Annotated in this window: 51 protein-coding genes, 1 tRNA gene and 1 riboswitch (1 of these 53 running past the window's edge); of the genes, 23 read left to right on the top strand and 29 right to left on the bottom strand. The window is 37.7% G+C overall.

From position 1 onward, the window contains the following. Positions 1-27: 27 nt before the first annotated feature. The 6 genes from BFL47_RS12335 to BFL47_RS12360 form a co-directional block, all read right to left on the bottom strand. The gene (locus BFL47_RS12335) at positions 28-522 is read right to left on the bottom strand and encodes a DUF6252 family protein (protein WP_069660107.1); all 495 of its coding nucleotides are present in this window, start codon (positions 520-522) and stop codon (positions 28-30) included. Between the two features lie 425 nt (positions 523-947). Further along, a complete protein-coding gene (locus BFL47_RS12340) occupies positions 948-2,117 on the bottom strand; it encodes a tetratricopeptide repeat protein (RefSeq protein WP_069660108.1) in 1,170 nt (389 codons plus the stop codon). Positions 2,118-2,122: 5 nt separating this feature from the next. After that, positions 2,123-3,211, bottom strand: coding sequence for a tetratricopeptide repeat protein (locus BFL47_RS12345; protein ID WP_069660109.1), 1,089 nt, complete (start codon positions 3,209-3,211; stop codon positions 2,123-2,125). 29 nt (positions 3,212-3,240) lie between these two features. Next, entirely contained in the window at positions 3,241-5,874 is a 2,634-nt protein-coding gene (gyrA, locus tag BFL47_RS12350; RefSeq protein ID WP_069660110.1) for a DNA gyrase subunit A, read from the bottom strand. A 157-nt stretch (positions 5,875-6,031) separates the two neighbouring features. After that, entirely contained in the window at positions 6,032-6,928 is an 897-nt protein-coding gene (gene hemF, locus BFL47_RS12355; protein WP_069660111.1) for an oxygen-dependent coproporphyrinogen oxidase, read from the bottom strand. Between the two features lie 328 nt (positions 6,929-7,256). Then, positions 7,257-7,778 (bottom strand): DUF2911 domain-containing protein, encoded by a 522-nt coding sequence (locus BFL47_RS12360; RefSeq protein WP_069660171.1) that lies wholly within the window; start codon positions 7,776-7,778, stop codon positions 7,257-7,259. A gap of 100 nt (positions 7,779-7,878) precedes the next feature. Between BFL47_RS12360 and BFL47_RS12365 the strand changes: the two genes are divergently transcribed. Next, entirely contained in the window at positions 7,879-8,337 is a 459-nt protein-coding gene (locus tag BFL47_RS12365) for a DUF4442 domain-containing protein (protein ID WP_069660112.1), read from the top strand. Positions 8,338-8,363: 26 nt separating this feature from the next. Next, positions 8,364-9,005, top strand: coding sequence for an AlbA family DNA-binding domain-containing protein (locus tag BFL47_RS12370; protein WP_069660113.1), 642 nt, complete (start codon positions 8,364-8,366; stop codon positions 9,003-9,005). 2 nt (positions 9,006-9,007) lie between these two features. Here the strand turns inward: BFL47_RS12370 and BFL47_RS12375 are convergent, their stop codons facing one another. Further along, positions 9,008-9,376, bottom strand: coding sequence for a response regulator (locus BFL47_RS12375; protein ID WP_245681363.1), 369 nt, complete (start codon positions 9,374-9,376; stop codon positions 9,008-9,010). Between the two features lie 198 nt (positions 9,377-9,574). After that, a complete protein-coding gene (gene surE, locus BFL47_RS12380; protein WP_069660114.1) occupies positions 9,575-10,315 on the bottom strand; it encodes a 5'/3'-nucleotidase SurE in 741 nt (246 codons plus the stop codon). Positions 10,316-10,398: 83 nt separating this feature from the next. On the opposite strand from surE, the gene BFL47_RS12385 reads away from it, so the two are divergent. Further along, positions 10,399-11,304 (top strand): diacylglycerol/lipid kinase family protein, encoded by a 906-nt coding sequence (locus tag BFL47_RS12385; RefSeq protein WP_069660115.1) that lies wholly within the window; start codon positions 10,399-10,401, stop codon positions 11,302-11,304. 37 nt (positions 11,305-11,341) lie between these two features. On the opposite strand, the gene pnp is transcribed toward BFL47_RS12385, so the two are convergent. Together pnp and rpsO are read right to left on the bottom strand one after the other, a co-directional pair. Beyond that, positions 11,342-13,501 carry a polyribonucleotide nucleotidyltransferase gene (pnp, locus tag BFL47_RS12390; RefSeq protein ID WP_069660116.1) on the bottom strand — a complete coding sequence of 720 codons (2,160 nt, stop codon included), beginning with the start codon at positions 13,499-13,501 and terminating at the stop codon, positions 11,342-11,344. A 129-nt stretch (positions 13,502-13,630) separates the two neighbouring features. Continuing rightward, positions 13,631-13,909, bottom strand: a complete 279-nt coding sequence (gene rpsO / locus BFL47_RS12395; protein ID WP_016193670.1) for a 30S ribosomal protein S15 — start codon at positions 13,907-13,909, stop codon at positions 13,631-13,633. A 158-nt stretch (positions 13,910-14,067) separates the two neighbouring features. Here rpsO and BFL47_RS12400 point away from each other — a divergent pair, with 158 nt between their 5' ends. Continuing rightward, positions 14,068-14,490, top strand: a complete 423-nt coding sequence (locus BFL47_RS12400) for an acyl-CoA thioesterase (RefSeq protein WP_083257151.1) — start codon at positions 14,068-14,070, stop codon at positions 14,488-14,490. A 295-nt stretch (positions 14,491-14,785) separates the two neighbouring features. Here BFL47_RS12400 and BFL47_RS12405 read toward each other — a convergent pair whose 3' ends face one another. Beyond that, positions 14,786-15,793, bottom strand: a complete 1,008-nt coding sequence (locus BFL47_RS12405; protein ID WP_069660117.1) for a D-alanine--D-alanine ligase — start codon at positions 15,791-15,793, stop codon at positions 14,786-14,788. A 68-nt stretch (positions 15,794-15,861) separates the two neighbouring features. Between BFL47_RS12405 and BFL47_RS12410 the strand changes: the two genes are divergently transcribed. The 5 genes from BFL47_RS12410 (at position 15,862) to BFL47_RS12430 (ending at position 19,339) form a co-directional block, all read left to right on the top strand. After that, positions 15,862-16,668, top strand: a complete 807-nt coding sequence (locus tag BFL47_RS12410; RefSeq protein WP_069660118.1) for a PASTA domain-containing protein — start codon at positions 15,862-15,864, stop codon at positions 16,666-16,668. Between the two features lie 18 nt (positions 16,669-16,686). Further along, entirely contained in the window at positions 16,687-17,742 is a 1,056-nt protein-coding gene (gene mltG / locus BFL47_RS12415) for an endolytic transglycosylase MltG (RefSeq protein ID WP_069660119.1), read from the top strand. Beyond that, positions 17,742-18,149, top strand: a complete 408-nt coding sequence (locus tag BFL47_RS12420; protein ID WP_069660120.1) for an acyl-CoA thioesterase — start codon at positions 17,742-17,744, stop codon at positions 18,147-18,149. The genes mltG and BFL47_RS12420 overlap by 1 nt, the downstream gene beginning before the upstream one ends. Before the next feature lie 6 nt (positions 18,150-18,155). Then, positions 18,156-19,157 carry a YihY/virulence factor BrkB family protein gene (locus tag BFL47_RS12425; protein WP_069660121.1) on the top strand — a complete coding sequence of 334 codons (1,002 nt, stop codon included), beginning with the start codon at positions 18,156-18,158 and terminating at the stop codon, positions 19,155-19,157. 95 nt (positions 19,158-19,252) lie between these two features. Further along, a tRNA-Ser gene (locus BFL47_RS12430) sits at positions 19,253-19,339 on the top strand. 195 nt (positions 19,340-19,534) lie between these two features. On the opposite strand, the gene BFL47_RS12435 is transcribed toward BFL47_RS12430, so the two are convergent. Both BFL47_RS12435 and BFL47_RS12440 read right to left on the bottom strand, forming a co-directional pair. Next, positions 19,535-19,705 carry a hypothetical protein gene (locus BFL47_RS12435; protein ID WP_170827316.1) on the bottom strand — a complete coding sequence of 57 codons (171 nt, stop codon included), beginning with the start codon at positions 19,703-19,705 and terminating at the stop codon, positions 19,535-19,537. Positions 19,706-19,984: 279 nt separating this feature from the next. Beyond that, the gene (locus tag BFL47_RS12440; RefSeq protein ID WP_069660123.1) at positions 19,985-22,348 is read right to left on the bottom strand and encodes an ABC transporter permease; all 2,364 of its coding nucleotides are present in this window, start codon (positions 22,346-22,348) and stop codon (positions 19,985-19,987) included. A gap of 300 nt (positions 22,349-22,648) precedes the next feature. Here BFL47_RS12440 and BFL47_RS19310 point away from each other — a divergent pair, with 300 nt between their 5' ends. Then, the gene (locus BFL47_RS19310) at positions 22,649-22,966 is read left to right on the top strand and encodes a DUF4372 domain-containing protein (protein ID WP_394332408.1); all 318 of its coding nucleotides are present in this window, start codon (positions 22,649-22,651) and stop codon (positions 22,964-22,966) included. Here the strand turns inward: BFL47_RS19310 and BFL47_RS12445 are convergent. Further along, positions 22,893-23,225: a reverse transcriptase domain-containing protein gene (locus BFL47_RS12445; RefSeq protein WP_069660124.1), complete on the bottom strand. Its 333-nt coding sequence runs from the start codon at positions 23,223-23,225 to the stop codon at positions 22,893-22,895. The two genes, BFL47_RS19310 and BFL47_RS12445, sit on opposite strands and share 74 nt — an antisense overlap. Between BFL47_RS12445 and BFL47_RS12450 the strand changes: the two genes are divergently transcribed. After that, positions 23,224-24,840, top strand: a complete 1,617-nt coding sequence (locus BFL47_RS12450; RefSeq protein WP_069660125.1) for a response regulator — start codon at positions 23,224-23,226, stop codon at positions 24,838-24,840. The two genes, BFL47_RS12445 and BFL47_RS12450, sit on opposite strands and share 2 nt — an antisense overlap. A gap of 53 nt (positions 24,841-24,893) precedes the next feature. Here BFL47_RS12450 and BFL47_RS12455 read toward each other — a convergent pair whose 3' ends face one another. Next, positions 24,894-25,604, bottom strand: a complete 711-nt coding sequence (locus BFL47_RS12455; protein ID WP_069660126.1) for a class I SAM-dependent methyltransferase — start codon at positions 25,602-25,604, stop codon at positions 24,894-24,896. A 263-nt stretch (positions 25,605-25,867) separates the two neighbouring features. Here BFL47_RS12455 and BFL47_RS12460 point away from each other — a divergent pair, with 263 nt between their 5' ends. The 10 genes from BFL47_RS12460 to BFL47_RS12505 all read left to right on the top strand — a co-directional run bounded on the left by BFL47_RS12460 (position 25,868) and on the right by BFL47_RS12505 (position 38,293). Next, positions 25,868-28,198, top strand: a complete 2,331-nt coding sequence (locus BFL47_RS12460; RefSeq protein WP_069660127.1) for a TonB-dependent receptor — start codon at positions 25,868-25,870, stop codon at positions 28,196-28,198. Positions 28,199-28,201: 3 nt separating this feature from the next. After that, complete coding sequence (locus BFL47_RS12465) at positions 28,202-29,011, top strand: DUF4249 domain-containing protein (RefSeq protein WP_069660128.1); 810 nt, start codon at positions 28,202-28,204, stop codon at positions 29,009-29,011. A 166-nt stretch (positions 29,012-29,177) separates the two neighbouring features. After that, positions 29,178-29,690 (top strand): DinB family protein, encoded by a 513-nt coding sequence (locus BFL47_RS12470; RefSeq protein WP_069660129.1) that lies wholly within the window; start codon positions 29,178-29,180, stop codon positions 29,688-29,690. Positions 29,691-29,722: 32 nt separating this feature from the next. Further along, entirely contained in the window at positions 29,723-30,883 is a 1,161-nt protein-coding gene (locus BFL47_RS12475) for an MBL fold metallo-hydrolase (protein ID WP_317042939.1), read from the top strand. 110 nt (positions 30,884-30,993) lie between these two features. Continuing rightward, positions 30,994-32,991 carry a proton-conducting transporter transmembrane domain-containing protein gene (locus BFL47_RS12480; RefSeq protein WP_069660130.1) on the top strand — a complete coding sequence of 666 codons (1,998 nt, stop codon included), beginning with the start codon at positions 30,994-30,996 and terminating at the stop codon, positions 32,989-32,991. Positions 32,992-33,007: 16 nt separating this feature from the next. Then, on the top strand, positions 33,008-33,922 hold the full coding sequence (locus BFL47_RS12485; protein WP_262482891.1) for a respiratory chain complex I subunit 1 family protein: 915 nt from the start codon (positions 33,008-33,010) through the stop codon (positions 33,920-33,922). A gap of 13 nt (positions 33,923-33,935) precedes the next feature. After that, the gene (locus tag BFL47_RS12490; protein ID WP_069660132.1) at positions 33,936-34,565 is read left to right on the top strand and encodes a hypothetical protein; all 630 of its coding nucleotides are present in this window, start codon (positions 33,936-33,938) and stop codon (positions 34,563-34,565) included. Positions 34,566-34,572: 7 nt separating this feature from the next. After that, positions 34,573-36,000, top strand: a complete 1,428-nt coding sequence (locus BFL47_RS12495; RefSeq protein ID WP_069660133.1) for a proton-conducting transporter transmembrane domain-containing protein — start codon at positions 34,573-34,575, stop codon at positions 35,998-36,000. A gap of 1 nt (position 36,001) precedes the next feature. Continuing rightward, positions 36,002-37,507 carry a hydrogenase large subunit gene (locus tag BFL47_RS12500; protein WP_069660134.1) on the top strand — a complete coding sequence of 502 codons (1,506 nt, stop codon included), beginning with the start codon at positions 36,002-36,004 and terminating at the stop codon, positions 37,505-37,507. Between the two features lie 36 nt (positions 37,508-37,543). After that, positions 37,544-38,293, top strand: coding sequence for an NADH-quinone oxidoreductase subunit B family protein (locus tag BFL47_RS12505; RefSeq protein WP_069660135.1), 750 nt, complete (start codon positions 37,544-37,546; stop codon positions 38,291-38,293). Between the two features lie 15 nt (positions 38,294-38,308). On the opposite strand, the gene tenA is transcribed toward BFL47_RS12505, so the two are convergent. From tenA to BFL47_RS12530, 5 genes are all read right to left on the bottom strand, one after another. Next, complete coding sequence (tenA, locus tag BFL47_RS12510) at positions 38,309-38,959, bottom strand: thiaminase II (RefSeq protein ID WP_069660136.1); 651 nt, start codon at positions 38,957-38,959, stop codon at positions 38,309-38,311. Continuing rightward, complete coding sequence (gene thiD / locus BFL47_RS12515; RefSeq protein WP_069660137.1) at positions 38,946-39,782, bottom strand: bifunctional hydroxymethylpyrimidine kinase/phosphomethylpyrimidine kinase; 837 nt, start codon at positions 39,780-39,782, stop codon at positions 38,946-38,948. The genes tenA and thiD overlap by 14 nt, the downstream gene beginning before the upstream one ends. Next, a complete protein-coding gene (gene thiE / locus BFL47_RS12520) occupies positions 39,779-40,414 on the bottom strand; it encodes a thiamine phosphate synthase (RefSeq protein ID WP_069660138.1) in 636 nt (211 codons plus the stop codon). The genes thiD and thiE overlap by 4 nt, the downstream gene beginning before the upstream one ends. Then, positions 40,407-41,213, bottom strand: coding sequence for a hydroxyethylthiazole kinase (gene thiM, locus BFL47_RS12525; protein ID WP_069660139.1), 807 nt, complete (start codon positions 41,211-41,213; stop codon positions 40,407-40,409). The genes thiE and thiM overlap by 8 nt, the downstream gene beginning before the upstream one ends. 58 nt (positions 41,214-41,271) lie before the next feature. After that, positions 41,272-41,365: riboswitch (TPP riboswitch) on the bottom strand. A gap of 68 nt (positions 41,366-41,433) precedes the next feature. Then, positions 41,434-45,363, bottom strand: coding sequence for a response regulator (locus BFL47_RS12530; protein ID WP_069660140.1), 3,930 nt, complete (start codon positions 45,361-45,363; stop codon positions 41,434-41,436). A gap of 115 nt (positions 45,364-45,478) precedes the next feature. Between BFL47_RS12530 and BFL47_RS12535 the strand changes: the two genes are divergently transcribed. Continuing rightward, positions 45,479-46,108 (top strand): Crp/Fnr family transcriptional regulator, encoded by a 630-nt coding sequence (locus BFL47_RS12535; protein ID WP_069660141.1) that lies wholly within the window; start codon positions 45,479-45,481, stop codon positions 46,106-46,108. Positions 46,109-46,194: 86 nt separating this feature from the next. Here BFL47_RS12535 and BFL47_RS12540 read toward each other — a convergent pair whose 3' ends face one another. Further along, positions 46,195-46,818, bottom strand: a complete 624-nt coding sequence (locus BFL47_RS12540; protein WP_069660142.1) for a 3-keto-disaccharide hydrolase — start codon at positions 46,816-46,818, stop codon at positions 46,195-46,197. Between the two features lie 114 nt (positions 46,819-46,932). Here BFL47_RS12540 and BFL47_RS12545 point away from each other — a divergent pair, with 114 nt between their 5' ends. Next, positions 46,933-48,840: an AAA domain-containing protein gene (locus tag BFL47_RS12545; protein ID WP_069660143.1), complete on the top strand. Its 1,908-nt coding sequence runs from the start codon at positions 46,933-46,935 to the stop codon at positions 48,838-48,840. A 12-nt stretch (positions 48,841-48,852) separates the two neighbouring features. Here BFL47_RS12545 and fabF read toward each other — a convergent pair whose 3' ends face one another. The 8 genes from fabF to BFL47_RS12585 all read right to left on the bottom strand — a co-directional run. Then, entirely contained in the window at positions 48,853-50,103 is a 1,251-nt protein-coding gene (gene fabF / locus BFL47_RS12550; protein WP_170827318.1) for a beta-ketoacyl-ACP synthase II, read from the bottom strand. Between the two features lie 125 nt (positions 50,104-50,228). Beyond that, entirely contained in the window at positions 50,229-52,667 is a 2,439-nt protein-coding gene (locus BFL47_RS12555) for a TonB-dependent receptor domain-containing protein (RefSeq protein ID WP_069660144.1), read from the bottom strand. Positions 52,668-52,876: 209 nt separating this feature from the next. Next, the gene (gene phoU / locus BFL47_RS12560) at positions 52,877-53,533 is read right to left on the bottom strand and encodes a phosphate signaling complex protein PhoU (protein WP_016196376.1); all 657 of its coding nucleotides are present in this window, start codon (positions 53,531-53,533) and stop codon (positions 52,877-52,879) included. 40 nt (positions 53,534-53,573) lie between these two features. Beyond that, the gene (pstB, locus tag BFL47_RS12565) at positions 53,574-54,368 is read right to left on the bottom strand and encodes a phosphate ABC transporter ATP-binding protein PstB (RefSeq protein ID WP_083257153.1); all 795 of its coding nucleotides are present in this window, start codon (positions 54,366-54,368) and stop codon (positions 53,574-53,576) included. Further along, positions 54,344-55,204: a phosphate ABC transporter permease PstA gene (gene pstA, locus BFL47_RS12570; RefSeq protein ID WP_069660145.1), complete on the bottom strand. Its 861-nt coding sequence runs from the start codon at positions 55,202-55,204 to the stop codon at positions 54,344-54,346. The genes pstB and pstA overlap by 25 nt, the downstream gene beginning before the upstream one ends. Next, a complete protein-coding gene (gene pstC / locus BFL47_RS12575; RefSeq protein WP_139125818.1) occupies positions 55,197-56,084 on the bottom strand; it encodes a phosphate ABC transporter permease subunit PstC in 888 nt (295 codons plus the stop codon). Before pstC ends, pstA begins: the two co-directional genes overlap by 8 nt. A 1-nt stretch (position 56,085) precedes the next feature. Next, positions 56,086-57,078, bottom strand: a complete 993-nt coding sequence (locus BFL47_RS12580; RefSeq protein WP_170827319.1) for a PstS family phosphate ABC transporter substrate-binding protein — start codon at positions 57,076-57,078, stop codon at positions 56,086-56,088. 227 nt (positions 57,079-57,305) lie between these two features. Next, positions 57,306-57,671, bottom strand: partial view of a fatty acid desaturase family protein gene (locus BFL47_RS12585; protein WP_069660146.1) — the end only. The gene runs 720 nt beyond the window's last position; only the last 366 of its 1,086 coding nucleotides appear in the window; the start codon falls outside the window, past its right edge; its stop codon occupies positions 57,306-57,308.

Raw genomic sequence — 57,671 nt, forward strand, 5'->3', positions numbered from 1 at the left:
TTGCTAAAAAACAAACATATTGGTATGTTAATACCTTACAAATGCAAGATCAAATTCTCCATTGGTAACATCTACCATGGATTTGGAAGTTTCATCATAAGCCTTAAAATAAAAAGTGCCACTAATGCGTGATTTTATGGTATCTATTTTTAATATTTCTAAAACACCTTCATAGCCACTTTGTGTATAAAAAGACTCGTGTGTTGCGTCTCTATAATAAGATCCGCTAAAATGAGTTTTGCTTTTTAAAGTGTATTTGCCGGGGACTATAAGTATTCCCGGAGTATAAACCCCTATTCCAACTCCTTCACGAGACCGTGAATTTGAAGCCCGTATGAAAATTTCTTGTCCGTTATTTAATAAATGAATTTCCGCTTCCTGGGATTTGAAATCGTCATTATAAGGTCTCCACGTTTTGCCGTTTAACTTGCACTTAAATCCCGAGTCAGGTTCGTTATTTGATTTCTTACAGGCAAGGTATAGTGTTAAGCAAGCAAAAAGTGCGATATATAATTTGGTCATGAATATCTGCGAATAAGAATGATTGAATGTATGTAAAGTTCCTGATACTTTTCAGGTTATGTAAATTAATTTTTTAATTCTCGGTTATTTTATTAAATGGTAAAATTAAATGATACTTTGTTTTAAAAAACAGATAACCAAACGGTGCTCGACTCGTACAAGTTGAGCACCGTTTGGTTGTATAGCAAAATTAGGCACATAAAAACCCTACAGCGAAGTCGTGGCGTTTTTTGTACTTTTCTTTAATTTACCCCAAATACAAATCAAAAGCCCAAATAGTAGAGAATATAAGATAAGGCACATAAAGAAAAGCGGGTGAACAGTTTATGACCTGTTAACCCGCTTTTCTTTTTTGAAGACTATTTTAAGTCTACTTTTTCAGTGCCCTCGATACTATCCCAGGCTTTTTTTATGCGTCTGTTTTACTATAGTGCTTTAATCTTGGCATCCATTTCGTCAACCTTAACCTTATTATTTTTAATAGAATAATAAGTCTTTAAGTTTTTTAAAGCCAATTCTGATTTAGGGTTTAATTCAACAGCTTTAGTTAAATAAGGTAAAGCACGATCAAATTCAGCTTGTGCTTTTTTCATCGTTAAAGTATACTCCGTTTGTTTACTTGTTGCGAGTTTATTAGCCTTGTTGAAAATAACAATACCATTATTCATAATTAAACCACCGATATTAATGTAAGCATCACTATAAGAAGGGTCAAGTTCTATTGCTTTTTTGTAAGCTTCTTCCGCTTTTACATTGTCTTCTAAAGAATTATAAGCAATACCTAAATAGAAAGGATACAACTTATTTGTTGGTTCTTTAGTTTGTTGAGCAGTGATCTTTTCAATCACTTCCTTTTGTTTCCCAGTCATTAAGCTGAATTCAATTTCTCTGGTTGCTAAATCAGAACTCTTAGGAAACTTTGCAGCACCCTCTCCGGCAATACGGATAGCAGATGCGGTATCCTTAACTGCTGCATATAATACAGACAAATTAGAATATACATTTTCCAAAGAAGAATAGTTAGTAGGTAATAATTCAGTAAAACGCTTAATTGCATTCGGATAATCTTTTCCATTCATAGCAGAAATACCTGCTGCATAGTTTAGTAAAGTATCTCCTGGCGCATAATCCAATCCTTTTGCGAATTCAGTATAAGCGCCTTCAAAATTGCTTTTGTCTAAAAAACGCTTTCCTGCGTTAAATTGATTGATGTAAAGCAAATTATTTACTTTAGCGATGTTATCCTTATTTTTTCCTTCTTTATCAAGTTCTTTGGCTTTTGCAAGTGCAGATACGGCCTCTCCTGCTAATGTTGCAGATTTAGCAGTGGTATCACTTGTAGCAAGGTCTGCATAAATTAATGCCTTATAAGTCCAGGCTGTAGGATCACTAGCGGTTTTTTCATGAAGTACTGCTTTATCTACAGCTTCTTTTGCAGTAATGATTTTCGGACCCGCTAATGCAGGACTTGCAGACTTTAATGCAGAATAGCTATCATAATCAGTTTTTGCAGTATTTACTGCTGATTTTTGTGCGAATGCAGATACTGTGATACCAGATACAGCAATTGCCAGTAAAAGAGATTTGGTTTTCATATATTTCAATTTGTAAGAATAAATTGTTTTAATTTCTCGTTCACTCTTTCAAGCTCTACCATATCCCCGGTATTATTGTATAGAACAGCAAGAGATCTAAGAACATTTACTGAATTAGGATTAATTTCTCCTGCCAAGTTTAGGTATTTGCTTGCCAGACTGAGAAAAGAATCTTTTTTGTTGTTTGGTCTGATGTAAGAATTTAGATAGAACAGCCCAAGTGCATAATTACCTTCATAGTTATTAGGTTCTAACAATATTACTTTTTTGTAATACTCCTCTGCTTTTTCTTTTTTACCAATGGTTTCATAAGAAAAACCAGCCAGATAATTTAAGTGCAGATTTTCTGGATCAAGTCTTAAAGCATCCCCAATAATATTTTCAACCATATTATAAGCGCCATTATCTACATAAATGTTGATTTCTTTGAAAAGTAGATCCTTATTTCCTGAAAATAAGCTTCTGCCCTCTTCAACAACCTCTAATGAACGGTTGCTGTTCTTGAAATCATAAAGATTAGATAAAGCTAGGTAATAATCAGGTAATGAACGCTTTCTGTCTCTTATAAGCTGCTCATAGTAATAGATAGCTTTATTATTATATCCGAGCTTTTCACTTAAAATAGCCAGATTATGTTTAACAAAATAGTTCTGATTATCAGCAGAATCTACAGATTGATAAGCATTATAAGCATCTGTATAGTTTTCATTTGCTGAAGCCTTATTGGCAATCACTAACCATGCTTTTATTAATTGAATCCTGACAAAGTCAAGTTCAGGTTTATGATCATCATTTAACTTAGGACTTCTTAATTGACTTAGTGAGAATAAAGTTTCATTTATAGGATCCTTTACGTATTTTAATTTACGTGTAGAATCCGCGTAGGCCAAAGAGGAATAAACCAGACTTTTGATCAGGTTATTCTTATAGTTAAATGAATCTTTTTTGGTTTTAAAAATTCCATCTACTGAAGTCTTTGCTTTTTCAAGAAAAGAAAAGTCAGTTTTTGCTGTATACTTGGCAAAATTATTCATCGCTTCCTTAGTAAGGGTTTGTGCAGGAAGCGAACTTCCTGCACAACACAATACCATCATTATTATTATTTGCCTTTTCATTATTGACATTAATCTTCTAACGAATCATCTTCTGAATTCGTATCCTCATCATCTGATGATTCCTCGTCTTTTACTTCTTCATCCGTTTCTTCATCAAGAGCATCTGCTTCCAGATCCTCTTCAGAACCAGGTTCCATTGGTTCATTCAGCACCTCAGCTTTTTCAGCCTCTTCCTCATGTTCCACTTTTGCAATTGATGCAATGGCGTCATCACCCTTTAAAGAGATCAGTCGCACACCTTGAGTGGCACGACCCATAACACGCAGAGCACTTATAGCAATTCTGATTACAATACCCGATTTATTAATAATCATCAAATCATCGGTATCAGTTACGTCTTTTATAGCAATCAGATCTCCTGTTTTTTCCGTTACATTAAGCGTTTTAACACCCTTTCCGCCACGGTTTGTCACACGGTAATCTTCCAGATTAGTACGTTTACCATATCCTTTTTCAGATACGACCAACACAGTAGCTTCCGGATTATTAATGCTCAGCATACCAATTACTTCGTCCTTATCATGAGCAAGCGTCACACCGCGGACACCAGTTGCAGTACGGCCCATCGGACGAACAGTAGATTCATTGAAGCGGATTGCTCTTCCAGAACGAAGCGCCATTACAATTTCACTCTTACCGTCTGTTAAGTTTGCTTCAAGAAGCTGATCGCCTTCATTAATATTGATGGCGTTAATACCATTAGAACGTGGACGGGAATAAGCCATTAAAGAAGTCTTTTTAATCGTTCCCTTAGCGGTACACATAATTATAAAGTTATTCTCCAGGTAATCCTGATCTTTCAGGTTTTTAACCTTGATATACGCTTTAATGTTTTCTTCCTTCGGAATATTAATAATGTTCTGAATTGCCCTACCCTTACTTGTTCGTGAACCTTCAGGTATTTCGTAAACCCGAAGCCAGAAACAACGTCCTGCTTCAGTAAAGAACAACATGTAATTATGGTTTGACGCAATAATAATCTGTTCTATGAAATCCTGATCTCTCGAATTAGAGCCTATTGAACCTTTACCACCACGACCCTGTGTGCGGTAATCGGTCAAAGGAGTACGTTTAATGTACCCTTCATGCGAAATGGTAATCACTACTTCCTCATCATCAATGAAATCTTCCATCGACATATCTTCTGCAGAATGAATGATTGAAGTTTTACGTTCATCACCATATTTTTCTTTGATCTCTTGTAATTCATCCTTGATGATCTGCATTCTCAGACCTTCATCATTCAGAATAGATTTCAAATAGTCAATGGTCTTCATCAATTCATCAAATTCATCCTTGATCTTACCTCTTTCCAGACCAGTCAAACGACGTAAGGTCATATCCAGAATAGCTCTCGCCTGGATATCAGATAAACCAAAGGTTTCCATCAAACCAACACGCGCTTCTTCAGGTGTATTCGAGGCACGTATTAAACGAATAACCTCTTCAATATGATCTAGAGCAATTAATAGACCTTCTAGAATATGAGCACGCTTTTCTGCTTCTGAAAGTTCAAAGCGAGTACGGCGGATTACCACTTCATGACGGTGATCAACGAAATGTTTGATCAGGTCTTTCAGGTTCAGCATCATCGGACGCCCGTTAACAAGCGCAATGTTGTTGATACTGAATGGAGTTTGTAAGGCTGTGAATTTGTACAGGTTATTTAAAACTACAGATGAATTAGCATCACGTTTGATTTCGTATACAATACGCATCCCGTCACGGTCAGACTCATCCCTGATTTCCGAAATACCTTCCAGTTTCTTTTCATTGACCAATTCAGCAGTACGCTCAATCATATTGGCCTTATTAATCTGATAAGGAATCTCGTTTACAACGATACGTTCCCGGTCGTGACCATAATTTTCAATTGAAGCTTTCGCTCTAATCACCACACGGCCTCTACCAGTTTCGTAAGCATCCTTCACTCCTCCATGACCATAAATGATCCCACCAGTAGGAAAATCGGGTGCTTTAACATGCTGCATCAGCTCAGATATTTCAATATCCCTGTTATCTATAAAAGCAACAGTTGCATCAATAACTTCTCTGATATTATGAGGAGCCATATTCGTAGCCATACCTACAGCAATACCAGAAGCACCGTTTATAAGCAGATTAGGTATTTTCGATGGAAGAACCGTAGGCTCTTGCAGCGAATCATCAAAGTTGTTCTGGTAATCAACGGTATCTTTATTAATATCAGCCAGCATTTCTTCAGCAATCTTCTTCAGTCTTGCTTCAGTATACCGCATTGCTGCAGGACTGTCTCCATCAATAGATCCAAAGTTACCCTGCCCATCTACAAGTGGATAACGTAGGCTCCAATCCTGTGCCATACGCACCATGGTTCCATATACCGAGGAATCACCATGTGGATGGTACTTTCCTAATACATCACCAACAATACGCGCTGATTTTTTATGGGGTTTTCCGCTGGTCACGCCAAGATCTAGCATGCCATAAAGTACACGACGATGCACTGGCTTTAAGCCATCTCTTACATCGGGAAGCGCACGGGAGACAATAACAGACATTGAGTAATCAATGTAAGCAGCTCTCATTTCTTCTTCGATGTTTATGGGAATAATGCGATCGTGTGTTGGTTCTAAGTTTTCGTTTTCTGTATCTTCAGCCATCGTTTGATAGTCGGTTTATGAAATGTAATATTGTCGTTAAACACGACTTGCGAAGATAAGAAATTATTAGAGAATAAACGTCTAATGGAGACGATTGGCTCCTTTTTAAGCTTGAATTGAAGCAAAAAGACGGAATTATATCCCCCTTATTTGAAAATTAAATAATCCAGTTAATGTCTTTTTTTAGTAAACTCAAAGTCCGCGCTTCATCTGACCCCGCTTCCGGTTGTACATTATAAATCCAGTTTGCCTGAGGTGGAAGACTCATCAGTATAGATTCAATCCTTCCGTTAGTCTCCAGACCAAATTTAGTACCTGCATCATAAACCAGATTAAATTCAGCATATCTTCCTCTTCGTATATACTGCCAGTTTTTTTGACTTTCTGTATAGAGCTGATCCCGGTGTCTATTCACTATTTCTGTATAAATAGGAACAAAAGAACGGCCTATCGCTTTGGAAAATTCAAATATAGATAGCCAATTAATACCTGCTTTATCCGGATTGAGCCGATCATAAAATATTCCCCCAATCCCCCTGGTTTCATTCCGGTGTTTAATAAAAAAATAATTATCTGCCCAAGTTTTAAATTCAGCATAAAAGGTTTTATTAAACCGGTCACAAACCGCTTTAATATTTTGATGGAAGTATTGTGCATCCTCTTCGTACACATAATGTGGAGTCAGGTCTATTCCACCTCCAAACCATCTAAGCGATTCATTCATTTCAAAATACCTGATATTCATATGAATGATAGGCACAAAAGGATGACTTGGATGAATAACAATCGATATGCCTGTGGCGAAAAAATCTACAGAACTAACCTTAAAAGCAGTTTTTATCGCTTCCGGTAATTTCCCATACACAGATGAGAAGTTCACTCCTCCCTTTTCTATAATCTTTCCCTCCTGCATAATACGGGTCCTTCCTCCTCCTCCTCCATCACGTTCCCATATTTCTTCCTGAAATTTACCTGAAGTATCAAGTAGTTCTAGTCCCTCACATATTTCATCCTGAATAATTTGATACTGCGCAGAAATTTCTTCTTTAGTCATAGTTGTTGAAAGGATTAACTATTCGTTGTAACAGTAAAAATAGGTCATTTGCTTATTAAAACAGCTAATGAATTTTGGCTTGTTAATGGTGATACCAAGTTCCGCTTTATAAATGGGTTATAGTTGATATTTGTTTCAAAATTATTGATCAGGTTCTCTGAACTGTATTTTAAATCAATCCCCTTTTGCAGCATAGCTTAAAGTTTATCGGGCTCCTACAAGATAAAGCTGACTTAATAACCTTTTTCAAATTCTAAGTAAAATATAAAAGGCTGCTTCATAATTGAAACAGCCTTTTTAAATAACTAATAATCAATTATTTATATTTCTATTTAATAGAAATAGGCACTTCAATATTTTCCCATTGTAGTACTACTCCTTTTTTATTGATTACATAAGTTAATCTTTCCTTCAAAGCGGATGCTTTTTTAGGAGATACTGTAACTCGTAGTGCATCCTGACTTTCCTCGTACTTGTATGCACCCCATTGATCAGCAGTTTTGTTGAAAATAATAGTCCAGTTTCCTTCTGTCGGAATAGCAAAAAATGAATATCTACCAGCTGGAAGTGATTTTCCTTCTACTTTGATATCCTTATCTGTTGAAAAAGTAGTGGCTTTATTAGCACCTGCACGCCAAACTTTACCATAAGCTTCAAGGCCTCCCCATATTTTCCTTCCTTTAACTGATGGGCTACCATATTTAATTTCAATCATTGCGTTTCCGACTTTACCACTTACACTATCAGCCGGACTAGCTACAGGTTTTTCCTGAGCTTGAATCAATGTACTGGAAAACAATAAAGCACAAACTACAAAAGAGAATGCTTTTAATACAAAAGGTTTTTTCATTATGATACTTTTAAGTTTGATAATAATACGCAAGATAGGAGATTTTTTTCTTTAAGCAAAGTTGCTTTATTTTTCATAAAGTTTTCAGATATTAGTTGAAATGCTTATATCAGAAAATACGCTAAAATGGGTTATGCGTTTTTATCCACCACTTTTATTTCAGCGCATATGGGTTAGGCACTTTGATACTGATTTCCTTGGTGTTGACGTTAAAATATTTAAAAGCGTATTCAATTTAAATTATAACAGATCAATATTTGGAGGAACGATTTATGCCGCTGCCGATCCTTTTTATGCCGTGTTATACTATCAGGCCATGAGACGTAAGGGGTATAATGTTGTCGTCTGGCAAAAGGCAGCAGAGATCTTTTATCTTAAACCGGGTATGTCAAACCTGTATTTTAGCATTACGATTACCAAAGAAGAAATTAATACACTTAGTAAAAAACTTGATGAAACAGGCAAGGCAGAACAATATTGTACATTGGAAATAAAGGATATCAGGGGTGAAATTTGTGCCCGTGTTATCAGTCTCGTTTATATTCGGAAACTGGATTAAAACAACAGACAACTAAAATTGCTACTATGAGCGGATTAAGACCATATGACATCAAACAAATGATCTTTGAGGGCGAAGGAATGCATGTTGATTTTAAAAAGACCATTACTTCATGTTCCAAAATTGCCCGTACCCTGGTTGCTTTTGCCAATAACAAAGGTGGAAAACTCTTAATTGGCGTAGCCGACAATGGAACCATCAAAGGTGTCAGCGCCGAAGAAGAAGAAAAATACATGTTAAACCGTGCAGCCACTTTTTATTGCCGACCACTGATTGATCTTTATTTTGAGGAAGTCTATATCGATAATAAGATTGTGCTTGTAACGGAAATAAAAGAAAGCGATGTTAAACCCCATTATGCTTTAGGAGACGATCACAAATGGTGGGTATATGTCCGTGTCAAAGACAGAAGCCAATTAGCCAGCAAAATAGTTGTAGATGTGTTAAAGGCCGGTGCTAATGATGCTGGAGTATTGATTGAATACTCAGAAAAAGAAAGTCTTTTATTGAAATACCTTGATGTTAACCAAAGAATTTCTGCAAAAGATTCAAGTAAATTACTAAACCTTCCTAGACGCAGAACTCAACGCCTATTAGTCAATCTTATATTGTCAGGTATTATCAGACTTCATACAAATGAGAAAGAAGAATATTATACTGCTTGTTGATCTTATGCGGCCAATTGATGACTTATTTTCATCAAGAGGTGATCGAGGTCAAATGGCTTCTCTACGAAGTCATCCGGAGCTCCTGGATTATTCAAAAAAGACTTTAAGTCATGTGTAGCAGATATCATAATTATTGGAATATGCTGAATGGACTTGTTTTGCTTAATTTTCATGCAGATTTCTCTTCCATCTAAAGTGTCCAACATGACATCCAGAAGTATTAGATCAGGATGTACAACCTCAATTATCTCAAATATATGATGGCCATCGGCAAGTTTTATCACATCATATCCCTCCCACGATAAAAGCTCTTCCAGAACATCCAGGATCGCTAAATTATCATCCACAGCTAAAATTTTTTTATTCATCATATCTTATAACTACCAAGATGTATACCATTACCATGATTTTTAAAATTAATCCTACTCCTTGATGACAAAAAAATAAAAAATTAGTATAATAATGTATACTAAATAGTTAACCTAAACCAATAAAATTATACAATTAACTGTCCTTTTGTTAAGTCACATCATTGTATTAGTGGTAAATACTGTACTAAAAACAGATGTTTACACTGGTAAATTATGACTTTCAATGGCTTTAGCAAGTTCTACCTCATTAGTTAAGTCTAAACGCAAGGGAGTAATGGATATATAATCGTTCTCCACAGCCCAACGGTCAGTACCTTCTTCTGCAGGCCCTAAAGGTGAAACTGTAAACCAGTAATGTTTTCTTCCTAAGGGATCGGTACCAGGAATGATTGTTCCATCATATAAACGAACGGACTGTCGGGTATACCGCATTCCACGGGGATTCTCCGGGAAATTAACATTATATAAAGCAAGTTTAGGATTCTCCAGCAAAATCTCCAACGTCTTTTCAATAAAAGGTTCTAAATTTTTGAAGTCCGGTTCCGTTTTTCCTACCGGGGTACTCAGTGCAATCCCCTTAATTCCAAACAGTACAGCTTGTTTTGCAGCAGCCAATGTTCCCGAATGCCACATCCCATTTCCTAAATTTGGACCCATGTTAATTCCTGAAAGCACCACATCAGTCTTCGACCATAGATGTCTGCCCAGTGCTACACAATCAGCAGGTGTTCCATTTACCCGATAAGCCTCAATTCCTTCGAAAGCAATAGGTGATCTTTTATAACTAAGTGGTCTGGAATGAGTAACTGCATGTCCCATAGAGGACTGTTCCACATCGGGCGCTACCACCCTTACTTCTCCAAATTTTAAGGCAATGCGAGCTAAAGCGGCAATGCCGGGACTATAAATCCCATCGTCATTCGTGATTAATATTCTCATGATGTAAAATTTATTCCTTACTAATGCCAACCAAAAAACAGGAATGATGTTTGAAAAGGAGTATTTTACACGACAAATCAGGCATGAAATTAGCTAAACTGTTACATAATCCAGGCGCAGGTGATGAAAATCATACCCGGGAAGAACTGATTCAACAGATTAAATCGAAAGGATTTAACACCATCTACCATTCTTCAAAAGAAAGATATTTTCTTCGGATAATTGAAGATGAAGTGGATTTTATTATTGTGGCAGGCGGCGACGGCACCATTCGTAAAGTCGTAAAAAAGCTTATGGAACGTAGATTATTAGATAAAAACTATCCAATAGCACTCCTGCCAATTGGTACGGCCAACAATATATCTAAAACCCTAGGCATAACGGCTTCTCATCATGAAATAATCAAATCATGGATAAATTGGGAAATTAAAAAGATCGATATAGGCAAGATCTATAATTTTGCCGCAGCAAATTTCTTTATTGAAGGACTTGGTTTCGGGGTTTTCCCACGGTTAATCAAAGAAATGATAAACGTTGAAGAGGTATTGGTAGACACACCGGAGAAAAATCTAAAATATGCCTTACGTAAGTTGCAAAAAATTACTTCCACATACGAAGCCAAATATTGCCATATTGTAATTGATGGAGACTCCCATTCCGGAAAATATTTACTTGTTGAAGTGCTAAATATGACTTCAATAGGTCCTAATTTAGTCTTAGCTCCTGATGCCGATCCTGGAGACGGTTTTTTAGAAGTAGTGTTGATTGCAGAGAGTCAGAAAAATGACTTAGATGAATATATTAAGCATAAACTTAATGGAACAGAGGGCAAATTATCCTTTCCCACGATTAAGGCCAAAAGTGTCGTTATGCGTTGGGCTGGACATATGCTCCATGTGGACGACCAGCTAATTATGCTGAAAGAAGATACGATCATTAAGATTGAACTACTCCCTGGAGTTCTTCAATTTTTGGTTCCCAATAAATAAAGGAATAAAAAAAGCCGCTTTGCAGCGGCTTCTCTTATTATTGTGGGTTTGCAGAAGCTTCAGGCTTCTTCTCATCACGTGGAGGACGAGGAAGCAAAGCCTTTCTTGAAAGCTTAAATTTACCTTGTTTATCCACTTCAAGTAGTTTAACACGAACTTCATCACCAACCTGGAAGATACCGTCCATAGACTCGTAACGTTTCCAGTCAATTTCAGAAATATGAAGCAAGCCATCTTTACCCGGCATGATTTCAACAAATGCACCAAAAGGCATAATTGATTTCACTTTACCTTCGTAGATTTCGCCAACCTCAGGTCTTGCTACTATATTACGAACACGTTTAAGTGCCAGTTCGATAGTTTCTTTATCAGGACCGAAAATGCTGATCACTCCTTGATTGTCTTTTTCTTCAATCGTAATGGTAGTACCAGTTTCACGTTGCATTTCCTGAATGATCTTTCCTCCGGGGCCAATGATCGCACCGATAAATTCCTTATCAATCTTCACTACTTCAATACGAGGAGCATGAGGTTTGATTTCGGGATTTGGTTCAGCAAGCGTTTTCTTGATCTCGTTCAGGATATGAAGACGGCCTTCTTTAGACTGCGCTAAAGCTGCACGTAACACTTCCCATTTCAAACCATTGATTTTTAAGTCCATCTGACAAGCCACGATACCATTAGCAGTACCCGTAACCTTGAAATCCATATCACCTAAATGATCTTCATCACCCAGGATATCAGAAAGGATGGCATATTTACCAGTCTTCTCATCTGTGATTAAACCCATTGCAATCCCTGAAACAGGCGATTTAAGTTTCACACCAGCATCCATTAGCGCAAGCGTAGCTGCACAAACGGTAGCCATAGATGAAGAACCGTTAGATTCCAGAATATCAGAAACCACACGGATGGTATAAGGATTCTCCTCATCAGGAGGCATCACCTTTTTCAATGAACGTTGAGCCAGGTTACCATGACCAATTTCACGACGACCAACACCACGGTTAGGTTTTACCTCACCAGTAGAAAATCCGGGGAAGTTATAATGAAGGATGAATTTCTGGTAGCCATTAAAGAAAGCACCATCAATGATCTGCTCATCCATTTTAGTACCTAAAGTAACTGAAGTCAAAGATTGAGTTTCACCACGGGTGAAAACAGCAGATCCATGCGCAGCAGGAAGGTAACCAACTTCACTCCATATAGGGCGAACAGTAGTTACATTACGACCATCCAAACGAATTCCTTCGTCTAATACTAAATTACGTACAGCATCATACTGTACATCATGGAAGTATTTCTTAGCAAGAGACTTGGTGACATCATCCACTTCAGTACCTAAACTAACGATAAAGGCATCTTGAATTTCGGAGAAGCTATCAGAACGCTCATGTTTAGAAACGCCAGATTTAGCAACAGCATAGACCTTATCGTAAGTAGCAGCAAAAACCTGTGCCCTTAATTCAAGGTTACTGTTTTCGTGGGAGTATACTCTTTTTTCAGTTTTACCAACTGCAATGCTCAATTCTTTTTGAACCAACACCTGCACTTTAATAGCCTGATGAGCAAATTCGATAGCCTCAATCATTTCTTCTTCAGAAATTTCATTAGACTCACCTTCTACCATCGTGATATCATTTTCATTACCAGCAACGATAAATTCCAAAGATGCTTTAGCAAGATCACTCAGGTAAGGGTTAATCACCAACTTACCATCAATCTTTGCAACACGCACTTCAGAAATCGGACCGTTAAAGGGGATATCAGAAACACAAAGAGCAGCCGAAGCAGCAAGACCTGCAAGGCAATCCGGCATAATATTCTTATCACCAGAGATCAATGAAATCATCACCTGTGTATCAGCATGATAATCTTCAGGAAACATCGGGCGTAATGCACGATCAACAAGACGGGAAATTAAAACTTCATAATCAGACAGACGGGCCTCACGACGTAAGAAACCACCTGGAATACGCCCGGTTGCTGCGTATTTTTCTTGATAATCAACAGATAAAGGAAGGAAATCAACTCCTTCTTTAGCCGTTTTAGAAGACACTACAGTAGCTAATAGCATGGTATTACCCATTTTAACTACTACAGAACCGTCGGCTTGTTTGGCAAGTTTGCCAGTTTCAATTTCGATTATGCGACCATCGCCTAAATCGAATGATTTTTTGATTAGATTGTAACTCATTTTGTAGCCATTACAATGTACCTTTCCTCTTTGAAGTACATCTTGATGTTTTTTACTTTATTTTAGTGCAAAAATAAAACAAAAAAAGCCATTCACGTTAGCGAATGGCTTTTTAATTTTTGGTGCAGATTATTTAATTATATCTCTTAATGCCAAGGCTTTAATGATAGCACGGTAACGGTTAATGTCTTTCTTAAATAAGTAAGCCAATAGACCACGACGCTTGCCTACAAGTTTTTGAAGCGCTAACTGAGTCGAGAAATCTTTTCTGTTCTTCTTCAAATGCCCGGTTAAATGAGCAATACGAGTAGTAAATAATGCAACCTGACCTTCTGTTGAACCAGTGTCAGTTGCTGACTTTCCATGTGTGGCAAAAATCTCTGCCTTGTTTTCTTTACTTAAATACATTACCTGAATAATATTAAAGCGTTACACTTTTTGTTAATTGAGGTGCAAAGGTAGATTTAAATCATTGAATAAGCAATAGTTAATTCGTTATTATAAAAGACGGATCCAGTTATAATTTGAAATCCAAAAATAATACTACACTTTTGCTTCAACCAGCTATGGAAACAAATCCTACATACAGTAAATTCCAAACCGAATTTAAAGTTCGTCCCGACGATATCGACATGTTTCAACATGTGCATAACAGCACTTATTTCGACTATGTACTAGCCGCTCGTTATGAACAGATGCAGGAATTTTACCACATGTCCATGGAAGAATTCCTATCCCAGGGCCTTGGGTGGGTAGTGAAAACGGCCTATGTGGATTATAAACGGCCACTTGCACTTGGCGATACCTTTATTGTAGAGACTGGAATAACCGTACTTTCAGAACGAGGATGTAAAGTTGAATTTAAGATTACCAATAAAAAAACGACTAAAATCTGTTGTGATGGATGGTTTGATTATGTGCTGATTGACACCAAAACCGGGCGAAGTGCAAAAGTAACCGCTGAAATGATCAGCCGTTACTCTATTTAATTCTGAAAGCATCTTAAAAATCCGGATCTGAAATCTTAAAAATGGCATTTAAACAACCAGGGAATATTCTGCTTTCTATCACCATAATATCTTACATATACCTAAGACGAAATTTAAGCGCAGCTTTCTTTCATCCCGTGCGGAGAAGGTGCGGAGAAGGTGCGAGTTAGGTGGGTATAAAGTGCGTGAAAAATAATAGCGAGATAGTAAAAAATCAGATAGATTTATAATTCAAATATAGCCACATACTTTCAAAAAATCTTTCTGATTTTTTAGCGTAGTAATCCCTGTATAATTATACAACCAATTTCTTTGCACCTTCCAAAGATATTTCAATCAGTTCCGTATAGAAATCCTGAATAGTACTTCCCGAAGCACGTACCTGTTGAGGAATCAAACTCGTTTCCGTTTGTCCTGGTACTGTGTTCACCTCAATAAAAAAGAACTTACCTGTACCCTCTTCCAAAATATAGTCAATGCGTACAATTCCATTGCAGTTTAATTTACTATAAGTTTCAGCCGCAATTAACCCTACCCTTTTAACCTCTTCCTCAGACATTCTTCCGGGAGTAATTTCTTCAGTCATGCCTTTGGTATATTTGGCTTCAAAATCAAAAAACTCTTTAGAGCTGATGATTTCTGTGCAAGGCAGCACCTGGATGCCCTCTTTTCCTTTATAAACGCCAACTGTAAATTCGCGTCCAGCTATAAATTCTTCTACCAATACCTGGGAATCTTCTTTAAAAGCTCTTTCCAGAGCCTCTGGTAATTCACTTGCCAGTTTAACCTTGCTCATGCCAATACTACTGCCACCACTGTTGGGCTTAATGAAAAGAGGTAGGTTTAACTGCTTTAACAGGTCTTCTGAATGAACCGGAGTATGAGAAAACAATTGAACTGAGCGGGCAACATATAGGTCCTTTACTCCATCCACGATGGCTTTGGTATACCCTTTATTCATGGTAATAGCCGATGTGAGCGCATCACAGGTATTATAAGGAATGCCCAGCATGTCAAAATAGCCCTGCAGTTTACCATCTTCACCGGGAGAGCCATGCAAGCCGATAAAAACAGCATCAAAACGGATTACTTTATCCTGAATTGTGATCGAGAAATCGTTTTTGTCCACAGTATGGATCATGGCGTTCTCGTCCACGTAATACCAGCGTTCGCGGGTAATAACTATGGTGTACACATCAAATTTTTCTCGGTCAATATTCCTTTCAATAACTTCAGCGCTTTTAAAAGAAATGGCTGATTCGCCGGTAAAACCACCGGTTACCAGGGCTATAGTATTCTTCATAGGGCAAATATATTTTAAAATCCTCTTTTTTACTTAAGTTTGGGCATCTTTGCCAAAGATTTTGATCCATGAGTAAATTTTTAGCATATCTTAAAACGAGTACATTTCGTAAAAACCTAATAATTGCGATCGTATCAGTAGCTGTATTCCTGCTGCTCATATTCTTTTGTTTACGGTTTTATACCCGTCACGGGGAAGGAGTTGCCGTACCAAAACTCAAAGGTTTACCTGTTGAGCAAGCAATAGCATTGCTGGAATCGCAAGGTTTACGCTACCAGATTGATTCGGTGTATCAGATCGATAAGGAGCCGGGAATGGTGACAGAGCAGGATCCGGATGAGGGAACAAACGTCAAGTTTAACCGTACCATTTATCTGACTATCATTACGCGGAATGCCCCAAATGTAGGCTTTCCTGATATTTTCGAAAGCAGCTATCTGGAAGCCCGGGCAGTACTAAGCAATTATGGAATAAAAATAGCAGATACCAGTTATACCTCCGATATTATGCGTGACCGTGTATTGTCGGTGACGTACCGTGGACAGAATATACTGAAGGGTGATGCCATTCCGAAGGGATCATCGATATCCTTGGTGCTTGGCGATGGTAAAGGTGCCAGCGAGGTAGATTTGCCAAATGTGGTGGGATTATCACTGCCGGAAGCTATATTTTCCCTCAAAGGATCGTCCCTGACTATGGGTACTGTCTCTTACGAGGGATCGGTAACCGATACGATTAATGCAAAAGTATTCAAACAATATCCCGCAGTTAGTGATTCCCTATATAAAGTAGCAATTGGTACACCGGTAGACCTGATCCTTTCCAACGACCTTCCTCCTGTACCATCGGTAGATGTAAAGAAAGTTGCTCCTTAAGTTAAATCATTCTATACAATGATCGAAGAAAAAAATAAGAGACTATCTCCTTTAATAAAGTTTTTAATTGCATTTACACTTTTTGTAATTATTGCACTGGGCATCACCGGGCTTAATTATTATCTGCGTTACATGGGTAAAAGTGTAACTGATAATGAAAAGTACCTGTATATTAAAACCGGTTCTACGTTTGATGATGTATATGCTACGATCCGGGAAAAGGATATGGTGAAAGATTCCATCGTGTTTCTTTGGGTGGCTCAGAATATGGATTATCCATTGGCTGTGAAGCCTGGGAAATATAGGCTAATCAATGGGATGAGTAACCGTGTTTTAATCAATATGTTAAAGTCGGGCAACCAGGAAGAAGTAAGTCTAAGTTTCCGTGGTTATCGTTTACAACAAGATTTTGCTGCTTATATTGGAACACAGTTGGAGGCAGACTCGGCATCCCTGCTCAGTTTACTCGATTCTACTGCTTTTGTGAGTAAGTATGGTTTCGATAAAAGTAACGTTTATGCCATGTTCATTCCGAATACTTACAAGATGTATTGGAATGTTTCGGCAGATAAATTTTTTAAGCGGATGTATAGTGAGTATCAGAAATTCTGGACTCTGGAGCGTTTGAACAAAGCGAAGGAAGTGGGGCTCACTCCTACCCAGGTGAGTACGCTTGCTGCCATTGTGGATGCTGAAGCGCTGCATGACCAGGAGATGCCTACTATTGCAGGGCTTTATTTGAACCGTTACCGAAGGGGAATTAAACTGCAGGCAGATCCTACGGTAATTTATGCGAATAATGATTTTACTATTCGTAGGGTGTTGAACCGTCATCTTACCAAACAGTCGCCTTATAACACGTATATGTATGCGGGACTACCGCCCGGGCCTATCATGATGCCCAGCATCCATGCGATAGATGCTGTATTGAATTACCAGAAGCACAATTTTGTTTATATGTGTGCGAAGGAGGACTTTTCGGGTTACCATAACTTTGCGGTTACGGTAGCTGAACATCAAGCTAATGCACGACGCTTTCAGCAGGCATTAGATGCACATAATATTAAGAAATAATGATCACAAGCGAAACGAAGATACGAGTTAGATATGGAGAAGTGGATCAAATGGGTTATATGTACTACGGAAACTATGCGCAATTTTATGAAGTTGCCCGTGTAGATATGTTGCGCACAGTAGGTATGACGTACCGCTATCTAGAAGAGTTGGGAATTATGATGCCGGTGTTGGATATGCAGTGTAAATTTTTTAAGCCTGCGCATTATGATGAAGAGCTTACTATTAAAACGACGCTGGCTAAGATGCCCGGAGTAAGGATTCACTTTAAATATGAATTTTATAATGAATCGGGCGAGTTTATACATGTAGGTGAAACTACGCTTGTGTTTGTGGATATGAAGCGAATGAGGCCTTGTTTGCCTCCAGAGATTTTTCAGAATAGGCTTAAACCATTTTTTGATTAGTTTAGTATGCCAGGAGTTCAGTATTATCTGCTAAAAATTAAGCCGTATAGCCGGTTTATCGAGTGGACGAAAACGGCTGTGTTTCCTGTTTTTAGTCCTCTGCCGGTGTACACCATTGGAAGTTTCTTCTTTCAGGAAATTGGGCGGGATTCGCTAGTTACGAAAGCATCAGCGTTAGCTTATAATTTCATGCTGGCTATTTTTCCGGGAATCATCTTTCTTTTTACACTGATTCCTTATATTCCTGTTCGCGGATTCCAGCAGAAGTTACTTGATTTAATCGCAATGCTGCTTCCTTCAAATGCGTTTCTGGCTGTACAGTCTACGTTGCTTGATATTATTAATAAGCAGAATGGTGGTTTACTGTCTTTTGGATTTGCTGCTGCTTTGTTTTTTTCTACTAATGGGGTGACAAATTTAATGGCTGCTTTTAACAAGTCATCTTTGCAGACTGAAACGAGAGGTTGGCTGAGACAACGTATTGTTGCGCTTAATTTAACGTTTGTGATTGTGATTGCCTTGATTATGGGCCTTTCTATTATTACGATTGGGGAATATATAATTGGAACCATTCAAGACGAGCTTGCCTTTAAAGGAGGCGACTGGTTTTATGTGTATTTAATTGCTGCTGTGCGCTGGTTTATTTTAGCGGTGGTGTATTTTTTAACGATTAGCATGATTTACCGGTATGGGCCTTCTCATCCTAAAAAGTGGAAATTGTTTAGTCCGGGCGCTTGGTTGGCTACTTTGCTAACGATTTTGATTTCCTGGGGGTTTACTTATTATATTAATCATTTTAGTAACTACAATAAGCTTTACGGTTCTATCGGAACGTTAATTGTAATTATGATCTGGCTGTTTTTAAACTCATTAATTATATTGATTGGATTTGAGTTGAATGCGAGTATTGACCTGTCAAAACGCAGTATTAAGATCATCAGACCGCAGTTTAACAACTTCCGGGAGGAGCCGACACAGCAAATCAACAAGAAAAACCTTCCTAAGTAAAAATTATCGTCTTGAGATACAGACTGGTAATTTATAATTGAATTTATTTCGCGTATAAAATTTGGAGAAGAGGGTAAGATTTGTACTTTTGTCGCGGAGAGTTGGCAGAGTGGTCGATTGCGGCAGTCTTGAAAACTGTTGACTTGTTAAAGGGTCCGCGGGTTCGAATCCCCCACTCTCCGCATAGGGAATAAAGCCTGTTAATTGAAAGATTGACAGGTTTTTCTTGTTTTATGGAACTTTGAAAATTATTTGGAAAGCAAAGGTTAAATCTTGTTTACTGTGTGAAGATGATATAAATATTCCTTTGGGACAAGTGCTACAAACTTAATTGCCTTCTTCCAAAATATTGATAGTGTGAATATTCTTTATTTTTTTTACTTGGCTCTTCTAAGTTTGTAAAGTACTTCAACAAATTCATTTGTTTCGATCTTACTGCTGATGTCTTCTTTCACTTCAATAAGGTAACCTATTATATCTAACTCTATAAAATCGATGGGCTTGTCATTGATTAATTCAGTTACTTCGTGCAACATCGATTTTCTCATTAATTGTTTCTCCGATGTATAATACATTTGTATTTTACATATAAATGCCGTGATCTTAATATAATATGCCGCTAATGAAAAGTGGTCGAGCTAAGCTCGACGCTCAAACGTATCTCGTAAGATAGCCTTAAAAGCCAAATTATTCCGATAATCTAACACCTTTCTAATATTTTAACGTTTAGCTTCAGTGAAAAAGGTATCTCAATTTCGACAGACAATAAGAATTGAATAATTTCAATTTTCATAGTGATTAAACCTTAACTAATTTTTTGTGGCTAATTAACTTCTTATACTATTCATTGGATTCATCATTGCTACCTTAAAAGTATATATACTAATAGTTATGAAAGTAATAAATATTGCAACAATAGCAGAAATTCCAAATATCCAAAGTTGGATTGAAGTATGGAAGGCAAAGCCTTGCAACCATTTATTCAAAACAATATAGGATATTGGTGATGCAATTAATAAAGCAATTATGATATATAATAAAAAATCGCCTGATAACAGTTTAAGCAAAGACGGAACACTCGCTCCTAACAGTTTTCGGATACCAATTTCTCTAAAACGCTGTTCTGCTGTAAACATCACCTGACCTAATAGTCCAAAGCAAGAAATGAAAATTGCAAGAAGTGAAAAAGCAGAGGATAGTCTCCCGACCATTTGTTCACTTTCATATAGAATATCATATTCATCTTCAGAAAAAGTATAATTAAGTGGAAAATTAGGATTTAACTTTTGGTTGACTTTTCTAAGGCTTTCAAGAGCTTGTTTCGTCATACCAGAATGTGTTCTAATTATTGCGGTTCCCATACTCTCATACTCGCAGAAACGAACAATTAATGGCTTTATAGGATCATGAAGAGATGCAAAATTAAAATCTTTGATAACTCCTATTATCTGCCCCTTCCTCCCCCACAGGTTAATTGAAAGACCGATAGGGCTTTTATAACCTATTTCCTTTAGGGCGGCTTCATTTATAAGAAAGCCAGTTGAATCTTTCGGAAACTCTTTCGAAAAATCTCTTCCCTCTATTAACTGTAATCTTAAAGTACTCACGAAATTATAACCGGCGCCTATAATTGTAAATTGCGTTTTATCATTTGGATCTTTATTCGTCCAGTTAATATCGTTTTCCGAATTCTCGACATCTGTCAGTGCTTCACTCGCATGTGTAATAGATTGTATTCCAGGAAGCGTTAACGTGTTATTTTTGAACAAATCGTATTTAGCCTTTAAGTCTCCAGTTAAAGGTTGATAAATTAGATTATTACGGTCATATCCTAAACTCTTTGATTGAATGAAGTTAATTTGCCGTGCAATTACAATTGTTCCGATTATAAGGAATAATGACAAAGCAAACTGAAAGACAACAAGACATTTACGAAACAAGGTTGCGCCACGACCCATTCTAACCCCCCCACTTAGCACTTTAACTGCACTAAAAGAAGACAAAAATAATGCAGGATATGCTCCAGATAATAAGCCAGTTACAAATGCAATGGCAATTAATAGTATCCAAAAAGAAAAATGACCAAACGGTAATTCAAGCTGTTTTTGAGTAACCTCCTTAAACACCGGTAAAAATAACACAAACAATCCTAACGAAACTGTAACACTTACCAATGTAGTTAGCATTGACTCGCCAAGAAACTGTTTAATTAAAACTGCCTTTGTTGCACCTAAGATCTTTCTCACCCCCACTTCCTTAGATCTTTTAATTGAGCGAGCGGTCATCAAATTCATGAAATTGATACACGCAATAACGAGTATGAAGACCGCTATTAAAATAAAAACTTTTACATATGCAATTCTTCCTCCCGTTATCTTTCCATTTGAGAAACCTCCATACAGATAAACCTTAGAATAAGGTTGCAAAGCCAATTCTATCTTATAAGTTTTTGACTCTTTAATATATTTATTTAGAAAGTGCGTGATTTTTTTTTCGACTAAACTATGATCCGCATTTTCTCGTAGCATCAAATAAGTTTGTGGACCTTGTATATTCCATTCCTTTAACCATGGATGTTCATTTAATTCTTGATTCCAACTGGTTAAATATTCAAATTTCTTAGATGTATTACTCGGTAAATCTTCGAATACAGCTTTTACGAAAAAGTTCTTTTTATTGTCATAACGCAGACTTTTGTTCATCGCCGCCCGGGGACTACCAAAAAACTGATTTGCCATTTTATGTGATATAGCAATGCCAGAAAGTGAACTTAAAGCATCTTTAGAGCTACCCTCCAAAAACTTGTTACTAAACATTTTAAAATACTCTTCTCCTGCGTACCCACCATTTAATGTTATTATTTTTTCACTAAATTGGAAGGTGTGCCACTTATCGTAGGCCACCGTAGTAGCATATTGAACTTCTGGTATCGTATTCCTGATTTCTGAGGCCAAAAGACCTGAAGTTCCATAATTTCCTTCAATTTTGCCCTGAGAGTACACCTTTTCATAAACTACCATCAATCGATCATTACTTTCATGCCAAGTATCTGTACTCAATTCACTTTGTACCCATAGAAAGATAAGTAAGCTACACGCAAGTCCTACTGATAGACCTACAATATTGATTAAAGTTTGAACCTTGTCTTTCAGCATGTTACGATACGCTGTCTTAAGATAATTTACTATCATAGGTTAAGGTTAGTATTTCTATGTTATATATTAAATGTAGTTGAAAATGATCGACAGTTTAGGTTACAAGTTTATATGGTCAATATAAACATATTTGCTAGCATATTAATTTATTTTTAAAAAAAATAGGTATTTGGTTTTAGTCTCAGAGAAATCGCTTTAACGGTGCTTTCTTTGTCAGCCTGAGTCGCCTTTATTTAATTTCCAGAAATAAAATAAAGGAGTTGTATTTTTATGTTTTAAATCAATAGCGTCCTAAATGCAAAAAGAGAAAGGAAAAGTTTTAACACAAAGTTACCTTTGTGGTGCAAAAAACAATCCTCCTTTCTCGATGATAAACATAACATTATTTCACGGATTATATCAAAGTTGGACCGTTCAAAGTTCAACAAGCTTTCTTTAGCCAAAGGAACAGACAAGCACAATAAAGGGTATAACAGCTGGACGCATTTGGTGTCGATGCTTTTCTGCCAATTTGTGAATAGTCAATCGGTACGAGATATTAGTAACGGACTTCGCTCAGCTACGGGCAACTTAAATCATATCATCGTTCTTGAGTATAAAACCGAACCGCTTTCACCATTAATTCATGATCAATATTATCATAGAACCCCTTGATATCCATATAAATCACCCATGCAGCTTTAAAACACCTCTGCGTGGCAGTATTGATTGCCTGATGAGCATTCTTGTCCCTTCGGTACCCGTAACTATCCGAGTGAAATAAATGGTCTATCTTAGGTCCCATAAAATGTTTGACCACTTGTTGTGCAACTCGATCGGCTACAGTAGGAATCTCTAAACTTCTAGAACCTCCTGATTTCTTGGGTATTTTCACCTCCTTTACTGGAGATGGAAAATAACTTCCCGAACTCATGCGGTTCCATAATTTATACAAATTCTTTTGCAAGTTCCAGCAGCAGGAACAAGCGGCAAGGGAAGAGGCAGAAAAGGCCAATCAAGCCAAAAGTATTTTTCTTGCTACGATGAGCCATGAGATTCGCACGCCTATGAATGGTGTGTTGGGTATGGCTTCGCTGCTTCATGAAACGTCTTTGAACACAGAACAGGCTGAATATGTTGAAACAATAAGAAACAGCGGTGAAACGCTTATGAATGTGATTAATGATGTGCTGGATTTTTCTAAGATTGAATCTGGTAAACTGGATCTTGACCCGCATGAATTTAATTTACGGCATTGCATTGAAGAAGTAATGGATCTTTTTGCAGGTAAAGCAGCGCTGAATGGGATTGACCTGGTATACCAAATTGGTAGCGATATTCCTCTAAACTTACTGGCCGATAGTATGAGATTGAAACAGGTTTTGATTAACCTGATCGGTAATGCAGTTAAGTTTACGCATAAGGGTGAAATATTTCTTGATGTAAGCTCGAACAGAAGAGGCTTGGATGAAGAATTAATTGAACTGGTATTCCAGGTAAAAGACACAGGCATTGGGATACCACAGGAGAAGTTAACTGACTTGTTTAATGCATTTACTCAAGTTGATTCGTCCACTACTCGAAAATATGGTGGTAGTGGGCTTGGCCTGGCTATAAGTTTAAGACAGGTTGAACTGATGGGGGGAGAAATATCCGTTAAGAGCAAGATCAATGAGGGTACTTCTTTTTATTTTGGTATTCAGGTTCAGATCAGTCATCAGCAGATGTTCCATCATACACGGTGTTTCATGACAGCAAAAGAGGGCAAACGCATTCTTGTAGTGGATGATAACCAAACTAACAGGAAGATTCTACAAATGCAGTTGGAGCAATGGCACCTGGTTCCGGTGATGGCCTCTTCTGCTGCTGAGGCACTCCTGTTGTTAGATCAAAAAGGCTTCGATCTGGTGTTGACTGATATGCAGATGCCGGAAATGGATGGTGTTCAGCTTGCAGAGCTGATCAGGGCAAAGAATGCTTTGTTACCTATTATTCTCCTCAGTTCTATCGGCGATGAAACACGTAATAAATATCCTCATCTTTTTAATTTTGTACTCACTAAACCAGTGAAGCAGCAGCAGTTGTGTAGTGTTATACAGATGGGACTGGAGCAGCAATTTCATGTCTTGGAAACACAAATTTATAAAGCATCTTTGATGAATGCTGAATTTGCATCCAATAATCCATTACGCATCCTGGTAGCTGAAGATAACCTAATCAATCAAAAGCTGATCGTAAGGATATTAAATAAATTAGGATATGAACCGGTTGTTGCGCAAAATGGAATGGAAGTTCTTGCTTTGTTACTCATTCACACATTTGATTTGATCTTGATGGATGTACAAATGCCAGAATTGGACGGTCTGGAAACTACAAGATCTATTCGGAGCACCGATATGATTCAGCCGGTGATTATAGCAATGACTGCTAATGCGATGCTTGAGGACAAAGAAATGTGTTTATTGGCGGGAATGGATGATTACTTATCAAAACCCCTTCATATTGAGAGTTTATTATCGGTACTGTCAGGGATTTCAGAAAAGCTATAAACAGGTATTTCGCTAATTAAAAGCATCATGGTTGGTGTTGCCTTTTTATTGCTTTAATCCTTTTGAAAGACCAGGAAGTGCTGTATGGGCATAAACTGACCATTTTGAACGATGTGGTATCCGTTTGCTTCCAATTCTTTGCGGACTTGCTTTACGCTCATCTTGTTTTCTGTTTTTATTGCTACTGACGGATCTTCCTGTTTATACTCGATTAGAAGTAGCTTGCCGTTTGGTTTTAGAGCTTGTTTGATCGATTGAAGGAATTCATGTGGATAGAGGAGCTCATGGTATACATCAACCAGGATAGCCAGATCAATAGTGCCAGCTGGAAGATTAGGAGACTTCTCCCCTCCTTTAACTACTGCGACATTAGTAAACATAAACTCTGTAGCTTTCTTTTTTAAGTATGAAAGGGCATCATTCTGAATTTCTACCGCATATACTTTTCCTTCTCTTACTTTAGGTGCGATATGAAAAGTGTAGAATCCTGAACCTGCACCTATATCAGCTACTACACTGTTTTTTGCTACAGGTAATTTTGAGATTGCCAGGTTTGTGTTTTCTTCTATTGAACGGCTATTGCGTTCCAACCATGCTAAGCCTTCAAAGCTCATGATCTGAGCTATTTCCCGTCCCATATAAACTTTACCTGTACCATTTTCGGATGGGTCTTTAAAGCTATAGGTGCCTGTTGCTTTCTGAGCGAAAGTGCTGATGCTTAGCACCATTAGGCATAAAACGGATATAATTTTTGATTGTATCATAGGCTTTTTACTATAAGACCAATGATGAAAATATGTTTTAAATTATTAGAGAGTAACTTTTTTGGCTTTTAAACGTCTTAATTGGAGATTTACTTTTTAAGTTTTGAAAATTTATGAAAGATAATTATGGGTCCTTTTTTAAAATATAAAATACATATCACCAGGAAAAACTGCTGCTTATTAAGACTCTTTTTTTAATACTTCCTTCCTTTTGCCTTAGGATATGATGAAAGGCCATTTTCTATAACACAATTTATCTATTCATGATACAAAAGACTTATATCTTTTTAATCTTCATTTTTTGCTTAATCTCCCCAATCTTTGCACAACAAAGATTTACAGTAAGCGGAACTATAAGAGATGCTGAAACGGGCGAAACACTGATTGGGGCTACGGTACGGATACAGGGAAATTCGCAGTCGCCTAGTACATCAAGTAATGCGTATGGGTTTTACTCCTTGTCAGGAAATAGTGGAGAATACATGGTTAGGGTGACTTATACGGGTTACCAGACTTTTAGCCAAAAAATCGTGTTGAATTCATCTCTTAAACTTAATATTGAACTTAAAACTAATAAAGCGGTGTTGGATGAAGTGGTCATCTCTTCGCGCAGCCGTAAGGATGAGAATGTACGCAGTCCGCAAATGGGATTAGATAAACTTGATATGAAGGCACTGGATAATGTACCTGTATTATTTGGTGAGAAGGATATACTGAAAACTATTCAGTTGCTGCCTGGAGTAAAGTCTGGTGGAGAAGGAAATACAGGCTTTTTTGTGAGGGGTGGTGCTGCCGATCAGAACTTAATCTTACTGGATGAGGCAACGGTGTATAACTCATCTCATCTGCTAAGCTTTTTTTCTACCTTTAATTCAGATGCCATCAAGGATGTAAGTCTCTATAAAGGAGGAATGCCTGCACAATATGGCGGTCGTTTATCTTCTGTATTGGATGTAAAGATGCAGGATGGCAACAACAAGGAGTTTGGTGTTCAAGGCGGAATTGGACTGATTGCATCACGTTTAAAGTTGGAAGGGCCTATCGTAAAAGATAAAGGTTCATTTATGATCAGTGCCCGTCGTACTTATATTGATGTGTTGCTTAAGGCATCCAAGGATTCTGCCTTAAACACCACTACACTCAATTTTTATGATATTAATGCCAAAGCGAATTATAAATTTAATGATAGGAACACCGTATACCTATCGGGTTATTTTGGAAAGGATAATATTGGTATTCGTGATCTGTTTGCAAATGACTGGGGAAACACAACAGCTACTGTTCGCCTGAACCATGTGTTTAACAACAGGTTGTTTTCGAATACCTCATTCATTTATAACAAATATAATTATACGATTGAACTGCTGGATGAAGATAACAATGCTCGGGTGTCTTCGTTGATCAGGGATTATAATTTTAAAGAAGACCTGCAGTATTTTAGTAATAAACACATCATCCGCTTCGGCATGCAGGCCACGCATCATCGTATTGCACCATCAGATATATCGACTTCGGGTAATTCTAGTTTTAATCCAAGTTCAGTGGAAAATCGTTATGGTCTTGAGCTTGCGGCATATGTGTCAGATGAGTGGAAGGTTAGTGATCATTTTAATTTATTATATGGTGTTCGGTTAAGCTCCTTTTCTTTATTAGGCCCCGGAACGATAAACACCTACGCTGCAAATGGGGATATTGAATCCTCTACAACTTATAAAAAAGGGGATTTTGTTAAAACCTTTATTTATCTGGAACCTCGATTCTCGGCAAGCTATAGCATAAATGAAGAAAATTCTTTCAAAGCGTCCTATAACAGGAATACTCAAAATATCCATATTCTGACTAATGCCAACACGAGCTCTCCAACAGATCAATATGTAATGAGCAGCAATAATATTAGTCCTGAATTGGCAGATCAGGTTGCTGCAGGTTACTTTAAAAATTCGAGTGATAACTCATTTGAATTTTCAGCTGAAGTGTATTATAAATGGCTTCAAAACCAGATTGATTATAAGGACGGTGCTGAATTGACAGCCAATGCTAATGTAGAGTCTGAATTGGTTTACGGCAAGGGTAGAGCATACGGTTTAGAATTATACGCCAAGAAAACGAAGGGGAAACTGACCGGATGGATCAGCTATACGCTAGCAAAAACTGAGCGTAGATTTGATGAAATTAATAAAGGCAACTATTTTCCTGCTAAACAGGATCGTACACATGACCTATCCCTGGTGGGAATGTATGATTTGAGCAGTCGTTGGTCCCTTTCGGCTAATTACATATACAGTACCGGTAATGCGGTGACTTTCCCATCGGGAAAATATAACGTTGGAGGACTGACTACTTATTATTATACGGAGCGTAATGCTAACCGGATGCCTTTTACGAGCAGACTGGATATTAGTGCTACCTTGAAGGGAAAAGAAACAAAGAAGTTTAGTTCAAGTTGGAATTTTGGGGTATACAATGCGTTAAACCGCAAAAATCCTTATGCAATACAATTTCGGGATAAGGAGAATGATCCTACCAGAACCGAGGCTGTACAAGTATCTCTGTTTGGTATCATACCTTCAGTTACCTGGAACTTTAAATTTTAATTCATGAGAAAACAGAGCATATATCAAATTTTATTTCTTGCAGCTACAATCAGTTTGTCTTCTTGTGAGAAAGTAATCGATGTTAAACTTGATTCTTCGGCCAATCAGGTGGTTATTGAAGGAAATATTACTGACCAGCAGGGACCCCAAACTATTAAGATTAGTCAATCTGTTCCCTATACAGACAGCAATGTTTATCCAGCTGTGACAGGTGCAGTGGTAACGGTTACAGATGATGCAGGTGGGTCTTGGTTGTTTAGCGAAGCACAACCAGGTAATTATTCCTTAGCGTCATTTAGAGGCGTGCCGGGACGCACCTATACGCTTCATGTAAATGCGAACAATGTTACTTACACGGCCATGTCTACTATGCCTAAATCCGTAGCCCTTGATTCGCTCAGTGTGGATGTTATTTCATTTGGCGGGAATGAAAATAAACAGGTACAAGTGCATTTTAAAGATCCGGGAAACCAGATCAATCAGTACCTGTATTTCATGAAAATTAATGGAGTACAGGCCAAGAGTATTTTCGTTGAAAATGATCGCTTTACAAACGGAAATGATATCTCAAGCGTGCTATTTTACTTTAGTGAAAATGATGATGAAGATTTAAAGTCTGGTGATCAGGTTGAAGTTGAAATGCAAAGTATTGACAAAAGTATATTTACGTACTGGTTTACCCTGAGTCAGCAGACACAAAATGGTCCTGGCGGTGGTGTAACTCCTGGAAATCCGCCTTCTAATATTAACAATAACGCATTAGGGTATTTCAGTGCTCATACAACGGAGAGAAAGACTTTAACGATTGAATAAAATATTGATACCTCCACTCCTAACGATAATAGGATTTTTAGATTGCATTGCAATGATTAATGTTTCAGGATTTGCAATACCTTTACTGATAGTTGGTGGTTATACGGGATTATCACATGAATATATTTCGTAGAACCGCATAGCTTTAGAGATAACAAATTATCACATGTCGCAATATTTGGAAGTTTGGCAAAGAGGTCCGTTGCCTGATATTAATCCCCTCTTACAGCCTATAGCACATGCGCTACTTCAGGCAAGAGAAGAAATTAACGTATATATGAATGATTTTCCTGTCGAACTGCTTTGGTCTTGTCCAGCTGGAATGGCATCTGTTGGCTTCCATTTACAGCATTTAAGTGGTGTGCTCGACCGGGTATTTACTTATGCTAAAGGGGAAGGTCTTTCAGAATCTCAATTTTCTCAGCTACATGAAGAAGGTAAAAATTCGGTTCATGGTTATGTAGTTAAAGAGTTGGTTAACAGATTTGAAAAGCAGGTATACCAAGCTTTAGAGCAACTAAAGGATACAGCCGAAAATACCTTAACTGAGTATCGTGGAATAGGTCGTGCCGGCCTACCTTCTACCGTAATAGGCTTATTAGTTCATGGTGCAGAACATTCCATGCGTCATGTTGGTCAACTCATGGTTACCGCTGCTGTGCTGAAAAATGGCAATTAAATAATAAATAGTATACTTTACTAATTTACCTGATGATCAAGACAGGATTCTTTGATCGTGGGGATTTATATATGCGAAAAAGATTAATAAAAATAATGGCGATTCTATTTACTACTGTGTTTCTGATAGCTTTTGCTGTCCTAATTTTTATGCGCCAACCTCAATTTGGTAAAAGTCCTTCAGGAAAACGTCTTGAACTTATGATGCAATCTCCAAACTACAGGGATGGGGCATTCCAAAACATTCATGATACTCCTCAACTTACTGAAGGTTATAGCATGACTAAAATATTATATCAGTTTCTATTTAAGAAAACAGAGCGATTGCGCTCACTGGATTCCTTGCCATCTGTGAAAACTAATTTGCTGAATCTTACCCACGATAAAGATGTATTGGTCTGGTTTGGTCATTCTTCGTATTTTATGCAGATTGCGAATAAACGGTTTCTGGTTGACCCGGTTTTTAGTGGAAGCATCTCACCTATACCGGGTAGTGGTAAAGCATTTAAGGGAGCAGATATTTATACGGTAGATGACCTGCCTGAAATTGACTACCTGTTTATCTCTCACGATCATTATGACCATATGGATTATGAAACTATAATCAAGTTAAGGTCTAAAGTAAAAAAAGTGATCTGTGGACTTGGTGTTGGAGCCCATTTTGAGCATTGGGGCTATTCAGCAGAAAATATAATTGAAAAGGACTGGGATCAACAGATTGATTTAGGTGATGGTTTTGTAGTCAACACAGCGTTCGGGCGTCATTTTTCAGGAAGAACATTTAAACGCAACGGTACTTTATGGATGTCTTATATTTTGAAAACACCTGACCTGAAAATATTCATAGGTGGAGATAGCGGGTATGATACACATTTTGCAGAAATCGGAAAGAAATATGGTCCCTTTGATCTGGCAATTTTAGAAAATGGGCAATATGGAGATGGTTGGAAATATATCCACATGACATCACGAGAAGTGCTTCAAGCGGGAAAAGATTTGAATGCCAAACGAGTTTTCCCTGTTCATTCCTCTAAATTTGTATTAGCTAATCATCCTTGGGACGAACCGCTAAAGGAAATAACCAAGCTTGCTCAATTGGAAGGCACTCCCCTGATTACACCGATGATAGGTGAAGTCGTATGTTTAATGGATGATAAACAGATATTTACTCAATGGTGGAAGGGGGTGAACTAGTGCTGTGTGCATGTTTTATAAAATCGTATCTTTGACTCGTAGAATATTTTAAATCTTAATCTAAGTATTTTACAATATACTTTTTCCAAAGTGCATTTTATTTACAATAAATGGATTCATTCTATTTAGTTTTTGGAACGATTATCCCGTCTTTGATAAGCCTGATTGCCATTCCATTATTACCCGAGAAAAACAAATCAACAGGAGCGTTTATCCTGGTTTTTTTAATAGCACTGATTTCTTCCATACCCGCCATACAGGTATTGTGCTTTCATCGCATTGTTGAAGCGGAACTTTTTTTTAATTATCCGATAGGGACTGTAGTCATGCGGATTGATCCTCTTTCTGCCTGGTTTATGCTGATAATCAATCTAACTTGTCTTTTCGGGTCGTTTTATGGGATCGGTTATATGAGTAGCTACAAGGGTCAAAAAAACAATCTAACGCTTCATTGGATCATGTACGTGATTTTGCACACGGCTTTACTTTGGGTTTGTATGGTTCAAAATGGCCTGGCCTTTTTAGTGGTTTGGGAAATAATGTCTATTTCCTGCCTGCTATTAGTCATTTTTGAACATCAAAAGTCGGAAACGCTTAGGGCTGGCTTGATCTATCTGGTACAAATGCATATGGGGGTTGCCCTGATGTCTGTTGGATTTATATGGGTTTATATCGCAGAAGGCTCATTTGACTTTGCTGCAATAGGTGCTTATTTTAGTCATAACAGCCCTATTTGGTTATTTCTGATTTTCTTTGTTGGCTTTGGCTTTAAAGCAGGATTTTTACCCCTGCATACCTGGCTGCCTCATGCGCATCCTGCCTCTCCTTCCCATGTTTCGGGTACCATGTCTGGAGTAATTGTGAAAATGGGTATTTACGGCATACTCAGGATAATCACTTATCTTGATTCCGAATGGTTGCGAATAGGCATAGCTATTCTGATTCTCTCCCTGCTTACCTCTTTTTATGGAATCTTAAATGCTGCAGTACATCGTGATTATAAGAAAATGCTTGCTTTTTGCACTATTGAAAATATAGGAATCATTGGGATGGGCATTGGACTGGGATTAATAGGTAAAGGCACTGGCAATGATTATTTATTTTATCTTGGCTTCAGTGCTGCATTATTGCATACCTTAAACCATTCGCTCTACAAAGCTCTTTTGTTTTTTACTGCAGGAAATATCTATCAGCAAACGCATACCCGCAATATGGAACATTTGGGTGGCTTAATAAAAGTAATGCCGGTAACTGCCATCGCATTTTTATGTGGTTCCTTAGCGATTGGAGGATTGCCTCCTTTTAATGGTTTCGTCTCCGAATTTCTTATTTATACCGGTTTACTGGATGGGTTGAAATCTCAGAACGTGGAATTGAATGTACTGATGATTTTAAGCATTGCCGTTCTAGCTATTGTGGGTGGCGTTTCTATGCTGACTTTTACAAAATCTTTTGGAACTATTTTTCTGGGATCTCCAAGGATGAAATTTGAACATCCTCCTAAGGAGGTGTCTGTTATTATGCAAATCCCACTTTGGATTATGATCGGAATTATGCTGCTGATTGGAATTTTCCCCAATTATATATTAACGGTTATCCAGCCGGTCGTACAGGTTTTTAATCCAGCATATCTTCCTTCTCCTGCCCTGGCTGTGTTAGATCCTACCTTAACGATGGTTGGCCGGATATCTTTCTTGTTGATTGCCATGGTTGCCTTGCTGTATTTTATTCGTTCACGCCGGACAAAAGCCAGTGAAGCTACGTATGGACCTACCTGGGGTTGTGCCTATATCGTACCTAACCCGCGCATGCAATACACCGGAAAGTCATTTACAAAAACACTTGCAAAAATGTTTTCTGTTTTTACAGCTGAAAAAAAGGAATATAGAGAACTGCAGGATACGGATGTTTTTCCTACTGAAACGCGCTATATATCGCATTATAATGAGTTTTTTGAGACGCGTATTATTGATCCGTTGGATAAACGTCTGCTTCGATTGATGAATTATTTCTCTTTTATCCATAATGGAAGAACCCAGATGTATATACTGTATGGACTCCTGTTTATCCTGGTATTCATTGCAGCCACGTTTTTGAATTTAATATAGTTTTACAGGTATGACCATGGGAATACTTATTTTTTTATTAATTTTAATGGTAAGCTGCTTTTTTGGCGGGATTGTCATCCGTACCAAAAGTGTTTTTGCCGGTCGTAAAGGTCCAGGCATCTTTCAACCACTTAAGGATGAATGGCGATTATTTCGTAAAGGTTCTATTTATAGTAATACCAGCAGTTTCATCTTTCAAATTGCCCCAACGATTTATTTTGTTTCCATACTTTTAGCGATAACGATGATCCCTCTAGGTAATCATGCGGGACTTATTTCTTTTAAAGGAGATTTTGTCTTTTTTGCTTATCTGCTGACGATTGGAAAATTCTTTAATATTATATCTGCTTTAGATACTGGAAATAGTTTAGAAGGTATGGGCGCCAGTAGGGAAGCTTTGTATTCCATGTTAGCTGAACCTGCATTCTTTATCCTGATGGCTTCATTTGCCTTGTTGACCGGCCATACTTCCTTTCAGGGGATTTTCGGCTCCTTGCATTTCTATACCTACATTTCTTATGCCGTGGGTTTCCTTGCAGCGTTTGTCTTTGTGATCATTGCATTAATTGAAAATAGCCGTATGCCGGTTGATGACCCTAAAACTCATCTGGAACTGACAATGGTACATGAGGTGATGATTCTGGATAACAGTGGTTTTGATTTAGGACTTCTGCTGCATGCTTCTAATTTGAAGTTTGCCATGTATGGCGCCATCATCTCAAACTTTTTTCTAACTCCAGGATCAGAGTTATACTACACCATTCCCATTTTTATATTAACTCAGGTTTTATTTGCGGTACTTGTTGGTTTTATTGAATCGTTTATGGCTAGGTTTAGAATGAACCATAATCCTCAATATATTTTTACACTTACCTCAGTTACCTTACTTATTTTTCTGGGAGTAATGCTCATGCTTGGGAGAATTGTTTAAAGAATAGAAGAAAATGACTAATATTATTTTAATCGCATTTATCATTACCTTGGTTCAACTGGGCTTGTCAAAGAGATTGAGTACCTACATCCGGGTATTAAGTATTCAGGGCATTCTTTTATTTGGTGTCGCCTTTATTGAACTGATTGAAATCAATGTTATTAACCTGTTATTTGTATTGCTTGAAACCGTTGTGTTTAAAACCCTCATGATCCCTTATTTTTTAAGTTACATCATTAAAAAAAATAAGATTACGCACGAGGCTGAGCCTTTTCTGCCCGACTTTATGTCGGTCGTCATTATCACGAGCATCATTATCGGATCATTTCTTTTAGCAAATACCATAGGCGATCCGCATGTTAGGAAGATCTTCTTCGTCACTGCTCTATCTGCATTGTTTACCGGGTTGTACTTCATTATCTCCCGTAAAAAGATTATTACCCATGTAATGGGTTTTCTTATCATTGAAAATGGGGTATTTGTTTTATCCCTGGCTGTTGGTGCTGAAATGCCATTCCTGGTGAACATTGGAATATTGCTCGATATTTTTGTGAGTGTGCTATTGTTAGGGGTTTTCGTAAATAAAATTGGTGACATGATTGGAGAGCAGGATGTGGACCAGTTAAGTAGTTTAAAAGATTAAAGGGACAATGATTGGAATCTATCTTATTGGTGCAGTATTCATTAGTTTGGCTTTGTTCTTTAACAAAAATAAGACGCTTCATTATTCCTTGGTTAGTTTGTATTTTCTTTTACAATGCACATTAACCATTTATGAATATGTTCATCTGAATGCGGTACAACTGGAGTACTTTACGCCGGATGCGTTGGGAATCATCTTCCTGGTTACGTTAAGTTTGATCTGCGGACCTGCTTTATGGCATAGTTATGTCTATTTTGAAACCGGAAAAGATATCCCCCGCGAGCGGAGTATTTACTTTGCAGCCATGGTTCTTTTGCTTACTGCATTAAGTGCCGCCTATTTGTCTAATCATATTGCCATTACCTGGATTTTTGTTGAACTTACTACATTAAGCTCTTCCGCGCTGATCTATCACCGAAGAAACCTGCATACCATAGAGGGGACATGGAAATATTTATTTGTTTGTACTATCAGTATTACGTTGGTTTTTATTGGAATCCTTTTCCTTACACTAGCTATTCAGCAAGATGGAATTAAAGATTTGAATTATAAGGTGTTATTAAGTCAGGCTCCAACCCTTAATGTTTTTTGGCTTAAGTTATCTTTCCTTTTCGTCTTTACCGGATTTACATCAAAAGCAAGTCTGGTGCCTATGTATACCGCAGGAATCGATGCAAAAGATAAGGCACCTTCACCTGCTGGCGCATTGTTTAGTAGTGTACTCATGAATATGGGATTTGTAGGAATCTTTCGTTTATATGAAATTATCAGTCACACTTCTATTTTACCCTGGACCAACCAAATTCTCCTCATTTCAGGGGTATTATCTGTTTTTGTAGCAACTGTTTACATGTTGAAGGTGAAGAATTTTAAACGGATGTTTGCTTATTCCAGCGTAGAGCATATGGGGCTGATTATGTTGGGACTGGCTGCTGGTGGCATCGGTTATTATGCAGCGATTCTACATCTGATATTACACTCCTTTACCAAATCTGCTATGTTTTTCCAAATAGGTCAGGTCTACCGGATTTATAAAAGTAAAAGCGTTTACGATGCCGGTGACTACTTTAGATACAATCCTACGGGATCTATGATCTTGTTATTAGGCTTTTTTGTGGTCACAGCCATGCCGCCTTCAGGGATGTTTGTAAGCGAATTTCTAATCTTTACTGCTCTGTTTCAGGCGAACCATTTTTGGTTACTGGCTATTATATTGTTACTGCTTACCATGATTATCTGGTCGCTGGGAAAAACTATTTTCAGGATGATTTTCATTAAACCTATTGGATTTAATGATACTGATGTTAAAAAAATCCCAGCAATAGAATCACTAAGTCAACTTGTTTTTCTTGGGTTTGTCATTTATATTGGGGTTAATACTCCTACTGTATTGATCAATCTTATTCATGTGGCTATTCAGAATTTACCAAAATAACATGGAAAATTTTATCACTTTAAAAAACAATCAAACCATTCCCCTGCAGGATATTCCAGTATTGGCATACCCTGAATTTCTGGAATTAAATATTTCATTTGTTAAGGAAGACGCTAATCATTGTGTGAATTATTATGGATTTCCTGTATTAGACACGATTAAATTAATATGCTGCATTGCTGATGATGTAAAACAAAAGATTTATGTATCCTCTTCGGTAATTAAAAAAGATAGACAGGAACCAATAACATCTTTTACTGCACGAAAACTTTGTTTTCATCTATTTGAACGTGAGCTTCATGAAAATTTTGCAATCCCCTATTACGATCATCCCTGGTTAAAACCTGTCAGATACCCTATTGACCGGCCTAATCAAGAAAATACAATAGCCAATTATCCCTTTTACCAAATCCATAGTGAAGAATTGCACGAAGTCGGTGTGGGGCCAATACATGCTGGGATCATTGAACCGGGACACTTTCGTTTTATTTGCAATGGAGAGCAGATTCTTCATCTTGAAATTCAGCTTGGGTATCAGCATCGTGGTATTGAAAACCTTTTTATAAGCAGTAAAAAAATACTGCAGCGTAATATATTAGCTGAATCGATAGCTGGTGATAATGTGGTTGGACATACCACTGCTTTTGTACAGCTCTGGGAAAGTCTTATTGGCTTTCGTCCCGATAATAAGTTGGTTTATGAAAGAACACTGGCCTTGGAACTGGAACGTTTAGCGATGCATACAGGCGATCTAAGCGCTGTTTGTACCGATATCGCTTATCAGTTAGGCGGTGCTGTTTTTGGTCGCTTACGTACCCCTATTATTAACTTCATGCAGCATTGGTGTGGAAATCGTTTATCTAAAGGTTTAATTCGTGTTGGAGAAAGTAATTTTCCCTTTACGATGGCCCTGGCGAATGAATTAACACAGGTTTTAGATGCTTATGAACCTGATTTTATGGAGATGTATAAAGAAATGAAAAGTCTTCCTACTGTGCTTGCACGTTTAGAAAAAACCGGTGTAATTACTCAAAAACAAGCGCATAGAGTTGGATTGGTAGGTATGGCTGCAAGGGCTTCCGGACTCTCTCGTGATTTGCGTAGCTCTCATCCCTTTGGTTTATATCCGGGAGTATTGCACGAGCCGGTAATTAAGAACCATGGCGATGTATCATCCCGCATTCAAATCCGTAAAGAAGAAATTATACAATCTATTATATATATTCGGGAGTGGTTGAAAAACATTCCTGAACAAGAAAAGCAACCCACGGTATTGCCAATGCCTACAGCAAATACCTTTACTATTTCATTGGTTGAAGGCTGGCGTGGTGAAATCTGTCATTGTGCTGTTACGGATCTTAATGGTGACATTTTGCATTATAAGATTAAAGACCCCTCATTTCATAACTGGCTTGCGATAGCGTTATCCGTAAGGAATAATGAAATCTCTGATTTTCCGATTTGTAATAAAAGCTTTAATTTAAGTTACAGCGGACATGATTTATAATATGATGCAGCGGAATCAAATTTAATTGAACTGATTATGATTGATCATTTAAAAATATTACTCCATCAGGGTAAACAATATATTCCGGATGTAACCAAGGCGATCATCTCGGATACATTTCGTGGGCGTCCGGTCATTTCTAATCTGCAGGTCGATGAGCAGCAATTGATAGATCTGTGTCCTACGGGAGCTATTAGCAATATGCCATTCAGTATAGATTTAGGAAAATGTATTTTTTGTGGGCAGTGCGCATTTGCCTGTCCCGAGAAAATCAAGTTCAGTAATGATTATAAAATGGCTACTAATGATCGGAATGGGCTTATCATAAAAGAAGGTGAAGATCAACCCATACTAATTCATGCGGATTTAATCCGTAAGGAAATTTCTACTTATTTTAAAGGGTCCTTAAAATTAAGGCAGGTATGTGCAGGGGGCGATAATAGTTGCGAACTGGAGTTAAATGCAGCATCAAATGTGAATTTTGATATGAGTCGCTTTGGTATTGAGTTTGTAGCATCACCCAGACATGCGGATGGAATTGTGATTACTGGTCCGGTAACTAAAAATATGGCTGCTTCTCTTAAGCTATGTTATGAGGCAATACCTGAGCCTAAAATTATTATTTTGGCCGGAACGGATGCAATAAGCGGTGGTATGTTTACTTATAGTGACGCTATTAACCGAAGTTTTTTAGACCTCTATCCTATTGATTTATACATTCCCGGTAATCCGGTTCATCCGCTTTCCTTTATCAATGGCTTGTTAGAACTCATCAGAAAACGATAGAACCTTCTCTTTCTTTTATTTCCATTTTTCTAGTAAATATGCACTATCCCAAAAGTTATATTCCAACTTGCAGGCGGTCAAAAAAACTTCAGTCATAGTTTCTTGTTGCTCAACAGTACTGCTCGCCGCTGCTGTATCACAAATTAAAATTGCCTTTTCAACCAGTAAACCGAATTCATCGCCTGCATAGGTATCAATCCAGTTTTGGTATTGGTTGTCGTTTTTGGTTTGATTTGAAAGGATATAATCACCTATTTTTTTATACACCCAAAAGCAAGGCAGTACAGCAGCAATCCCTACCGAAGACTGCGACATATAAACGGTACTCTGCAAAAAGTGTACATAATGATGGCAGGTAGGCGACATACTAATCTGCCCCTTTACCTCATATTGTTTAAAGTAGGAATCATGCAAAGATCTTTCCACCGCAATAGCTCCTTCAGCAAAGCGAATAAAATCAAGCATGGTGTTTACATCCTCTGCTTTTGCGGCAATTATGGATAAGGCTCTTGCAAAGTACTCCAGGTAACGGGAATCCTGTTCAATATAAAATTTAAACTTTTTAGGATCCAGTGTACCGTTCTGTAGCTCTTCAATAAAAGGCATAGCGATGATTTTTTCATATATAGGGTTTGCCCTTTCCCAGGCTTTTTCAGACCAGTTCATGTAGTGTTAGTTTATATGGATTATAAAAATGGTTTAATGGGCCATGTCCCTTGCCTGTAATTACGTCCTTACCGTGCAAAATGGCGTTATGTACATAATCCTGAGCCAGCGTAATGGCATCCGTTAGCGCAATGCCTTCAGCCAAATAGCAAGCGATGGCTGATGATAGTGTACATCCAGAACCATGTGTGTTATTAGAATCTATTTTATCCGACATGTAAACTCCTATCTCGACATTAGGTCTGAATAACATGGAACTAAGCTGAGCTGATTGCAGGTGTCCGCCTTTCAATAACAAGGCATTACACCCCATTCTCATAATTTCAGAACCGGCCTCATACATCTGTTCAAGGGTTTCAATGCGTAAAGCAGTTAGTAAGGAGGCTTCGTCCAGATTTGGGGTAATCAAAGTAGCAAGAGGAAATAGCTTTTTAATGATCGACTGAATGGTATCTTCTTCAATTAGCCTGTCGCCACTGCTGGCTACCATAACAGGGTCAAATACGACAGGGATTCCAGGGTATTGTTGTAAGATCTCCGCAATTACATCTACGAGTGCTGTCGTATGTACCATACCTATTTTTATGGCATCCGGTAATATATCTTCCATGACGGCTTGTATTTGAGATTGCACAAATGCAGGAGGAATAGCATGGATTGCCCTGACACCACAGGTGTTTTGTGCGGTTAAGGCGGTTAGAGCCGACATGCCATAGCAGCCTAAAGCGGAAAAGGTTTTTAGATCAGCCTGAATGCCTGCACCTCCCCCGCTATCCGAACCTGCAATGGTTAATACGGTGGTGTATTTATACTTTTTAGTCATATTGCTTTTTCAATTTGATTTCTTATTTCTGCTGCGGCTTGCTCCGGATTTTCTGCTCCGCAAATGGCTGATACTACCGCAAGGCAATCTGCACCTGCACGCATCACATCATAAGCATTTTTTGCATGTATATTTCCAATAGCAACCAAAGGTTTGTTAGTAAGGCTTCTGATCTTCGAGATGCCATGCAGTCCCCATGCTGTCACAGTATCAGTCTTAGTTTGGGTATTGAACACAGGGCTGATGCCCAAGTAATCTGTATATTGGATTTGCGAATTGAACAATTGTTCCTCATACTCGATCGAGTACCCCAATAGGAAACCATCGTGCCATTGCTTTTTTATTTCAGCAGGCAGCATATCTGAATTTCCAACATGGATACCGGAAGCACAGCAGGAAAGTGCAACAGCCAAATTGTCATTAACAATCAAAGGAACCCCATACTGATCGAGCATTTCTTTTAAACGCGAGGTGACGGATTGAAATGCAGCAAAGTCCTTGTGTTTTTCCCTAATCTGAACTAAATCAACCCCACCTTTAACAGCCATTTCAGTTACTGATACCAAATCTCTTCCCCTGCATGCATCCTCAGACACAACCAGGTACAATCGGCTTGAAAAACGATCAATCATTTTGAACTTCAATTTTGAGGTAGTTATGAAACTCCTGCTCTGTTATGTTGTATAATTTATCCAATAAGTTCATCTGTAAGCTACCGGGACCATTGGAGTTTTTCTGTGCAATTTCTCCTGCAATACTCAGTAAACACATGGCCGAAGCTGTGGCATGAAAAGGATCGCTGGGATCATTGCCTATGAAAGCAGCAATTAGCGCAGTGGCTGTGCAGCCTAATCCTGTCACCTGTTGCATCATAGGATGCCCGTTTTGTATGAATACTTTTTGTTTTCCTGAAATGATTACATCAACAGCCCCTGATACGCAGATAATACTACCCGTGCTGCTATTCAGCCACTGTGCCGCTTCAATTGCTTCCTCACTTTGATAGACACTATCAACACCTTTTGTCTGAAGCCGACTGACTTTGGCAATGGCCATAATTTCTGAGGCATTGCCTCTTATCACAGTTGGTTTATAGTTGATGAGACTGGTTACAGTTTGGTCTCTTAATAGCGTTGCACCGGCACCTACAGGGTCAAGGATCCATGGTTTATGAAGTTCAATTGCTTTTTTAGCAGCAAGATCCATGCTCTTGCACCAATATTCATCCAGTGTTCCGATGTTAATAACCACTGCATTTGAAATAGTCACCATCTCCTCTATCTCAGGATGCGCATGTGCCATGATTGGAGAGGCACCAATAGCAAGCAAAGCGTTAGCGGTATTGTTCATCACCACATAATTGGTGATATTATGTACTAAAGGAGCATTTTTTCTGACACATAGGATGGATTCCCAAAGCGATTTTTCCATATTTTAAATTAATTTAATAAAATAGGGCTAAAGAGTCTCTGGAGCAGAGCTGTATTAAGTGTATTGCTACGCTTTTCCCTTCGACGGTATAAACCGCATCAGGTTCAAAGGGACTATCTCAATTCTATATCAGAATACCCCTAAAGCCGTTATAAAGATAATAATTTAGAAATTAAGTTGGTTTTATAAACAAGAAATAATATCAACCTGGCTAGCATACCTATTTATTGTGATAGAATTGATTAACCAGTTTTAAAACTATTTTAATCTCATTCTGCGCTTTGGTTACCAGTATCTGTAAATCAGGCAAGGAAAAGGTATCCAAATACTCAAACTCATTTCCTATTTTCGAGAGTGCATTTAATCCAGTTGATGCTGCCGTTCCATAAAGTTTATGCCCTGCTTCATTAATGCCTTGTAGATCTTTTGTATTTATACATTTCTCCAACACTTGTATTGAAACGATCAGTTCTTCCTTAACCAGGGAAAGTACTTCTTTTAAAATCTCTTCATCGTCGCCAACATAGCTAATGAGTTTATTGATGTTAAAATGTAAAGCTTCATCAATGTCTTCTTCTAGCTTAGGCTCATTACCTTTCTGATGGTTTTTTTTTAACCACTTATTAAATACAGCAATAAGCATCTCTTCCACAATGGGCTTTACAACAAAATCGTCCATGCCAACCGCCAGACATTTCTCCTTTTCTCCTTTAACATTTCCTGCAGTTAAAGCAATAATTGGTGTATACATCTCATTTTTGATTAGTCTGATTGCTTTTGTTGCTTCATAACCATTCATTTCAGGCATTTGTACATCCATTAGAATCAGATCCGGGGTATTTCGCTTAAAAATATTCAAGGCTTCTACTCCATTCTTAGCCTCAGTAATAATAGCATTTGGCGCAAATTTATGAATGATAGTTCGTGCGAGAAGCATATTTACCATATTGTCCTCCGCAATTAAAACATTGAAATAGTTTTCTGATATCTCAGTTAACTGTTCCTCAACAGGAGTTATTTCGATTTCTTTTTTATGGAGACGTGACAATGCATTATATATGTCCTGCATTTTGACCGGCTTTACCAGGCGGTGACTAATTTGTAACTCTTCACAAGCTTTAATAATCTTCCCATCATCTGATGAACTATGCAAAAGGATCACTGATTGCTCAGTAGGAGAAGTATAAAAACTTTCACGAATTTTTTTGATGGTTTCCAATCCATCCATAAATGGCATATGATAATCCATTAAAATTACATCATACTGAATCCCTTTTGACAAAAGTTGCAAGGCTTCAAATCCATTCTTGACTTCAGTCGTGCGGATGTTCTTCAATAATAACATTTGACTGATGATCAAACGGTTATTGTCATTGTCATCAACAACCAATACTTGTTTTATCCGGTCGATGTTTCCCCAGTTTATGGCATCACCTTGTTCAGATTTAAAACTGACATCAAAATAAAATATACTCCCCTTCCCTGGCGAGCTTTTTAATTGAAGTCTACTATTCATTAAACCTAATAATTTGTTGGATATAGTTAACCCAAGTCCTGTACCTCCATATTTTTTTGTAGTAGATCCATCCTCTTGAGAAAATGCTTCGAATATTTTATTTTGCTTTTCAGGTTGAATACCAATACCTGTATCCCGTACTTCAAACCTTATCATGGTCTGATTTGCCTGTGTGGATAAGGGTTCTATTTTCAATTCAATTTCACCTTTTTCAGTAAACTTGGAAGCATTACCTAAAAGATTAATCAGGATCTGCTTTAACCGCATGGTGTCGGCATAAATAAAACGAGGCAAATCAGGTGAAATATTAAGCAACATTTCTAAACCTTTTTTTTGCACCTGATAAGAAATAATATCAGTAGCCTGACAGCTCATTTCATATAAGTCGCATTTTTCAACATCCAGTTCCAGTTTACCGGCCTCTATTTTAGAGAAATCCAGAATGTCATTGATGATACTTAATAAGCCATTTGCAGATTGATTCACAATAGACAAATATTGCTGTTGGGTTTCATTCAACTTAGTCTTCAGCACTAAGTCAGTAAAACCGATCACTCCATTTAGAGGAGTTCGGATTTCATGGCTCATGTTAGCCAAAAATTCAGACTTGGCTACACTTGCTTGCTCTGCCAATAGCTTGGCAACTTTAAGTTCTTCCCTTTGCCTGATGATTGATGTTATATTTTGGGTAAATATCATCATGCCACCAATTTGGCCATCATATTGATACCATGGCCTCATTTCCCAGGTGATATATTGATTTTCCGCTGAGCCAACAAGCGAAATGGTATCTTCTTCCTTTTTTTCTATTGCCCCATTTAATACACGTTTATGTCTTTCTCTTCTTTCATCAGTCATATCCACCACTAAGTCATAATGAGAGGTGCCAATAATATTTTGGCCAACCGCATTTGCATCTTCCAGCCAACGGTTACTTACTGCGATATAGCACATATTATTGTCCAACATGGCTACCGCAGCGGGTGCATGTTCCACAAATGCGGATAACCTCAACCTTTCAGTCATTAAATCAAGCTCAATAAGTTTGCTATTATTAATATCCTGAAAAGTGCCATAAATTCTTTTGCAGGTATCCTTTTCCATTTCGGCATTACCCAAAGCTCTGACCCATAATTCCTTCCCCTGCACAGTAATGATCTGAAGTTCAAGATCCCATGATTTTCCCTCTTTTATAGCTTCATTTACAGCTTTTGTTATTTTATCCCTGCTCTTTCCTTCCTTATAGAAATTGATACCACTAACCAGATCAGGCACATAACTGGGGTCAGCACCGTGTATTTCCCGCGTTACTGAGGTCCATGATATCTTTTGACTTGGAAAACTCAGGTCCCAGCCGCCTACACGAGCCACTTTATTGGTTTGTTCCAGCATTTCCTTAGTAAGCCGTAAATCCTCTTCGAGGTAATGTCTTTCGGTGATATCGACTGCATTGCCAATAACGTAACTCTCTCCATCAAGGTTTTCTTCCAGTATGTTATTGTACATCCAAATCCTAATGGAGCTGTCTTTATGCTGAGTAACCATTTGTCCCTTCGAGCTCCCTTCTTTTTCTATTTCAGCTAGATAGTTTTGCAGAAATGCATGACGTGATAGGGGGATAATATCAAATAAACTTCTTTTTAAGATCTCCTCCTGTGTATAACCTAATATGGTAGCTCCTGCACTATTAACGGATAAAAAGTTACCTTTCAGGTCATGTGTACACATAAAACCCTGAGAGTTTTCAAAAAAGGAAGTCGCCTTTTTTTCACTCTGAACCAGCGCTAACTCTTTCGATCTTTCTAAAGTTATGTCGCGTGCAATTGCAAATAGATTGCCGGTTAAAGGCTCCGGACTCACTGTCCATTGCAAAATTTTATAATCGTTTTCTGTGGTTATAAAACGATGAGTAAAATCGATGGTCTGATGTCCATTTGTTAATCTTTGTATTTCTTGTTGCGTATTTTCACGATCATCATGATGTATAAGATCAAAAAAAGAGGAGTCTAATAATAGATTGGCATTCCAACCCAATACTTTTTCAAATGCAGGATTAACTTTCTTAAAAAAACCGTCCTTGCCTGTAATACAAATTAAATCGTTAGAAAGCTGGAACAGGCTTTGGAAATTTTTAAGTTCCGCTTTTTGTCGTCTTTCCACAATGAGCGTGATGACCCCTTGTGCCAGTAATTGCATCGATCTTTTTTGTGTATCAGTCAGTTTCCTGGGTTCATCGTCTATAACACATAAGGTACCCAGAGCATAACCATTCGGGTCGATTAAAGGCTGACCAGCATAAAAACGAATGTTTGGATAGCCAGTAACGAAATCATTTTCTTTGAACCGCTCATCCCTTGTGGCATCTTCGATCTCAAACAACCCAATATTCATAATCGCATGCTGGCAAAAAGCAAGATCCCTGGGTATTTCAGTAACATCCAGACCTTCCTTTGATTTAAACCATAATCGTTTTTTATCGATTAATGAAATTAATGAAATCGGTACATCGCAGATTAAAGAGGCCAACTCTGTTACCCTGTCAAATTCTACTTCTTTTAATGAATCAAGAATATCATAATTCCAGAGTGCATTGATTCTTTCTTTTTCATTATGGGGAACTGGGTGTTTTTTCATGAAGGGAGATCATGTTATTTGTACGAATATATTAACATTATGGTTTAAAAAACATTCGGAGAACATTTAACTTTATATTTGCCTTCCTCCTTTGAAGGGGAAATAGCCGTTTTACATGGAAAAGATAACTAATTTCGATTCAGTATTCGAACCCGCCTTAATACAGGAAATACATCAATATGGAGAGTTAAAACACTTCAAAGAGGGCGATGTAGTGATGGATTACGGTAAATATATCCGTATGATGCCCATCGTAATCAAAGGGACCCTTAAAGTACTTCGGAAAGATGATACAGGTAAAGAAATACTGTTGTATTACTTATCGAGTAATGAAAGCTGTTCCATGGCTTATAGTTGTTGTTTAGAGGCTAAAAAAAGTGAAGTGAAGGCAATTGTAGAGGAAGATGCGGATATCATAGCTATTCCTCATGCTAAACTGGATGAATGGCTGTGCAAATATCCCAGCTGGAAAAACTACATTATGCGGAGTTTTAATGAGCGTTTTTTAGAATTGCTAAAATCTATTGAGAGTATTGCTTTCCATAAATTGGATGAGCGTCTTATTGCTTATCTGAAGGAAAAACAACGTCTTTCAGGTTCAAACTTAATTAAAGCTTCTCATTATTTGATTGCCGATGAATTGGCGACCTCAAGGGTAGTGGTATCACGCCTGTTAAAGCAATTAGAAAATGATGGGAAAATACTTTTATACCGCAATGAAATTAAACTCCTTCAGGAGTTTTAATTTCATTAAAGCCTCCTTTATCATCCTATCAAGCCTCGTTATTGAAATTTAAAATGGAGTTTTTAAGTTAAAATACATGCTAATCATCATAGTTTCCTGATGATCAATCTTCTGAAATCGATAGGTGAACCTTCGTATTGCAATAAGATCCTTCCTGAAAGAGAAGAAGATGCTATTCCTTCGTTTACTAATTTTCCATTGAGATACTGGGAACATTTCCCTTTATATGATTTTATTACCAGTTGATTCCATTCACCCACTACCCGATCATTTTCGAATAAGCGGGGTATCACTATACTTTTACCGGGTAGGTTACGTTGGCCCCTGACTTCTAGCGTTACACTGTCCAATAAAACAAAATCGCCTGTTGCCCCTTCCTTGATCTGATACTGAATACCTGCTGGCCAAAGTTTATCAGCTCTAACAGGAACCTGATACATCACTCCGCTATTCTTCTTCCCTTTCCCGCGTTGGTACTTTGGTTCCGTGTTCCATTTATAATCAAGTGTCAGCTCAAAATTGGAGTATGATTGCTTAGACATCAGATACCCGGGTCTTTCACCATTCATCCGGATCATACTATCAGTTACATTAAAAATAGTGGAGGCATCCTCATGCTTCTCTCCTTCCACATAGGCATACCAGCCATCAAGTGTTGTGCCATTAAATAGTTTAGATTGTCGTACCGTGTTGCTGCATGAAGAAGCCAATATTATAATAAAGGCTGAAAAAATTAATTTTTTTATTTAGGAATTAATATGGACGCAAATTAAGGTTATTTTAACGATTTTCTTCATTGACTCTTGAACCTATTACCTTTATATATGGATTATTTTAAGAAGCTATTGTCTCTATTAAAAGTAGAACGTGAGGAAGACCGAATATCTTACAGCAAATTAACAGAATCCAGTTCAGTTGCCGAACGAAGGACTGCCGGTATCACCTGGTATCCCATTGCAATCAGAGGTACAGAACCTGGTCGGGGCGATTATTTAACGGTTGAGATTGAGCGTACCACACATCAGGATCTTGCTCATCAGTTTCGCTTTGGTGCGTCAATCGCTCTTTTCTCCAACCATGATATTAAAAATGATCAACTGGAAGGAACTGTTTCTCATCAAAATGGTAATAATCTAAAAATTACACTGTTCGCTGACGAATTACCTGATTGGTGTCGTGATGGAAAACTTGGCATTGATCTGCTTTTTGATGATAATAGTTATGAAGAAATGAAAAATGCCCTTAAATCAGCTTCCATGCTCATGTGGGAAGCAGAAAAAGGGCCATTAATACAGATCTTAACCGGGAGTAAGACTCCTTCCTTTTATAATGAGGCCCCTTATCTCCATCCAACAGGTTTAAATATCTCGCAACAAGAAGCAGTGTTAAAAATTACTACAGCCCAGGATTTAGCTATTGTTCATGGGCCACCGGGAACAGGTAAAACTACAACCTTGGTACAGGCTATAAAGGCGATGATCGGATTGGATAAAAAGCAAATCCTGGTAGTAGCTCCAAGCAATACGGCGGTAGATTTACTCAGTGAAAAACTAACCTCTGAGGGATTAAATGTACTAAGGATAGGTAATCCGGCAAGAGTATCAGACAAGTTGATGTCTTTGACTTTAGACAGTAAAATGGCGGAGCATACCTTAATGAAGGAGCTGAAGAAGCTTAAAAAGCAGGCAGCTGAATACAAAAACATGGCTCATAAGTACAAGCGTAACTTTGGTAAAGCCGAATCCGATCAGCGGAAAGCGCTTTTTGACGAGGCTCATAAGATCATGAAAGAGGTAGGCAAAATGGAGCAGTACATTATTGATGCGCTGGTGTCTTCTGCCCAGGTAATTACGGCTACATTGGTTGGGTCGAATCATTATACTATCCGGGATGTAAAGTTTCATACCGTGGTTATTGATGAAGCTGGACAAGCTTTAGAACCTGCCTGCTGGATTCCTATATTAAAAGCACAAAAAGTTATTTTAGCTGGTGATCATTTTCAGTTATCTCCCACCATTAAATCCCGGGAAGCTGCCAAAGAAGGCTTGAGTATGACTTTACTTGAAAAAAATGTAGCGTATCATCCAGATGCGGTGGTGTTATTAGAGGAGCAATACCGGATGAATAATGCCATTATGAATTACTCCTCGCAAGTGTTTTATCAAAATAAATTAAAAGCACATGTTTCCGTAGCAGATCATTTGTTATTTCAGGGAGACAAACCATTCACTTTTATTGATACTGCAGGCTGTGGTTTTGATGAGAAGCTTCAAGGTACAAGTTCTTCTAATCCTGAAGAAGCGGCCTTTTTATTTAGACATTTAGAGAAGCTCATTTCTGATTTGAATACGAAGTATACGATGGAGAACTTTCCTACAATTGCCGTTGTTTCTCCATACAAGGAACAAATCAGGTTACTAAACGAACAGCTGGTTCATTCCCCTGCAATGCAATTGGGTCTTGGTAAAATTTCTGTGAATACGATTGATAGTTTTCAGGGCCAGGAACGCGATATCGTTTATATCAGTATGACCAGAAGTAACAACGAAGGTGAAATCGGCTTTCTTTCTGATATCCGGCGTATGAATGTTGCCATGACAAGGGCACGTAAAAAACTCGTTATTATAGGTGACAGTGCTACTTTGGCCCGATTGCCTTTCTACGCTAATCTAATTACTTATGCCGGGCAGATCAATGGATATCAGAGTGCATGGGAATTTGTTCAGGATTAAACGATTAATTATTTATGCCATTTTTTTAAAAACTACAATTCCATTATGACCGCCAAAACCAAATGTATTACTCATGGCTACATCAATATTTTTTTCTAAAGCATGATCTTTAACAATGTGGAAATCAGGAGATATGGCAGGATCAAGCGTGACTAAATTTATTGTTGGAGGAATGATTGAATTACGTATACTCAAAACACTTGCAATAGCTTCAATTGCACCGGCCGCACCTAATAAATGACCCGTCATGGATTTAGTAGCACTAATATGTAAATGGTCTGTTTTACCATTAAAAAGCTTGGTCAGCGCTTTAAATTCACTAATATCACCTACCGGGGTAGAAGTAGCATGTGCATTTACGTAATCAACAGATTCGGGAGCAATACCAGAATCTTCTAATGCAAAACGCATGGCCATAAAGGCACCTTCACCTTCAGGATGAGTTGCCGTCATATGAAAAGCATCTGCGGTCATTGCTGCACCTGCGACTTCTGCATAAATAAATGCATTTCTGGCTTTTGCATGTTCGTATTCCTCTAATATCAATGCTCCTGCACCTTCTCCCATTAAAAATCCGTCTCTATCAATGTCGAAAGGCCGGCAGGCAGTCTCAGGGTTTTCATTATGCACGGTCATTGCTTTCAAAGCACAAAATCCTCCAATAGATGCTTCAGTAATGGGTGCTTCGGATCCACCTGTTATAATCACCTTGGCCTTTCCCCAGCGGATATAATTTAATGCATCCATAATGGCTGTGTTGGAAGTGGAACAGGCAGAAACAGTCGTGTAATTGATGCCCATCAAGCCGTATTTAATCGAAATTAATCCGGCCGCCATATTAGAAATTAGTTTGGGTACAAAAAAAGGACTAAATCGTGGAACAAAGTTATTTGCTGCATACTCCTTCACCTGCTCTTCAAATGTAAGCATTCCACCCTGACCTGATCCCCATATCACACCTGTATCATAAGGATTCATGCTGGAAAAATCTAATCCTGATTCTGCAACTGCCTGCTCTACAGCTCCAAGGGCGTATTGAGTAAAAGGATCTGTTCTTTTGATTTCGGATTTATCCATATATACAGTTGGATCGAAATTTTTCAGTTCACATGCTATTTGCGTCCTGAAAGCACTTGGATCGAATTTAGTAATGCGTCCAGCGCCACTTTTACCTTCAATGAGACTATTCCAAAAAGTTTTGACATCATTTCCAAGCGGAGTAATTGCGCCCATTCCTGTTATAACAACTCGTTTTATCTGCATACCTGTATTTATACCTCTGTGTTCGAAAGAAGGAGCAAATATACATAGACCCTATTAACATTTGCAAGGAATTGGTTAGAATGAATAGGCCCGGATGGGTTTGTCGTTCCAAATTTAGGTACTGATTAAGGGAGGCTATTCCGGTTCGTACTCGTATCATCATTAGTAATGCCCCTTTGGTTTTTCTTTATACTACTTTTTAATTTACCAAACTTATAGTTAACCCGCACATTAAATCTTCTGTAAAAGACATCATAATAGTTACTCTGACTGAAATAATTTGAGGCACTGTAAAAGTCTATTTTTATAAATTTCCTAAAAGGGTTACTGGTTGATATAGAGATAGTAGCTTTTTTTTTCAATAAGCTTTTTGTCCCGCTTAATGAAGTATAAATAAAATAATTGTCTCTACCCTGAAGCATAACGTATCTGCTATCAAAGCCCAAATCGAATCCCATGCTATATCCTTTACCAAATTTATAGCTTGAGTTTCCAAATATATTTCCTTGGAATCCATTGTTAGTATACAATTGGCCATCCGAGCTTCCTGTTAACCAAATATGTAAAAGCATGGCATTTACATTCATGCTTAACTTTTTTGTTACAGGGTAGTTGGCGTTTACTAAGACACCCAATCCTCTGTTTTTCCCAACGTTCAAGTAGGTAGATGATAAAACGGTATCCGCGTTGATACCAATTACATTCTCAACTGTATTATTTGCAAATGAATAGGTTAAGCCAAAGGTTACGGTTCCTTTAGAAAAGTTGCTATAATTCAATTCAAGCGAATGGCTGATAACCGGGCTTAAATCCGGATTGCCTGAACTAATGAACTTTGGATTTGATTTATCAACAAATGGATTCAATTGCCATATTCCGGGACGCTGAATTCTTTCTGTATAACCCGCATTGAAACTGTTTTTTTTATTCATTTTATATTGCAAGGAAATGGAAGGAATAAAGTCGGTATAACTTTGATCGGCATATCTTTCCACGGAAGTGACATCTGATTTTACTTCCGTACGCTCCAAGCGTAAACCAGCTTTGGCAACCCATTTTTTTAGATTAAATTGATAGGAGTTGTAAATACTATACACATTTTGCTGATAGTTAAATCTGTTGGTTTGAGCCGCATCGGTAATGTATTGACCATTTGTACTTAAACGATCATTTTGAAAGTCACTATAGTTATCCCTTAATATCGCCTTCACCCCCATTTCAATATTTATCTTTTTCAGGGGATGTACATAGTCCATTTGAATGGTCTGCTCATTAGTTCCCGAATTATTATATTGCCGGTAATCCGGATGGTTGTAATTGATTTGTTCGGCATACGCTCCCTCTATATTTTGCTTGCCTCCTGATGAATTGTATTTATACGATACAGTTAGCAGGCGATCCTTATTTGTTTTAAAGCCAAGTTGATAATTTACTCCCAGATCTGTCGAGTGGTTATCATTATTCGTCTGATTTACTAAACGGAATAACTGATTTAAAGAATGATCTTCATTTAGCTGTGTAGACAGCTGATTATCGTTTTGATCATTACTGCCTTCCGAATGTTCAATAGTACCTGTTAATAAATTCAGACTGTCTATTTCAAAACTTAATTCCGCACTTCCATACGTATTTTTATTGTCTGCTGTTCTTAATCCATCCTGCGTTAAAATCGATGAAACAGGATTACCGGTAGTATTTGTAGAACCAGTACCTGCAGTTTGCTTCCCTTGAACACTGTTGCCCATGTAGCCGGAAAACCCAAACTTCCCTTGCTTGACTGTACCATTCAGGTTAACTCCCGGGCCATTTACCGTATTATACCGAACACTCACATTTCCATTATAACCCTGATCAGCCGCTTTTTTAGTTATTATATTTATGATGCCGGATAAACCTTCAGCATCATATTTAGCTGGAGGAATGGTGATTACTTCAATTTTTACAATGTTACTGGCAGGCATTGATTTAAAAACATCCGATGGATTTTTAGCCACCATAGCAGATGTCTTTCCATTAATCAGTATTCTGTAGTTGCCACTTCCCTTTAACTTAATATTATCCATACCGTCTACAGAAATCAGTGGAACCTTTCTTAACATATCAAGCGCATTAAGCGCTTCTTTTTCAGGATCAGAAGCCACATCATAACTTATCCGGTCTACTTCCTGTCGTACTAAGGGTTTTGAAACATTGACCATCACTTCGTTTAGTTGACTGGAAGAAGGTGATAAATAAACTAATCCTAAATTTAATAGGGGTGTTTTGGTAGCAGGAATAGTCGCAATAGATATTATTTTTGTTTTGAAACCTACACAGGATATGGATACGGAAAAGGATTTAATTGGAAGCTGACTGATTAGAAAAGTACCATCCTCTTTTGTTAATACATTTTTTAAAGGTTTCAGTTTTTTATCTTCAAATAATGAAATTGTGGCATATTTAAGCGGAATATTTTTACTTGAATCAACTACACTTCCTTTAATTGTACCTGCATATTGTTGAATTTGTGAAAAGGTACTTTGCAATGAAAAGTAACAAATAATTAAAAATAATAGTTTGTTCATAATAGAGCCCAGGTAGTTTACTGCTTGCTTTTCTAGAAAAAAAGAGGGTGCTCTTATTTTTGAAAAGAAACGTGGGCACTAAAATAATTGTAATTGGTCAATTATTAGGTACTATTTCTGATTTATATCATGTTAAACCGGGAAACCAATAAATAAGTGCTCATAAAAGTAATTTAAAGGGGTTTTTAAATATAAACTTTAGATAAAAATTATTTTCTATGCTTTAAAACCTTAGCTTCCATGTAAAAAATTATTTCTTCCGCTATATTCTTACTTTGATCTCCTACTCGCTCCAGCTTACGTATTATAGAATGAACGTTTAAAGCTTGTTCCATTTTGGTGGGATATTTACTTATAAATGCGACTATATTATCATTGACGTCTCCATTAATGTCATCAAGGACCTCATCTTTTTTGAAGATACTTCTGGCTAGTTTGGTGTCTTCTCTTTCAAAGGAAAGAAGTACATCCCGCACGATATTATGCGCACCTTGATACATTTCAAGAAACTCAGTAGATTTTAATAATTCTGCATCAAAGGGCTCCTTTTCACTGATGATATATTTGGCAATACTCTCCGCTATATCACCAATCCGCTCCAGGTTATTATTGATTTTTAAAGTCGCCAATACAAATCTTAAATCAATGGCTACCGGACTATACAGGGCAATTATGTTCTCACAATCCCTGTCAATTTTAAGTTCCATGGAATTGACCCTTTTTTCATTCGCCACAACTTCCCTGGAGAAGTCCTTATCAAATGTTTTAAGGGAGTGATATGCTTTTTCCAGTTGGCTAATAACAAGTTCCCACATTTCTGTGGTATCTTTTTTTAATGACTTAAGTTCGGATTCTAAATGTGTCATGATGTAATAGGTTTATATAGATGAGTCCAGGTTTTTTAAATTACCCAAATCTTCCTGTTATATAGTTTTGTGTTGCATTCTTTGCCGGATTAGTGAAGATCTTATCTGTATTATCATACTCTATTAGTTCACCCAGGTAAAAGAAAGCAGTTTTATCACTGATACGGGCGGCTTGTTGCATGTTATGGGTCACAATCACGATCGTAAACTTACTTTTCAGCTCATATATCAATTCTTCAATTTTAGCTGTTGAAATAGGATCCAGAGCAGAAGCTGGCTCATCCATTAATAAAACAGATGGTTGTACTGCAATAGCACGGGCAATACAGAGTCTTTGTTGCTGACCACCAGATAAAGCCATGGCAGATTTTTGAAGATTGTCTTTCACTTCATCCCATAAAGCCGCTTGTTTCAATGCATATTCAACCGTTTCTTCTAACACAGATTTAGATTTCTCTCCATTGATCCTTAATCCAAATGCAACATTTTCAAATATAGATTTAGGAAAAGGATTTGGTTTCTGAAATACCATTCCAATCTGTTTCCGGTAAGCATATACATCAATGATATTTTTGTAGATATCTATATCATCAATCATCACTTCACCCTTTATGGTTACATCAGGAATAAGATCATTCATCCTGTTGAAACAACGTAGAAAGGTCGATTTGCCACAACCGGATGGACCAATAAAAGCGGTTACTGTATTCGCTGTAATATTTATAGTAACATCTTTTAATGCCTGTTTTTTACCATAATACAAATTAAGGTCTTTCGCCTTTAATTTATACATTCCGTACTGTAGCTTTGCTAAGCTGTCGTTTTTCTGTACCATCTATTTCTTAATACTACGGCTATGCCGTTTAATAAAAATGTAAATACAAGTAATACAATAATACCTGCAGCTGCGTTATCAATAAAACCCTGTTGTGGCCGGGATGTCCAGTTAAATATTTGTATAGGCAATGAAGTGTACTGATCCATAGGCCCTTCAGGAATAAATGGAACATACGCTAAAGCTCCAACCACAATTAAGGGAGCCGTTTCGCCAATTGCTCGCGAAATAGATAAAATTACTCCCGTTAAGATTCCCCCAAAAGAGGCTGGCAATACCACTCTCCATATCGTTTGCAATTTAGTAGCCCCCAATCCGAATGCCGCTTCCCTCATCGTGTCAGGCACTGCTTTAATAGCTTCCCTTGTTGATACGATGATTACTGGCATAATCAATAAAGCTAAGGTCAATGCTCCTGACAAGATGCTGTTTCCAAAGCCGGCCATCCGCACAAATAACTCTAATCCAAGGATTCCATAAATAACAGAAGGTACTCCTGCTAAATTTGAGATGTTAATTTCAATGAATTTAGCCAGTCTATTCCGATTGCCATACTCCTGCAGATAAATCCCTGATAGTATGCCTATAGGCAATGCAATAATTAAGGTAATAAATAATAGACTAACCATACCCGCCAATGCGGTATAGATTCCTGACTGCTCAGGATGCCTGGATGGAAGATTAACAAAAAATGACCAGTTTATTCTGGAAAGACCTTTTATAAGGATATCAATGATCAAGATTAAAAGAGTTAGTAGTGCCATACCGGTACAGGTAATGGCAAAGACCTTAAAGACTTTATCTTTCACATTGGCTGAAATTAGTTCTTTATTCATAACGTTGCTCGTATTTTTTTCTTATCCAAAAACTGATGTTATTGAGCAAAAAGGTAAACATAAAAAGTGTGATACCTGCTGCAAAAATTGTCCTGTATTCCATTGAATCCTGGGGTACATCTCCCATACTGACCTGTACAATATAAGTTGTAATCGTTTCTACCGATTCTAAGGGGTTAAATGTAAGTTTAGGCTCTTGTCCCGCTGCTATAGCTACAATCATGGTCTCCCCCAATGCTCTGGAAATAGCCAGTATTACCGAAACAATAATTCCGGAGTTGGCAGCAGGAACGAGTACACTGAACGCAGTTTGAAAACGGTTTGCACCCAACCCGTATGAGGCCTCTCTTAACGATTTGGGAACTGCCCGCAATGCATCTTCACTTAAGGAAGTAATATAAGGGATGATCATCACGCCCATAACAATACCGGGCGACAAAGCATTAAATCCGGATAGACCTGGAATGAACTTTTGAAGCAAAGGGGTTACAAATTGCAGGGCAAAAAAACCATATATTACAGTAGGGATAGCGGCAAGGATTTCTAAAAGTGGCTTAACGACATAAGTGAACTTTTTCGAAGCATATTCATTCAAGTAAACGGCAATCGTAATACCCACCGGAACAGCGATAATGACAGCAATTGTCGTGGTTAGCAGAGTACCTGAAAGCAAGGATAAAATACCAAAATGCTTGTCTTCAAAAAGGGGTGTCCATTGTGTATCGGTAAGAAAGTCGAACAAAGATACCTCCTGAAAGAATTTAAAGGTGTCAATGGATAACACCAGAATGATACCTAAGGTCGTGATTACGGAAACCAGGCTGCATAACAGCATGACAAGTTCTATTACTTTTTCCGACTTGATTTTTATGCCCGACATTTTATTTTTTATCTGATAATAGTTTAAACAGGTTAACGCCAACAGTAGACTTGTTTTCAAACATAGAGCCTGTCGTATGATTCAAGAACCTTTTAAAGGATAGTTGATACACTTCAGGAGGTAAGGGAACAGAGCCAATTTCTGTAGCTAAGGGAGCTGCATGCGCTAAATAAAATTTAATAAAATCTTTTACAAAAGGTTTAGAAGCGGACTTCACATTGACATATATAAATTCAGGCCGGGATAAGGGCTGATAAGTCCCATCTTGAACTGTTTCTTCGCTCGGAAAGATGGCTTTAGCCTCTGGTGTCAATTTAACCGGCACCAATTTTAGCTTCTTTTTGTTTTCCATATAATAGGCAAGGCCAAAATAACCCATTCCATTCACATCAGACGATACACCCTGTACCAGGACATTATCATCTTCACTGGCTGTATAATCTCCTCTCGATGCCTTTGCTTTACCATTTATAGCTTCAGTGAAATAATCATAAGTTCCGGAAGAAGTTCCAGCACCATATAACTTCAGCGGTTTATCAGGCCATGAAGCCCGCACCTGTTTCCATGTATTGATTTTACCCTGGCTTTCCGGAGACCACATTGTTTTCAATTCAGCTACCGTAAAATAATCAACAAAGGTGTTTTTCGGACTTACCACGATAGCCATGCCATCGTAAGAAACAGGTATTTCTATAAATTCAATGCCATTTGTTCTGCTTATTTCTAATTCGCTTTTACTGATGGGACGAGAGGCATTGCTGATATCCGTTTCACCTCTTAAGAACTTTTTAAATCCTCCACCAGTTCCTGAAATTCCCACGGTAACCCTAATGTCTGGATCAACTTTTCTAAACTCCTCTGCTACAGCCTCAGTTAATGGATAAACAGTACTTGATCCATCAATATTAATTTTCCCTTTATATTCTTTAAAACATGAACACAAAAAGAGTGTACCTATTAATAAACAATATTCAAATCTAAACTTGTTCATCATTATTATAAGTTTTTCTTGAAGCAGATGCCCTAGCTGTGTGCAAATGTACTTAGAATACATGGAAGGTAGATGCCGAAACAGGTATACAACGCCCATACCATTTTAAATTGAACAGTTAATTAAAAAAACTTCATTATAATCCGCTTAATATCAGCTGAAGCAAAACACTAAGGATAATAAATTAACCTAAATTTAACATAAACTTCATATTGAGAATAGGTTCCAATTTATGCTACTGCTTGTTTTCCAAACTTTTTAAGCATAAACAAATGTGAGCGGAGCGCAGAAATAAAGGTTTTGCTTTCAATATAAGGTAGATTGAATTCTTTTGCGGTCTGTTTAACGATAGCGGAAATAGGTCCATAATGAATATGGCATACTTTAGGGAATAGATGATGTTCAATCTGCCGGTTCAATCCACCCAAAAAGAAAGCAGCTACTTTACTATTTGTGGCAAAATTAGCAGTCGTGCGCATCTGATGTTCAGCCCAGGCTTCTTCCATATTGCCGCTAGCATCCGGAACAGGGAATAAAGTACCCTCAACCACATGTGCCAGCTGGAAAACCAATCCCATAGTTAAGCCCTCAGCAAG

The sequence above is a fragment of the Arcticibacter eurypsychrophilus genome (assembly GCF_001730525.1).
In the GTDB taxonomy this organism is placed as follows: Bacteria; Bacteroidota; Bacteroidia; order Sphingobacteriales; family Sphingobacteriaceae; genus Arcticibacter; species Arcticibacter eurypsychrophilus.

Bases quoted from the DNA above. Each gene is read 5' to 3' on its own strand.
- BFL47_RS12440 (WP_069660123.1), bottom strand. From the start codon at position 22,348: ATGATAGTAAATTATCTTAAGACAGCGTATCGTAACATGCTGAAAGAC.
- BFL47_RS12545 (WP_069660143.1), top strand. From the start codon at position 46,933: ATGGATTATTTTAAGAAGCTATTGTCTCTATTAAAAGTAGAACGTGAG.
- BFL47_RS12365 (WP_069660112.1), top strand. From the start codon at position 7,879: ATGCTTATATCAGAAAATACGCTAAAATGGGTTATGCGTTTTTATCCA.
- BFL47_RS12580 (WP_170827319.1), bottom strand. From the start codon at position 57,078: ATGATGAACAAGTTTAGATTTGAATATTGTTTATTAATAGGTACACTC.
- BFL47_RS12470 (WP_069660129.1), top strand. From the start codon at position 29,178: ATGTCGCAATATTTGGAAGTTTGGCAAAGAGGTCCGTTGCCTGATATT.
- hemF (WP_069660111.1), bottom strand. From the start codon at position 6,928: ATGACTAAAGAAGAAATTTCTGCGCAGTATCAAATTATTCAGGATGAA.
- BFL47_RS12555 (WP_069660144.1), bottom strand. From the start codon at position 52,667: ATGAACAAACTATTATTTTTAATTATTTGTTACTTTTCATTGCAAAGT.
- BFL47_RS12425 (WP_069660121.1), top strand. From the start codon at position 18,156: ATGCCAGGAGTTCAGTATTATCTGCTAAAAATTAAGCCGTATAGCCGG.
- BFL47_RS12500 (WP_069660134.1), top strand. From the start codon at position 36,002: ATGGAAAATTTTATCACTTTAAAAAACAATCAAACCATTCCCCTGCAG.
- pstA (WP_069660145.1), bottom strand. From the start codon at position 55,204: ATGAATAAAGAACTAATTTCAGCCAATGTGAAAGATAAAGTCTTTAAG.
- BFL47_RS12505 (WP_069660135.1), top strand. From the start codon at position 37,544: ATGATTGATCATTTAAAAATATTACTCCATCAGGGTAAACAATATATT.
- BFL47_RS12335 (WP_069660107.1), bottom strand. From the start codon at position 522: ATGACCAAATTATATATCGCACTTTTTGCTTGCTTAACACTATACCTT.
- mltG (WP_069660119.1), top strand. From the start codon at position 16,687: ATGATCGAAGAAAAAAATAAGAGACTATCTCCTTTAATAAAGTTTTTA.
- BFL47_RS12450 (WP_069660125.1), top strand. From the start codon at position 23,224: ATGCGGTTCCATAATTTATACAAATTCTTTTGCAAGTTCCAGCAGCAG.
- BFL47_RS12385 (WP_069660115.1), top strand. From the start codon at position 10,399: ATGAAATTAGCTAAACTGTTACATAATCCAGGCGCAGGTGATGAAAAT.
- BFL47_RS12465 (WP_069660128.1), top strand. From the start codon at position 28,202: ATGAGAAAACAGAGCATATATCAAATTTTATTTCTTGCAGCTACAATC.
- BFL47_RS12530 (WP_069660140.1), bottom strand. From the start codon at position 45,363: ATGAAAAAACACCCAGTTCCCCATAATGAAAAAGAAAGAATCAATGCA.
- BFL47_RS12405 (WP_069660117.1), bottom strand. From the start codon at position 15,793: ATGAAGAATACTATAGCCCTGGTAACCGGTGGTTTTACCGGCGAATCA.
- BFL47_RS12400 (WP_083257151.1), top strand. From the start codon at position 14,068: ATGGAAACAAATCCTACATACAGTAAATTCCAAACCGAATTTAAAGTT.
- BFL47_RS12420 (WP_069660120.1), top strand. From the start codon at position 17,742: ATGATCACAAGCGAAACGAAGATACGAGTTAGATATGGAGAAGTGGAT.
- rpsO (WP_016193670.1), bottom strand. From the start codon at position 13,909: ATGTATTTAAGTAAAGAAAACAAGGCAGAGATTTTTGCCACACATGGA.
- BFL47_RS12460 (WP_069660127.1), top strand. From the start codon at position 25,868: ATGATACAAAAGACTTATATCTTTTTAATCTTCATTTTTTGCTTAATC.
- thiM (WP_069660139.1), bottom strand. From the start codon at position 41,213: ATGGAAAAATCGCTTTGGGAATCCATCCTATGTGTCAGAAAAAATGCT.
- BFL47_RS12375 (WP_245681363.1), bottom strand. From the start codon at position 9,376: ATGATGAATAAAAAAATTTTAGCTGTGGATGATAATTTAGCGATCCTG.
- BFL47_RS12455 (WP_069660126.1), bottom strand. From the start codon at position 25,604: ATGATACAATCAAAAATTATATCCGTTTTATGCCTAATGGTGCTAAGC.
- tenA (WP_069660136.1), bottom strand. From the start codon at position 38,959: ATGAACTGGTCTGAAAAAGCCTGGGAAAGGGCAAACCCTATATATGAA.
- surE (WP_069660114.1), bottom strand. From the start codon at position 10,315: ATGAGAATATTAATCACGAATGACGATGGGATTTATAGTCCCGGCATT.
- BFL47_RS12360 (WP_069660171.1), bottom strand. From the start codon at position 7,778: ATGAAAAAACCTTTTGTATTAAAAGCATTCTCTTTTGTAGTTTGTGCT.
- fabF (WP_170827318.1), bottom strand. From the start codon at position 50,103: ATGCAGATAAAACGAGTTGTTATAACAGGAATGGGCGCAATTACTCCG.
- BFL47_RS12345 (WP_069660109.1), bottom strand. From the start codon at position 3,211: ATGATGGTATTGTGTTGTGCAGGAAGTTCGCTTCCTGCACAAACCCTT.
- BFL47_RS12445 (WP_069660124.1), bottom strand. From the start codon at position 23,225: ATGAGTTCGGGAAGTTATTTTCCATCTCCAGTAAAGGAGGTGAAAATA.
- gyrA (WP_069660110.1), bottom strand. From the start codon at position 5,874: ATGGCTGAAGATACAGAAAACGAAAACTTAGAACCAACACACGATCGC.
- thiD (WP_069660137.1), bottom strand. From the start codon at position 39,782: ATGACTAAAAAGTATAAATACACCACCGTATTAACCATTGCAGGTTCG.
- phoU (WP_016196376.1), bottom strand. From the start codon at position 53,533: ATGACACATTTAGAATCCGAACTTAAGTCATTAAAAAAAGATACCACA.
- pstB (WP_083257153.1), bottom strand. From the start codon at position 54,368: ATGGTACAGAAAAACGACAGCTTAGCAAAGCTACAGTACGGAATGTAT.
- BFL47_RS12475 (WP_317042939.1), top strand. From the start codon at position 29,723: ATGATCAAGACAGGATTCTTTGATCGTGGGGATTTATATATGCGAAAA.
- BFL47_RS12410 (WP_069660118.1), top strand. From the start codon at position 15,862: ATGAGTAAATTTTTAGCATATCTTAAAACGAGTACATTTCGTAAAAAC.
- thiE (WP_069660138.1), bottom strand. From the start codon at position 40,414: ATGATTGATCGTTTTTCAAGCCGATTGTACCTGGTTGTGTCTGAGGAT.
- BFL47_RS12480 (WP_069660130.1), top strand. From the start codon at position 30,994: ATGGATTCATTCTATTTAGTTTTTGGAACGATTATCCCGTCTTTGATA.
- BFL47_RS12535 (WP_069660141.1), top strand. From the start codon at position 45,479: ATGGAAAAGATAACTAATTTCGATTCAGTATTCGAACCCGCCTTAATA.
- BFL47_RS12485 (WP_262482891.1), top strand. From the start codon at position 33,008: ATGGGAATACTTATTTTTTTATTAATTTTAATGGTAAGCTGCTTTTTT.
- BFL47_RS12340 (WP_069660108.1), bottom strand. From the start codon at position 2,117: ATGAAAACCAAATCTCTTTTACTGGCAATTGCTGTATCTGGTATCACA.
- BFL47_RS12435 (WP_170827316.1), bottom strand. From the start codon at position 19,705: ATGAGAAAATCGATGTTGCACGAAGTAACTGAATTAATCAATGACAAG.
- pnp (WP_069660116.1), bottom strand. From the start codon at position 13,501: ATGAGTTACAATCTAATCAAAAAATCATTCGATTTAGGCGATGGTCGC.
- BFL47_RS12370 (WP_069660113.1), top strand. From the start codon at position 8,364: ATGAGCGGATTAAGACCATATGACATCAAACAAATGATCTTTGAGGGC.
- BFL47_RS12490 (WP_069660132.1), top strand. From the start codon at position 33,936: ATGACTAATATTATTTTAATCGCATTTATCATTACCTTGGTTCAACTG.
- pstC (WP_139125818.1), bottom strand. From the start codon at position 56,084: ATGTCGGGCATAAAAATCAAGTCGGAAAAAGTAATAGAACTTGTCATG.
- BFL47_RS12495 (WP_069660133.1), top strand. From the start codon at position 34,573: ATGATTGGAATCTATCTTATTGGTGCAGTATTCATTAGTTTGGCTTTG.